The organism is Candidatus Alcyoniella australis (genome assembly GCA_030765605.1).
In the GTDB taxonomy this organism is placed as follows: domain Bacteria; phylum Lernaellota; class Lernaellaia; order JAVCCG01; family Alcyoniellaceae; genus Alcyoniella; species Alcyoniella australis.
The window spans coordinates 57672-115342 of record JAVCCG010000085.1 but is presented as its reverse complement, the minus strand read 5'-3'; the positions used below and the strand labels follow the sequence as shown (position 1 = coordinate 115342).

Below are 57671 nucleotides of genomic sequence, written 5' to 3'. Positions count from 1 at the left end.
GCAGATCGGACTGGACGAGGCGTTGGAGGGCTACGACAGCGCCTGTGCAGTGGAGTGGGCCGACAAGTTCCCCGCACAGCTTCCCGCCGGCAGGCTCGAGATCGAGCTTTGCTATAGCGGGCAGGGGCGGCGGGCGCTGCTCAGTCCCACCGACAGCGCGCATGTGTTATTGTGCGCCGCAGTTAAAGCATGATTAATCATCCGGAGTAGCGATGGCCTTAATAGTGCAAAAATACGGCGGCACCAGCGTGGGCAGTATGGAGAAAATCCGCAACGTCGCCGTACGCATTGCGCGGACCCGCACTGAGGGCAACAAGCTGGTGGTGGTGCTCTCGGCGATGGCCGGCGAGACCGATCGACTACTTGGCCTGGCGGCCGAGGCGGCGGCCAAACCCATTGAGCGCGAGCTCGACGTGCTGCTCGCCACCGGCGAGCAGGTGAGCATCGCGCTGATGACGATCGTGCTCAACGAGATGGGTGTACCAGCGATCAGCCTGCTGGCCCATCAGGTCAAGATTCAGACCGACGACAAGTTTTGCCGCGCGCGGATCAAGGCCATCGATCCCGAGGCGGCGCTGCGTCAGCTCGAAGATGGCAAGGTCGTGATCGTCGCCGGCTTCCAGGGCGTGGACGAGGGCGGCGACATCACCACGCTGGGACGCGGCGGATCGGACACCACGGCTGTGGCGCTGGCCGCGGCGCTCAATGCCGACGAGTGCGAGATCTATACCGACGTGGACGGCGTGTTCACCACCGATCCCAACATCTGTCCCAAGGCGCGCAAGCTTGAACGCATCAGCTACGACGAGATGCTCGAGATGTCCTCACAGGGCGCGAAGGTGTTGCAGATCCGCTCAGTGGCGTTTGCCAAACGCTACAACGTGCCGCTACGCGTGCGCTCAAGTTTCAACGACGATCCGGGAACGTTGGTAACCAAGGAGGAGCCGGGCATGGAAAGCATGTTGGTGACTGGAATCGCTTACAACCGCAAGGAGGCGCTGTTGACGATTATCGGGGTGCCCGATAAGCCCAGCGTGGCCTCCGACGTATTTCAGCCGATCTCCGGCGCGGACATCAACGTCGACATGATCATCAAGAACCGCTCGGTCGAGGGCTTCTCCGACTTCTCGTTCACCGTGCCCAAGCTCGACGAGGATCGCGCGTTCAAGATCCTGAGCAAGCAGGCCGAGGCGATGCAGGCCGTGGGGGTCGACCGCGGCCCGGCCGTGGCCAAGATCTCGATCATTGGCGTGGGCATGAAGGACCACTCGGGCATCGCCTCCAAGACCTTCAAGACGCTGGCGGGTGAGGGCATCGGCGTAATGCTCGTCTCGACCTCCGAGATCAAGGTCAGCGTGCTGATCGAGGATAAGTACGCCGAGCTGGCGGTGCGTGCGCTGCACGACGCGTTCGATCTCGATAAAGAGTGCGTCACCGAGGAAGTGTTTTAACGACCGCTGATTTTTTAATCGATCAGATAAAAGACGCGACGATCAACGCTCCTGCGAACAGCGCCACGCTCAGGGCCGATCCCAACAACAGCTTCAGCGCAAAATAGGGCGGCAGCGGCTGCTTGGGCTTGGCCGGTTGCGGCGGGGCCATGGGCATCGGCGTGTAGATTGCCTGGGGATAGGGCGTGGTGTAGCCCGGCGGCGCGTAGCCCTGTGGTCCGGTCGGGGCGAAGGCGGGCTGCGGCGCGGCCGTTGCGGACTGGGCCGGGATTTGCTCGTCCTCGATGCGCTCGGCCTTGAGCGCTGCTCCCTGCTGTGCCAGGCGCTGGCGCCATTGTTCGTCGCTGATCAGGGCGCTGCCGCATTGGGAGCAGATCTGTGATTCAGCGGTGAGCCGTTTGCATTGCGGACAGACATTCATGGGATGATTTTAGCTCCAGCCGCTAAGTCGGGCAAGCCGCGGCCCTCGCGCGTTGACCGTCCTCGCGATATCTGCTAATTTGCGGTGCCCCACAGGGGCGTTATTGCCGGTTAAATACAATATTCCCAGTCGAATTTTTCGACTCTAGACGCCCTGGTCCGGCCGGACCAGACGTCAATTGCCGGAGGTTGCAATGCGCGAGGTTTGGATCGTTTCCGCGGCCCGCACGCCCGTGGGCAGCTTCAATGGATTTCTTTCAACTGTGACCGCGGCCGAGTTGGGAGCGATCGCCATCAAGGCCGCCCTTGAGCGCGGCAAGGTCCCCTTTGACGCGGTGGACGAGGTGATCATGGGCTGCGTGATTCCGGCGGCCCAGGGCCAGGCTCCGGCGCGCCAGGCGTTGCGTGGGGCCGGTCTTGCCGACAGCGTGGGCGCGACCACGATCAACAAGGTTTGCGGCTCGGGCCTCAAGGCCGTGGGCCTGGCGGTCCAGGCGATCCAGTGCAACGACGCCGACGTAATAGTGGCCGGCGGTATGGAAAACATGAGCCTCGGCCCGCACGCCCTGACCAAGAGCCGTTTCGGCTATCGCATGGGCAACATCACGGTGCTCGATCTGATGCTTTGGGATGGACTATGGGATGCTTACGAGCACGTGCCCATGGGACAGTTCGCCGACCGTTGCGCCAAGGAGGAGGGGATCAGCCGCGAGGATCTCGACGCTTTTTCCGCCGACTCTTACCGCCGCGCCCTGGACTCGATCGAACGCGGGGCTTTCCGCGACGAGATCATTGCGGTGGAGGTCAAGGGGCGTAAGGGCAAGGTGACGGTGGTTGAAGACGATGAGGAGCCCGGCCGGGTCAAGTTCGAAAAGATCCCCCAGCTCAAGCCCGCGTTTTCGCCCGACGGCGTGGTCACCGCGGCCAACGCCAGCAGCATCAACGACGGCGCGGCCGCGATAGTCGTGATCGCCGCGGACAAGGCGCGCGAACTCGGGCTGGAGCCGATGGTACGCGTAATCGCCCAGGCCACCGACAGCAAGGAGCCGTTCAACTTCCCGCGCGCGCCCGTGGGCTCGATCGAGAAGGTGCTGGCCAAGTCCGGCTGGACCCACGATCAGGTCGATCTGTACGAGATCAACCAGGCGTTCGCCGTGGTCAGCCTTTACACCCAGCGCAAGCTCGGGCTCGACCCGTCCAAGATCGACGTGTTCGGCGGCGCGGTGGCCATCGGCCATCCGATCGGCGCCAGCGGCGCGCGGGTGCTGACCACGTTGCTGCACGGCATGGGCAGAGTTGAAGCCAAGCGCGGCCTGGCATCGCTGTGCATCGGCGGCGGCGAGGCCTTTGCCATGACTTTCGAGAAGGTCTGAAACTTCACTCGGGGGAATAGCCATGGACTACGAGAACATTAAGTACGAGGTGCGCGAGGGCGGTGTGGCGGTTGTGACCATCGACCGTCCCAAGGTGCTCAACGCGCTCAACGGCCCAACGCTCTCCGAGCTGGGCGATGCGTTCACTCGCGTGGCCCAGGATCCCGAGGTGCGGGTGGCTATCCTCACCGGCGGTGGGGAAAAGGCGTTCGTCGCCGGCGCCGATATTTCACAGATGGTCGACCTGAGTCCGATCGAGGCCAACGAATTCGCGGGCATGGGCCAGCGCGTGCTGAGCTCGATCGAGAACTGTCCCAAGGTAGTGATTGCCGCGGTCAACGGATTCGCCCTGGGCGGCGGCACCGAGATCGCCATGGCCTGCGATTTTATCTACGCCTCGGACAAGGCGATGTTCGGCCAGCCCGAGATCAAGCTCGGGATCATTCCCGGGTTCGGCGGCACCCAGCGCCTGCCGCGGCTGGTGGGCAAGGCGATGGCCAAAGAGCTGGTGCTCGTCGGTGAGAATATCAACGCCGAGGAGGCGCTGCGCATCGGTTTGGTCAACCAGGTTGTGCCGGCCGACGAGCTGATGCAGCGAGTGCTCAAACTCGCGGGCAAGATTGCGGCCAAAGGCCAGGTGGCCGTGCGCCTGGGCAAGGAGTGCATCAACCGCGGCGTGAACATCGATCTGAGTCACGCCCTGGCATTTGAGCGCGAGGCGTTCGCCGTGCTGTGCTCCACCGACGACCAGGTCGAGGGGATGCAGGCTTTTCTGAACAAGCGTAAGCCCGAATTCAAGGATCGCTAAACCGAGCCGAGGAGAGATAAAGTGGATTTTGAACTCAACGATGAAATGCGCATGATGAGCGACATGACGCGCGACTTCGCGCGCGAGCAGATTGAGCCGATCGCCGCCGAGCTTGACGAGCACCATCGCTTTCCCGAACAGATCGTGGCCAAGATGGCCGAACTGGGCCTGCTGGGCATCCCCTATCCCGAGCAGTACGGCGGAGCGGGCATGAACTACCAATGCTACGCCATTGCCGTGGAAGAAATCAGCAAAGCCTGCGCAGGGACCGGCGTGATTCTCTCGGCTCACACCAGCCTGGGCTCCGACCCGATCTACAAATACGGCACCGAGGAGCAAAAGCAAAAATTCCTCACGCAGCTGGCCCAGGGGAAAAAGATCGGCTGCTTCGGCCTGACCGAGCCCGGTGCGGGCTCGGACGCCGCGGCATTGAAGACCACTGCCGTCCCGACCGACAACGGCTGGGTACTCAACGGCACCAAGAACTTTATCACCAACGCGGTCCAAGCCGGCATCGCCATCGTCTTTGCTCAGACCGATAAGGAAAAGGGCTACAAGGGCCTCGCCGCCTTCATCGTCGAAAAAGACACTCCGGGCTTAACCGTGGGCAAGGTCGAGGACAAAATGGGCATCCGCGCCAGCTCCACGGCCGAGCTGGTGTTCGAGGATTGCGAGATTCCTAAAGAGAATCTGCTGGGCGAGGTGGGCAAAGGTTTCCGCATTGCCCTGAGCACCCTCGACGGCGGCCGGATCGGCATCGCCTCCCAGGCCGTGGGCATTGCCTCGGCCGCGTTGGAGAAGGCCACGGCTTACGCCAAGGAGCGCGTGCAGTTCGGCAAACCGATCGCCAAGCTCCAGGCGATCCAGTGGATGCTGGCCGACATGGCCACTGAGATCGACGCCGCCCGGTTGCTGGTGCGCCGCGCGGCCTGGCTCAAAGACCAAGGCAAGAACTACATCAGCGAGGCGAGCATGGCCAAGCTGTTCGCCGCGGAGACCGCGATGCGCGCCACCAACAAGGCGATCCAGGTCCACGGCGGCTACGGCTACTGCAAGGAGTACCCGGTGGAGCGTTACTACCGCGACGCCAAGATCACCGAGATCTACGAGGGAACCAGCGAAGTCCAGCGGTTGGTGATTGCAGCCAACCTGCTCAAAGACTGAGCGCAAGTTGGATTTCGAGCTTAGTTCGGAGCAGCGGCTGCTGCAGCAGACCGTGCGCGAGTTCGCCGCCGAGCAGCTCGCACCGGGCGCAGCCCAGCGCGACCGCACCGGCGAGTTCCACCTGCCGCAGCTGCAACAGATGGCGCAATTGGGCCTGATGGGCATGAACGTGCCCGAGCAATACGGCGGCTCGGAGGTCGGGCCGGTGGCATACGTGCTGGCGATGATCGAGATCGGCCGCGGCGACGCCTCGGTGGCGGTCTCGACCAGTGTGACCAACATGGTCGCCGAGAACGTCTACCGCTTCGGCAACGAGGAGCAGCGCCGGCTGTGGCTGCCGCAGATCGTCTCCGGCGACCATCCGATCGGCGCTTTCGGCCTGACCGAATCCCAGGCGGGCTCGGACGCCACCAACCTGCGGACCAAGGCCGTACGCGACGGCGACGAGTGGGTGGTCAACGGCTCCAAGATTTTCATCACCAACGGCGAGACCGCCTCGACCGTGCTGGTGATGGCGGTGACCGATCCGCAGCATCAGAGCAAGGCGCGGCGGATCTCGGCGTTCCTGGTGCACCGCGACAATCCAGGAATGCACGTGCTGGGGCACGAGGACAAAATGGGCCAGCGCTCGTCCAACACCGCCTCGCTGAGTTTCGATGACTGTCGTGTGCCCGACACCGCGCGCTTAAGCGATCTGGGGCAGGGGTTCGTGATCGCCATGACCAGCCTCGATTCCGGAAGGCTCGGCGTGGCCGGTCTGGCGATCGGCATTGCCGAGGCGGCGCTCAATGCCGCGCTGGAGTACTCCAAGCAGCGCGAGCAGTTCGGCAGACCCCTTGCCAAACTTCAGGCTATCCAGTGGATGCTCGCCGACAGCCGCACCGAGCTCGACGCCGCCACGCTGTTACTGCTGCGCGCGGCCGCGCTCAAGCAGCGCGGGGGCGTGCGCTACACCCGCGAGGCGAGCATGGCCAAACTCTACGCCACCGAGGCTGCCAACCGCGTGGTCAATCGCGCATTGCAGATCCACGGCGGCTACGGCTACATCGCCGAGTACCCGGTGGAACGCCACCTGCGCGACGCGCGCGTGACCATGCTCTACGAGGGGACCAGCGAGGTGCAGCGGATCGTCATCGCGCGCGAACAGCTCGCCGACTGAGTAGCCATTCGAGCTGACCTGCCGATTGGAGCGTGTTAATATCTGCATCGCCTGGCCCGACCGCTCTGACGGCCTGGAATAATCCGGGCTAAAGGTCTGTTGATGTCCAAGAAAACCGTCGTCGCCGTATCTTGCCTAAACCCCGGCTATCCCGAGGCCATTGAAGACGCTTTCTCGCATTTCAGCGGCGTGAAGTGGCTGGCCGATCCGGCGCGGCGGGTGCTGATCAAGCCCAACGGCGTGGGGTTCGACCCCGAGCATTTCACATCGCTGGAGTTCCTCGAGGCGCTGTTCGCCCATTTGCGCGACAACGGCTACAAACGCCTGGCGTTGATGGAGAACTGCACCAACGGCAGCTTCACCCGCTTGGTGTTCGCCGCCACGGGCTACTCGGCGCTGTGCAAGCGCTTCGGCGTTGAGCAGCTGTTGCTCGACGAGCAGCCGTACATGCGCATGCTGCTCGGCGACGAGCCCGAGGCGGTCAAATTTCCAAAGGTGCTTCACGACGAGGTGTTGCACGGCGACGCGTTCTACCTCAACTGTCCCAAGTTCAAGACGCACTCGATGAGCGTGGTCACCCTGGGCGTGAAAAACCAGCAAGGGTTGCTCGACGACGCGGACAAGATGTTCGAGCACACCCACCATGGCCTGCATCGCAGGCTGGCGCGCATCTACCGGGCGATCCGGCCGCACTTCACTTTAATCGACGCCAAGGACGCCATGCGCTACGGCCACTTCCCGGCGCGGGCCAATCTGGACCAGGCGATGCTGCACTGCGGCGTGGTGATCGGCGGCTGGGACACCCTGGCCGTGGACACCGTGGGCGCGAAGATCCTCGGCTACTCGGTGGACGAGATCGAACACCTGCGGATCTGCCGCGATTGGGGCCTGGGAACGGCGGACCTGGAACAGATCGAGATCCGCGGCGAGCTGCCCGAGCTGCCGGACAAGCCGCTGCCCTATCAGATCCTGCGCAAGTTTCCCGACAACCTGCGGATTGTCAGCGGCTCGCAGCTGGCCTGCACCGAGGGCTGCAAAGGCAACACCGAGGTCTTCATCGAATACCTGGCTGGCGACTTCGGCGGCAAGGGCGGCTTCACGCTGGTTTGCGGCAAGGGGTTCGACCCGCGCGAGCTCGACAACTTGCCCCCGGGGCCGATCCTGGTGATCGGACCCTGCGCAGTGGCCGAGGCCCTGCCGATTTTGCGTGAGCGCTACCCGCGACGCCGGATCAGGGTCGTGGACGAGCATAACGACTTGGCGCGCATGGCCACTGAAGTCAAGCGGCTGATGCACGTCAACACGTTCAAACTCTCGCCGTTTTCGCTGCCGCACAGCCTGTACCTGTTGGCGCAAGCCCGTTTACACGGCTGCCGTTCGCGGATACCTTCGTTGAGATGAAGATCCGTATCGTCCCGATCTTGGCGTTGCTGGTGTTGCTCACCATGGCCGCGACCGGCTGCATCTGGCCCAAGCTCGAAATCAGCTACCCGCTTGAGCAGCACGAGAGCATTTTGACCCAGGACGGCTGGCAGCTGTTCGCCGTGCACTATCGCCCCGAGCAGCCGCGGCCCGGCGCCTTGCCGGTGGTGATGTGCCACGGCGCGACCAGCACCACCGCGGTGTTTGACATGGACGAGCAATACAGTCTGGCGCGCTACTTCGCCCGGCGCGGCTACGAGGTCTACGTGGTCAACCTGCGCGGCCGCAACGGCTGCGTCCCGCCCGAGCAGGGCCCCAAGGCGGGCTGGAACTACGACGACTATTTCAACTACGACATGCCGGCGATCATCGAGTTCGTTATCGAGCAGACCGGCGCCCAAAGCCTGAACTGGATTGGCCACAGCATGGGCGGGATGCTGATCTACTCCTACGCCGGGTGCGTGGACAGCTCGCGAATCAACTCGGTGGTGGCGGTGGCCAGCCCGATGATCTTCTACGGCGACGACTACACCAAGCGCTTCGCCGTCATCGCCGGGCACACGCCGCGCTTTTGGAAGACCCTGCGCATACGTAGGCTGATGCGCCTGGCCGCGCCGTTGGCCGACGACCTGAAGTCCTCGGCATTCCTCGTCGCCAACGTCGACGGATTCCAGGACTCGATCATCACGCGCTACGCCTACAACTCGATCCCCAACATCTCGATGGGATTTATCCGTCAGCTATCGCAGATGGCCGGCAACCTGGAACTCTACAACGCTGCGGGGACGATGAACTATCAGGACTGCCTGGCCGGATTCGACGTGCCGCTGTTGGCAGTTGCCGGCAAGCTGGACTACCTGGGAACGCCCGAGGCGGTGCGTTTCGCCTATGACCGTGTAGCCTCGAGCGATAAGACCTACCGCGTGTTCGGCCGCGCCAACGGCAACATCCAGGATTACGGCCACGGCGACGTGATCATCAGCGACGGAGCCGTCGCCGAGATCCACCCCTACATTTTCGAATGGGTGACCGCTCACCAGTAAGGCGCGTCAGGGACTATTTGCCGAAGGTCTTCTTGTTTTCCTCGGCGTCCTTGGCGATCTCCTGATGCCAGTCACGGGTTTTGCGCGGGGCATCGAGGAAATCCTGGTACAGCGACTTGGCCAGCTCGTGTTTGTTGATCCCCTCGGGCGCGACCTGGATGTCGAGCTGAGCCAGGCTGACGTCGAATTCGGTGTTGAGCATCGTGTCCGAATCGATACCGAAATCGACCAACAGCTGCCGAATCTCTTCGGGGGATTTATTGAAGCGCCGGGCGATGTCGTTGACGTTCTGCTGCCGATACTGCCCCTCGGGGGTCAAGCCCAGGTGGTAAAGACTGAACAGCTGTAGGGCGTTGAGCTCGGAGCTGCCGTTGACGGCTCGGGACGGTTGATTGTTACGGCGCTGGTTCTGCTGCTGTCCGCGATTGTTGTCCTGCTGTCGATTGCGCTGGGAGTTGGACTGGTTGGAACGGTTGTTGTTGCGCCTGCGCTTTTGCGGATCAGCGGTAAACGAATGGTGGGTCAGTACGATCGGATCGGGACCGGCGTAGCCTCCGGGCAGTTGTCCGCTGTCCTGCGTGCGTTTGCGTTTACGTCTCCGACGTCCCCTGTTTTGTTCTGGTGTCAAATCGAATTCTCCTGAAAATCGTGACGAATTAATCGTCAATAGACGTCCACTAATGCACTGATAGTGAGGCGTTGCCTCAAAACTGCTGTTCGTTGCGTTAGTCGAGTCCGCCTATCCGTGGTCCCCGGTAGCTTAAATCTATTCGGACCTCGGCATCCCTTGGGAGAGCGGTCTCGGTAGCTGTATCAAGGAATACTCTTGAACCTTAATCGCGAGGAGCGGGTTCGAGGTAAGTATACATTTTTTCGCCTTGTGTTGCGAGGGGAATTGAGACTATACGAGACAATTTTTTCCTGAAGGATGCGCGTGCTGGAAAAATGGCATGATAGAGGACGATGGATGATCGTTTGCAACGCTGCGCAGTAGCGGGGCGTCCACGAGCCGACCTGTGGCTGATCCTGATGCTCGGGATTGCCGCCACAACCTCGCAGACGATCCTTGTGCGCGAGGTTGTGGTGGCCTTCGTGGGCAACGAGCTGTCGATCGGGCTGTCGTTCGCAGCCTGGTTTCTCGGCATCGGCCTGGCCGCAACAGCGGCGCGCCGGGTGCGGCTTGACGCCTCGGTTTTAGTCGCGGCGCTGCCGCTGGTCTCGGCGTCGGCCGTGGTCGTGGCGCGCATGCTGCGACCCCTGCTGGGTGTGGCCCCTGGGCAGTACGCCTCGGCCGCAGCGCTGGCCTTGGGCACGTTGCTGGTGCTCGTGCCGCCCGGCGCCGTGGTCGGCCTGGCCTTCGTGTATCTGGCGGACCTGTGGAGCGGATCAAGCAACGCGCCGTCAGACCCGGTCAGCCGCGCGTTCGGTATCGAGGCCTTGGGAAGCCTGGCGGCGGGAGCGTTGCTCAGCCTATGGCTGATCGGCCGCGTGGATCCGTTCAGCGTTCACCTCGGTCTGTTTGCCCTGGCCTGCCTGGCGGGCGTACCGCCGGCCCGCGGCCGGATCGCGATCGGCCTGCGGCTGGCCTTTTCAAGCGTTGCGATCATCTGTATCGCGGCGGGATTCGGCGCGCGGCTCGATCGAATCAGCGCGACAGCACGCTTTCGCTCGATGGTTCCTTCCGCCAAGCCGTTGCGCGTCGAGCAATCGCCCTACCAACATCTGGTGCTGGCGCACGCAGCGGGCCAGTACGACCTGTTCGGCTCGGGCACGCTGTTGGCGACGTTCCCCGATCCTTACCCGGCTGCGCGGGCGATCCATCCGGCGCTGTGCCAGGTCGAGCATCCGCGCCATGTGCTGCTGCTGGGCTGCGCCACGGCCGAGCACATAGAGCGCGCGCAAATGTACGGGGCGCAAGTCGATGTGCTGCAGCTCGATCCGGTAGCCGGCGAATTGATCCGTGAGTTCGAGCATCCGCAGCCCGCGCTTGCCGGCGCACGGATTTTGGTCGGCGACGCGCGGGCCTTTCTACGTAATGGCAGCCCGCGCTACGACCTGATTTTCTCGGCGCTGCCCGATCCCACGACAATCATGCTCAACCGCTTCGCCACCGTGGAGTTTTTCGACCAGGCGGCGCGGACCCTTGCCGATGACGGCGTGCTGGTGATCGGCGTGCAGTCCGGGGAGAATTATCTCAGCGGCGACATGGGCGCCTACCAGGGCGCGGTGTTCCGGGCATTGCAACGCTCGTTCGCGCGCGTGCTGATCTCGCCGGAGGAGCGCACGACGTTTTACGCCACCAACGGATCGTCCGCCACCGACGATCCGCAAGAGCTGGCGCGGCGCTACGAACAAAGCGGCGTGAACGATCCGTTCTTTGATCCCGTAATGTTCGGCGAGCTGTTTCCCGCCGGCCGCATTGCGCAGCATCGCAGTGCGCTGGAGCGGCTGGCGCCGGATCGGCCGAACACCGACGAGCGGCCGATTGCCCCCTATTTAAGCCTGATCCTCTGGGACCAGTACGCCGGAGGATCGTTGGCCCCGCTGCTGCGCAAACTCTCGCGGGCCCGGTGGCCGACCTTCGCCTTTCCGCTGGCGCTGCTCAGCGCAGCGGCCGCGCTGCTGGTGCTGATCCGCGGTCCACGCAAATTGCGCGTGGGGCTGACCAGCCTGTCGATCGGCAGCACCGGCTTGGCGGGCATGGCGCTTTACGTGATGCTGATCAGTGCGTTCCAGAACCGCTTCGGCAGCCTCTACCAACAGATCGGCCTGTTTACCGCGATGTTCATGGCGGGCCTGGCTGCGGGCAGCTTCATCGGACGAAGGCTGACGCGCGGATTGCGCACGGGCAACACAGCGCCCCTGCTGCTCGGGGAGCTGGCAGTCTGGGCCGCGATTGCGCTGGCCGGACTGGCGGCGACCGACGTATTGGGAGCGGCCATCGGGCTGAGCCGCGCCTGGTGGTTCGGCCTGATGGCGCTGGCTGGCGCGGCAACAGGGCTGTGCTATCCGGCAGGGACGCTGCTGCTGGCACAGGACGATCTGCGCAAGTCCGCGTCGCTGCTTGAGGGAGCCGATCACCTCGGCGCATGTATCGGAGGGTTGCTCGGCGCGCTGATTCTGATCCCGCTGGCCGGATTCGCGGGCGCCGCCTGGAGCCTGTGGTTGTTCAAGCTACCGGTAACCCTGCTGGCGCTGTACACACTAATTCTGCGCAGAACCACTTGAAAAGCTCGAACTCTCGGGCTATATAGATTGACCTGTTAGGTTCTGGGCGGTTAACTCAGCGGAAGAGTGCCATCCTCACACGGTGGAAGTCGCTGGTTCGAATCCAGTACCGCCCACCAGAAAACAGCGGGGCAGGGCGATCAGCCCTGCCCTTTTTGTATTTGATCCGGCTGCCTCAACGGCCGAGGCGAGATAGAAAAAGGCCCGGGCTCTGAGCCCCGGGCCTTGTACGTTCGGCTGGTTGGTCTCTGCCTATTGGATCTTTTGCAGATGCTCGAGCAGGAACATCCCACTCTGCTCGTTGTCTTCGATCAACAGGGCCTGAACGGCGTATTGGATCTCGATCTCCCACTTGGCGCCGGTCTGGGTGGTGACGATGACCTTGTAGCACGGCTTGTCCAGGGATTTGCTCAGCTCGGCGCTCGCCCCGATGCACATCCCGAGGAACTCGTATTCGTCGGTGACCGTGCCGGATTTCCAGGCACAATAGATGTCGTATTTGCCGTCTACGATTTTGAAATCGACGTCGGTCTCTGCGCCTAGACTCTTGAGCGTGGAAGCGATCAGCGCCTCTCCGTCGGTCTCGCCGAAGGTCAGGTCCTGAGCCATGACAGCCAGCGGCAGAGCGATCAACAATCCAATTGCGAGTATCTGTGCGGTACGCCGCATGAAATTCTCCTTGTAACCGGGTTTGAAATATCGTTGGCAAATCTTATCGGGCAGCCTGATAAGTGTCAAACGATTTTCCCGATCGCACCCGGGGGCCGGTCTACGGCGCTTCTTGGTTTATCGCCAACCCCCACATATAATATGCGCGGCCGATCCAATAGCGCCGACAAAGGGGAGTTCGCGGGTGATCTCGCATGTTTTACAATGGGATCAGCAGCTGTTTCTGCTGCTCAACAGCCGTTGTTCCAACGAGCTTCTAGATCTGTTGTTCGGCCTGCTGAACTTGGTGGGCAACGGCTGGTGCGCCGCGGTGTTGGTCATTCCGCTGATTCTGCTCTACGACCCGGCCCACGGCAGACGCCGTGTGCTCGCCGTGGCGTTGTGCGTGGCAATCGCGGGCCTGACGATCAATCTGGCCAAGCCGCTGGCCGGACGCGCCCGTCCGATCGTGGAGTTCAAGCAGCAGCTCAACACGCCCATCGGGCACGACGAGCCGGTGTTGGCCGATTGGATCCCTTGGGATAAGAAGGTCTACAAGCTCGATCCACAGTGGATTGCGCTGCACGCGCCGCAGTACTCGGAACTGGCCGGTCCGGCGCTCTACCGTTTCGGCGCGGGATTGGGTCGCCATTCGAGCATGCCCAGCGGCCATACTGCAACGGCCTGGAGCCTGCTGTTCTGCCTGTGGTTCATCTACCGGCGACGGCCGATTGCCTACCTGCTGTTGGGTCTGGGTGCGGGGACGGCCCGGGTCTACCTCGGAGCGCACTATCCCAGCGACGTGATTGTCGGCGGACTGCTCGCGGTTTTAATCGCCCGCGGCATGCTCGAGCTCACGCGGCCGCTGTGGCTGGGCAAAGCGCCCCAGCGTCCCGGTCCGTTGCTCGCGGTCTCGGTGGGCGAGGCCAGCGCCGATGTCTACGCTGCGCAACTGATCCAGCGGCTGCAGCAGGATGAACCGCAACTTAAGGCTGCGGGCATGGGCGGCGAGAACCTGGTGCGGGCCGGGATGGAGCAGCTGGTGGACGCCTCGGACCTGAGCATCGTGGGCTTCACCCAGGTGCTCGGCGGCGCGGGTCGGATCAGGCGCGCACTACTTAAGTTGATGCGCCTGCTCGATCAGCAGCGGCCCGATCTGCTGCTGTTGATCGATCTGCCCGATTTCAACCTGATGCTGGCGCGCCACGCGCGACGGCTGGGCATTCGCGTGCTGTACTTCATCCCGCCGCAGGTTTGGGCCTGGCGTAAAGGCCGGGCGCGCAAGGTTGCCAAGCGCATCGACCGGCTGGCGGTGATCTTCCCGTTCGAGGCCGAGCTGTACAGCGACCGCGGCGCACAGGTGGACTTCGTCGGACACCCGCTGGTCCAGCGGGCCAGGCCCAAGCTGGGGCGCGAGGAGTTCCTGAACAAGCACGGGTTCGATCCGCAAAAGCGCCTGGCGGCGATCATCCCGGGAAGCCGCGGTAGCGAGATCAATCTGTTATTGCCGCCGATGCTCGACGCCGCTGTCGAGCTGGCGAAAGATTTCGACGATTTGCAGTTCGCGGTCTCGCGGGCGCCGGGCGTCGCGCCGGGGCGGATCGAGGCCGAGCTGGAGCGTTCGCAGGTCGAGGCCCGCGTGATCACGGGCGAGGTCTACGAGCTGATGGCCGCGGCCGACGTGGGCCTGGTGACCAGCGGCACGGTGACCCTCGAGGCCGCCCTGTGCGGCCTGCCGATGGTGATCGCCTACATGGGCAACTGGATCAACTACTCGCTGGCGAAGATGCTGGTGAGCATCGACCGCGTCGGACTGCCCAACATCGTGGCCCGCCGCGACTTGGTGGTGGAACTGATTCAGTCCGAGGTCACCGGCGAGCGGCTGGCAGCCGAGGCCCGGCGGTTTCTCGAAGACCCGCGGTTGGCTGGTCAAACACGCCAAGAGCTTCTAACCTTACGCGAGTCGCTACTCGGGGGAGACGTGATCGGGCGCGTGGCCGCGATTGCCCGAGAGATGATGAACAGGAGCTGAGATGGGGGGTTGGGCAAAGTTGTTCGAGCGCTTCAAGCGCTACTGGGTGTCGCTGCTGCTGGCGATAGTCTGTGCCATTTCCATCTCGGCCATCACCGGCGCCACGGCCTACCTGGTCGATCCGATCCTCAACGGCATCTTCCTGCCCGGGGACGAAGACGCATCGGCGCTCGCTACTGCGATTAAAGCTCCGACGATTCCCTCCTCGCCGGTGGACAAAATGCGCTTCGATCCGATCCGCAAGACCGACGAGGGCTACACTTTCTTCTCGGTCCCGGTGGCTGACCGTGGAGGGATGCTCTACCTGCTTTCGGGGATGGTAGTGGGGCTGTACCTGCTCAAGGGCCTGTTCCGCTTCTGTCAGGGAATGCTGCTGCGGCGGGCGGGACAGCGCGTCGTGATGTCGATGCGCGAGGAGCTGTACACCCACTACCAGGACATGTCGGTGGGCTTCTTCAGCGATCAGAACACCGGCAACATGATGAGCCGTGTGACCAACGATGTGCAGATGGTGCAAAACGCCATGCCCAGCCTGGTCCACCTGTTCCGCGAACCGCTGACCATGGCGGCTCTGGCGATGGTCGCCTTTTACCAGAACTTCTGGCTGAGCCTGATTATCCTGGTCGTCTTCCCGCTGACCGCGTTCCCGCTGGTCCGCTTCGGCCGCAAAGTGCGCAAGTACACCAAGCGCGGACAGGAACGCTTGGGACGGCTCTCGTCGATCCTCAAGGAGAACTTCGCCGGGATCCGCGTGATCAAGGCCTTTGGTATGGAGCGTTACGAGATCGATCGTTTCGTCAACGAGAATGAACGGGTCTACAAGGCCAACGTCAGACAGATTTTGTTCTCGGAGCTGAGCAGCCCGGTGATCGAGGTGATGGGGGCGCTGGCCGCGGCCAGCGTGATCATCTTCGGCGGGATGCAGGTGATAACCGGCCAGAGTACGCCCGGACAGTTCTTCAGCTTCCTCGCGGCCCTGGGGTTGATGTACGAGCCGTTGCGCAAGATCAATCGTTTTAATATCAGCTTCCAGCAGGCGCTTGGCGCGGCCGACCGGATTTTCCAGGCGCTGGACCAAGAGCCGACAGTCACCGAGAAGCCCGGGGCGATCGAATTGACCAAGGCGCCGGAACAAATCGCGTTCGACGACATCAGCTTTGCCTACGACAGCGAGCCGGTGCTCGTCAACCTTAGCTTCGATGTGCATCACGGCCAGGTCGTGGCGCTGGTCGGCAGCTCCGGCGCGGGCAAGACCACGGTGGCCAACCTGATCCCGCGCTTTTGGGACGTCACCTCCGGCCGCATTTTATTCGACAAGGTCGACCTGCGCGATCTGAGTCTGAACAGCCTGCGACGCAACATCGGACTGGTGACCCAGGAGACCTTCCTGTTCGACGATACGATCGCCAACAACATCGCCTACGGCCACGGCGACGCGGACCCGAGCAAGATCGAGGCCGCGGCAAAGGCGGCCAATGCCCATCGCTTTGTCACCGGGTTTCCCAAGGGCTACCAAACGAGAGTCGGCGAGTTGGGCGTTAAGCTTAGCGGCGGACAGCGACAGCGCTTGGCGATCGCCCGCGCGCTGTTTAAGGACGCGCCGATCCTGATTCTCGATGAGGCGACCTCAAGCCTCGACGCCGAGAGCGAGGCCGAGGTCCAGGCCGCACTGGAGAACCTGATGTGCAATCGCACGACGTTCGTCATCGCCCATCGGCTCTCAACGGTGCGCAAGGCCGACCGCATCCTGGTGCTCTCCCAGGGGCGCATCGTCGAGGACGGCCGTCACGACGAGCTGATCGCTCGCAACGGCGAGTACCATCGGCTCTACCAGATCCAGTTCCAGGATAAGTAATTGCGGCGGCACGCCCTGGCCCTGGCAGGAGCGATCGCGCTGATTACTGCTGCGCGGCTGCTGTTCTGCTCGCGGCTGGGGCTGATCCCGGACGAGACCTACTACTGGACCTGGGGCAAACGCCTGGCGCTGTGCTACTTCGACCAGCCGGGGATGACGGCCTGGGTCAACGCGCTGAGCGCGCGGCTGCTGGGAACCTCGCCGTTGGCGGTACGCGCTCCGGCTCTGCTGCTGGGCGTGTGCGGCACGATCCTGGTTTACCTCACGGCGCGGACGCTGTTCGCCGATAAGACCAAGGCGCTGCTTAGCGCGATAGCGTTCAACCTCGTGCCGCTGTTCGCCGCGGGCACGGTGCTGATGATCCACGACACCGTGCTCAGCCTGTTCTGGCTGCTGGCGCTGTACGCCATGGCCCGGCTGCTGAAAAAGCCCGGCGCGTTGAACTACACGCTGCTGGCCCTGGCGCTGCTGGGCGCGCTGTACTCCAAGCTGACTGCAACCTTGCTCTGCGCGATGGTCGCCCTGTGCGTGCTGGCGATCCCCAGGCTGCGCGCGAGCCTGCGCACGCCCTGGCCGTGGCTGGCCGCGACTATCGTGGCAATCGGCTTCGCGCCGGTGATCGTTTGGAACGTCGAGCATCAGTGGATCACAGTGCTGGTGGTGGACAAGATCGGGCACCGGGCGCACGCCGATTTGGGCCAGGCGTTGCAATATTTCGTCGAGACGTTGCTGGCGCAGCTCGTGCTGGTGCCACCGGCAATTTTGGGAGCTGTGGTCGCGGTGCGGGCGATGCAAGATTATCGCCGTCGACCCCAGTCGCCCGAGCTGCTGCTGGCGTTGCTCAGCGTGCCGATGCTGATCTACTTCCTGCTGATCGCATTTCGCACCGAGGTTCAGGCCAACTGGCCGGCCCTGGCCCACGCACCGTTGGTGCTGCTGGCGGTGAGCTGGACGGTCGATGCTTGGCGCGGGGGGCGGCGCGCAATCGCACGGCTGGGCGTGGCCTTGCTGGTAATCGCCGCGGTGCTGACCGTGGTGATGCACGTGCAGGCGCTACGTCCGATTTTGCCCGTGGCCCGGATTATCAGCGCGATCGGCATGCCGCAGCGCGCCAGGGACCTAACCGACCAGGCCTACGGCTGGCCCGAGCTGGCGCAGCGCGTGCAGCGCGAGATCCAGGACGCGCCCGACCCGGCGCACACCATCGCCGGATCGCGTTGCTACCAGATCGCCAGCGAGCTGGAGTACCACCTGCCGGGAAGCCCGCAGACCTTCAGCGCCAATTATTCGACCAAGGGCAACGACTACGATCTGCGCGTGGATTATCATGCGCTTGAGGGCTGGACGTTCGTGATCGTTGATTTGCCGGGAATGAAGCTGACCTCGCGCTTTCGCAAGCACTTCGGCGGTTGCGAGCTGTTGCGCGGATACGTCGAGCGCTGCGGCGGCTGCGACGTGCGTCAGTGGTTCGGCACGCTGGGCCTGGGCGCGCAGCAGACCCTGGGTCGGCACGCCCGGCCGCTGCTGAGCGCGTTGCGTCCGCTGCTGAGCTGCTGCCGAAGGTTGCCCGATTTTGAGTTCAGCCGCGACGGGCGGACCTTCGGCCGGTCCGAGGTTTGGCGCTGCGAGGGGTTCGGCGTGGCGGGATCGTTCGAGGATTACTTTGACGATCCGTTGGGCAACGTGGCACAGCGGCTGAGGGATAAGCGGGAGAACAGATGATTCGCGCGCTGTACAACCTGCTGTGGTACGTCGCCGCCCTGGTGTTGATTCCGACCTGGGCGGTCGGTGCGCTGCTGCGTCCGCGCTGGCGTCGCGGCGCTTTGGAGCGGCTGGGGCTGATTTCGTTGCCCGCCGATTGCAAAGCGCCGTTGCACGTACATGCCGCATCGGTGGGCGAGGTGCGGGCCGCGGAGCCGCTGATCCAGGCGCTGCGCGCGCGTGGGCTGGGGCCGCTTTTGATCAGCACCTCCACACCCGAGGGGCGTCAGGCAGCGACGGATCGCTGGGGCGACGAGATTCCTACCGTGCTGTTCCCCTTTGACTTTCGACCGCTGGTGCAGATCTGGCTGCGCCGGGCGCAACCACGAATCACGATTTTGGTCGAGACCGAACTGTGGCCCGAGATGATCTGGGCCCATCGCGATCATGCAATTCCCCTGGCGCTGGTCTCGGGCCGGCTCTCGGATCGCAGCTATCCGCGCTACCGCATGGCGCGGCCGGGGCTGCGTTCGATCTTCGCCGCCATCGAAGTTAAGGCGGTTCAGACTACGCTGCATGCCGCGCGCATGATCAGAATCGGCGCCAAGCCCACGAGCGTGTTTATCAGCGGCAACGCCAAGTTCGACAGCCCGATCGCCACAGCCGAGCAAGGCGAGGCCTACAAACTTGCGCTCGATTTTAAGGGCGAGGGCCTGCTGCTGATCGGCGCCAGTACTCACCAGGGCGAGGAGACCGCATGCGGCAGGGCGTTGTTGGCCGCGCGGGAGGCCGGCGTTCAGTGCCGTCTGCTGGTTGCCCCGCGGCACCTCGAGCGCGTGTCGCAGGGCCGCTCTGATCTCGAGGCTCTGGGGCTCAGTGTGGACTTGCGCTCGACCCCGGGCGTCGTCCAGAACGCGGACGTGCTGGTGCTCGATACGGTGGGCGAACTGACCTCGGTGCTGGGTCTGGCCGACGTGTGCTTTGTCGGCGGCAGCCTGGCGCGGGTCGGCGGACACAATGTGCTTGAGCCGGCCGCACAAGCCAGGGCGGTGCTGGTGGGCCCGCATACGCAGAATTTCGTTTCCGAGATCTCGACGCTGCAGCACGCCGGCGCATTGTGTACGGTGCGCGACGGCAAGGGGCTGGCAGACGTCGTCGTGGAGCTGCTGTCCGATCCCGTGAAGCGCGATACAATGGGCCAAGCTGGACAACTGGCGGTGCGCTCGGGCAGCGGCGCGGTTGACCGAACCCTGTCGGTGCTCGCCCGACGCTGGCCCGAAATTATCGGGGAGGGGCGATGAAGCGATTTTCAATCGGAGTCGTGTTCGGGATCCTGGCGATGTTCATATTCGGGATCGCCGGGGGCGACGGGATCTTTTCCGACATCTGCCACGAGGCGCGCAAGGCCGTGGGCTGGCATCATAACGTGGAGCGGCCGGTAAAAAAGACTATCGAACGTGCAACGGACGGAGCCGAGGACCTGGCGGACGATGCGGTCGAGGTAATCGAGGATTCCGTGGACGGAATGCGGAAAAAGGTCGATTAGGCGGCTATCAGCTGCGGCAAGGCTCGTGTATTACGATAATTTTAAATTAGCTTAAAATTTGCTTGATTGCCTGGGCCACGGCCGACTTGCGGTGCCGCTTGTTCTTGGCCAGCACGGTCTGTGCCTCGTCGTTCTTGATATCTCCCAGGGCGTTGGCAGCGGCGACCATCACGTTGTCGCTCTTTTTATTGCGCGCGAACAGCCCGTCGGGCTTGAGGCATTCGGCCAGCGGTTCGATCGCCCGTGGGTCGCCGATCTTGCCCAGCGCCTGGCACACGTCCAGCACTAAATCCTCATGGGGCTGGCTGTAGACGACCGCGCTGTCTTTGATTAGTGCGATCAGCCTGTCAACCGCCTTGCGGCTGGAGTTGGTGCGGAAATGGTTGACGACCTGACGCCTGATTATTGAACTCGAATCGTCGATCGACTTGATCAGCAGATCGTTGGCCTGCCCACTGTTAATCTTGATCAACGACTGTACGCAGGCTTTACGTACGCGTTCCTCATTATGGTCCAGCAGCTTGTCGATGGCTGCGATCGCCTGCGGCGTTCCCGCGTCGCCCAGCAGCAGCGCCAGGTTGCGGTCGAAGTACCATTGGTTGTCCGGGTTCGCGGCTCGCGAGAGCAGCTCGTTCTGGAGCTGACGGGCCATCTTGGAAAGCAGCGTCAGGCATTTCTTGCGCGCGCGCCGGTCGTCGCTGTCGCGTAGCAGGTCGAGCAGTTGCGATCCTAGCTTGGCGCGATCGATGGACATGATTGCCTTTTCGGCGGTCCGCGATTGCGCGTCGTTATTTCCGCCGTAGCTCTCGATCAGCTGCATGACAAGCTCGCGGTTGGACGAGATCTTGGCGTCGACCGTGGCCAGTGCCTTGGCCGCCTGCTCGTCCGATCCGTTCAGCGCCTTTTTCAGCGCCGGAAGATAATCGATTAATTTTGTGAGGGAACCGAATGCCCGGGCATCGATCGCCTCGTCGATCAGTCCGCCGAGTTCCTGCAACTCGACCAGCCGCACCTCGGGCTGCTGCTCTTTGGCGATTCCGGAGGTCAGCATCTTCAGACCGTCGTCGATGCTCAGTGGCTTTTGCGAGCGGACCAGCTTGACCAATCCGGCGCTGAGCACACGCGCGGCCGTAATACGGTCGTCGGCCGACGCGACTTTGAGGTTGTCGCCGACGTGTTCGAGCAGGCGCTTGGCCACGTCGTAACGATTGTGCGAGATCACGCGGTCCATCAGCCCGGGTAGGTGTTTAGAGACCTCGGGCTTGATCAGTTCCGCGGGCGGCTGGGTGATCAGACGTTTGAGCTTGATCAACAGCAGCCCCTCGGGTTTGGCCATTTCGCGCACCAGCACCTCGGCGGTCTGGATCATCTTTTTTCCGCGATCAAGCATCTGGGTCTCGCCGAGCTTGGCGCTGATGTCGAGCAGCGCGGCCAGCACCCTGGCGCTTTCAAGCACCACCTCGCGTTTGACCTCGAAGTCATCCGGGGCGATGCCGCCGATGATCGAGGTGTAGTTCTCCTGAATCACCTCGAGGATGTCGGCGCGCTTGTCCGGGCCGATGTGCTCGATGATCCGTTTCTTAATTCCGATTTTACTGACGTCCTCATCGATGGTGTCGACCAGCACGCGGGTCAGCGTATGCGGCTGGAAGTTGACCACGACCTTGAGGAAGTTATCGATCAGCTTGGTCTGCACTTCAGGCTGGGGGAACTTGGCGATCGTCTGACTGACTTTGACGATCGTGTCGGTCAAATTCTTGATCCGCGCCCCTTGGGCGACTTCGCCGTCCTCGTGCTCGTCGCCGCCCCGGCCCACACTTAGCGTCTGGCCCTCGATGGCCATTGCGATGGCGCGGGCGACCTTGGGGAAGTCCTCCTCGCGCATCTCGTTGATCTGTCTGTCGCTGTAGTCGATGTTCTGCAGATCGTCTATCGGCAGTTTGCTCATCAGGAATTTGATGAACATACCGCTGGACACGCCCTCAGCGCTGATGTTCATGCCGCCGGAGGAGGCCAGCCGCTCCAGGTCGCTCTTGTTGGCGACGGCCTGGTCCTTGGCTAAGGCGATGTAGATCTTTTCGTCGACCTTGATTTTGGTGATGCCGCGCTTGTTCATCACCTCGTGCAGCGTGCCCTCTTTATCGAGATCTTCCCTGCGCGTTCCCAGCACACGCAGGAACTGGACCAGCTCCTCTTCGTCCAACCCCTTGTCGAACGAGATGCTCTGGACTTGGCGGCCCACGAGGTTCTTGACGAACCCCTGCACGTATCCTCGTTTTTGGATTTTCTCACCGAGCACGGTGTCGTCGATCAGCAACAGGTCGTCGGCTTGTCCGAGGCTGATCGTGGCAGAGAACTCGAAGGCCTCGTTCAAAGATTTAATTGCGCGTTCGATGGCCATTGAGATCGCCGCGCTGCCCGGCGGGTAGCGGTTGACGTTGACGATCGTACCGCTGATGGCCTGGACGAACTCGAGGGTCGCCTCGAGAAACTGTTCGTTGCGAATCAGCGAGGATCCCTTGGAGTCGGATGAGGTCTTGGGGGGCTGTTCAGTACTCACTTCGGACATCCGAGGAGAATTGGGTTTAAATCCTATGTTGCGGCAGTCGATCAGCCCGGCCGCTTATCGCTCAATACGAGTGGCAGGCCAAACACTGATCGTCGGAGTGTACACCGCCGTGCACGTTGTAGTGACATCCCTGCTCGATGCAGGAGTAGTCCGGCCGCTCGCCGTGGGTGATCGTCGGAATCTCCGGACCGGGCTGAACCTCGTGGCACAAGACGCACTGATTCGGGGAATTCCAGCCGGTGCAGACCATATCCTCGTGGCACTCGGTGCATTGAGATTCGGGATGATGCCAGGCCGGCGCTTGCGGGCCGCTGTAGATCTGGTCCTCGCTGCCGGTGGGCGCGTCCGGATTGGGCTCCGCGCATCCCGAGACCAGCGATGCCAGCGCCAGCGCGATCAGCAGCGACCAGACGATAGACGATTTTATACCAGCCATTGTCAGCCTCAATCCTTGTGGCAGAACGAGCATGGACGGTCTTTCCCGCGCTCAATTCCCGGAGCGGTCGTCCAGCCCGAGGGATGCGGATTGTTCTGGGGCAGCGAGTGGCAACGGATGCAGTTGCTGCCCGGGCCCCTGTCGTGGCACGAGGCGCACTCGATGATGCGGCGCCTGGCCTCCGGCCCGTGGAATTTAGAGCTGTTGGGATTGATCCAGCCCTTGGGATGGGTCATCAGCTTGACCTCGGACTGCGGCCCCTTGCCGTTGCGGGCGTGGCAGCTCTGACAGGTGTTGATCGTGTGGCACTTCAGGCAGCGCTCCTGCTGGAAGCCGGTCTCGGCTGCGTGGGTCGTGATCCAGTCGCCGCGATGGATGAAGCTGCGGCGCACCAGTTCGGGGAACTTGACCGATGAGCGCAACACGCCCTCGCGTTTGTTGTGGCAGTCGGTACAGAAGTCGAGATGGTGGCACTGCGAGCAGGTGCGTGTGGTCAGCCTGGCGAATCCGGGATGGTCGGTGAGGAAGTTGTCTTTGTGCGAGAAGTTGGACAGCTTGCTCAGGCCGATCGACTGGAAGGTGCGGTGGCAAAGCGCGCACTGCAGGTTCTCGATCGCCTCGCTGTGGCAGGCGTTACAGTCCTCGTGGTCGAGCACGCTCGGATCGAGCCTGCCGCCGTAGCCGTGGCAGTCCTCGCAGTCGTCCATTGTCTGCGGGTGATCGGCGTGGGAGAAGACAATCGGCCGGATCTCGTCGCCGTAACCCACCGAGTCCTCGACGCGCGCGATCTCGACGTGACACAGCCCGCATTGTTCGCGGTCCTTCACGTCGTGGCAACTGTCGCAAATCGACTTGGGCGGATAGATCCGGTTGGCGCCGGTGTGCTCGCGGATGTTGGCGTGGCAGTCCAGGCAGGCCATGTTCCGATCGATATGCTTCTGATGCACGATGCGGATGTCGGAGGCGCGTTTGCCGCGCCGATGCTGCCCCAGGGCAATCCCCGACACCAGCAGGCACAGCACAACAACGACGATCAGCGTCGCTTTAGAGCGTGGGCTGCTGCTCATTGGTCGGAACTCCAGAAGGTTTTGTCTACGTTGAAGGAGAGCTTCAGCAGCCCCCGCACTTCATCTTCGTAGAACGGATTTTGAACGTAGGTCGTCGATCCGACGATTTGGAAATAATCGGTGATGTCGATGCCGAAGGTCCCGGTGGCGCTCAGCGATACGTCTTGTTCGTAGATCTCCTCGTCCAGCAGCGTGCCGGCCACGTCGGCGGTGCAGAACAGCCGCTTGGCGAAGCCCTGGCGGTAATACATGCGCGCTTGGTTGTAGCCGCGCTGCGGATCGTTGAGGTAGACGTACTGAATCCCGAGGCTGTTGGCCAACTGCTTGCCGTAGATTACTGCCAGGCCACCCGAGGCGCGGTGCGAGGGGTCGCCCAGCGCTTTGTCCTCGAACGCCACAATGCCGTACTCGGCGCGAGCCTCGAGATGCGTCATAAACACGAAGGTCGTGGCCAGCTGACCGTGGTGGTAGGCGTCCATGGTGAAGACGGAGAGCGGGCTGGCCTTGCCCAACAGCGTCGAGGGCGTCACCCGCTCGTAGAGCGCGATGATCTTGGATCCGCCCAGTGGGCGGAACACGGCCATGCTCTCGCCGTCGTAGACCTCGGCCATCCGCGTATCGAAATAGATGTGGCCCGAGAAGGCGAACCAGGGCAGCGGCGTGGAGTTGAGCTGCAGGCCGGCGATCTCGTTGTCGATGGTGCGCTCTTCGATCTTCTTGGTGTACGTCGCGGCGAACTCGAAGAACGGATCAAGGGCGTAATCCAGTCGCCCGCCGAAGATCCAGTCGCCCTCGCGATCACCGATCGAGCTGACCACCGGCGCGCCGCCGAACCAGGTCAGGTTGAGCCCGATCGGGAAGCGGCCGACGAAGCTACCGCCGTCGAACGGTTCGACGATCAGCGAGGGCCCGAGCATCATCCGGCCGGCCCTGATCGTGAACAAGTTCTCGGGCCCTTCGTACTGCAGGAAGCCGTAGGTCAGGTCGCCGTCGCCTATCGGCAATTCCTCGTCGTTCTGATCGACTTGTTCCCAGGGCTCGAAATTGGGCCGATCCATCGATTCGATTCGGCCCCAGCCCGAGGCGTGGATGCTAAGTCCCTGGGCGCCGAAATCGGCCAGGCTGGTGCTGAGGAATTGGTAGACCGGTAGCCGGTCGGTGTTCTCGTCCGCGTAATAAGTCTGGAAGTAGTACGGCATGGTGATCGAGCGCACGTAGATGTCAGCGGAGTATGCCGTTGAACCGAGCAGCAGGACGAGAATACAGCAGCTGAGGAGTGTTTTTCGGAGCACGAAAAGTCCTCTCAATTATCAGTATCTGTGCTGGCTAGACAGGAACATGTCATTAAGAAAATTCTTGTTAGTATAGAAATTGGAAGTTTTTCGGTCAAGGTCGGATGACTAGGATTATTAGTGGTAAGCGGTTTGCGATAATTCGACGCCGTTTAGATTGATTTTCCAAGCCCGGCCACAAGGCCGGAGAGCCGAAGGGTTGACTTGCCGCCCCAGCCCCAATGACAATCGCTGCGATGGCTAAAGTCCAAGTTACAGTTCCCCTGGCGCTGCTCAAGCTCGCGGGCAATCAACGCCAAGTTCAGCTCGAGGCCGATGATGTGAGCCAGGCCGTTGCGCGGCTCGACGAGCTGTTCCCCGGATTCGCCTCACGGATTTACGATAAAGACCGCACGCCGCATCGACACGTCGCGGTCTACGTCGACCGAGTCGACGTGCGGCGACTCGACGGGCACCAAACCGTGCTCAGCGACGGGGACGAAATCGCGATCTTTCCCGCGATCGGCGGCGGATGAAGATGATTTCATCCGAGAACTATCCCCTAGCTTCCTATGCAGCGCGCAGCGACGCCAGTTGCGGCAGACGGTATCCAGAGGTGTTCCGCGACTCGCGGCCGGCATTTGAGCGCGACCGCGACCGCATCGTGCACTGCGCCGCGTTCCGGCGCCTCGAGTACAAGACCCAGGTGTTCGTCAATCATGAGGGTGACTATTACCGCACGCGGTTGACCCATTCGATCGAGGTTGCGCAGATCGCGCGCGGCATCGCCCGCCGGCTGCAACTCAATCAGGAGCTGGCCGAGGGGCTGGCCCTGGCCCACGACCTGGGACATACGCCGTTCGGCCACGCGGGCGAGGCCACGCTCAACCGGCTGATGTCCGACCACGGCGGGTTCGAGCACAACCGCCAGAGCCTGCGCGTGGTCGAATTTCTCGAGGAGCGCTACCCGGAGTTTCGCGGGCTCAACCTGACTTTCGAGTTTCGCGAGGGGATCATCAAGCACAACACAATCTACGACCGTCCCGGGTTCGCCGAGGCCGAACTCTACGGCGCGTGCCCGCCCACGCTCGAGGGCCAGCTGATCAATCTTGCCGACGAGATCGCCTACCACAATCACGACCTGGACGACGGCATCGAGTCCGGACTGCTGCCCCTCGATGATCTCGAGCGGGTTCGGCTGTGGGCGCTGACCGCCGCCGAGGTCAGACGGCGTTGGCCGAACATCGATCAACGCCGGCTGGTGCTGCGCACGATCTCGGCGCTGATCAGTCGTTTTATGGACGACGCGGTGCTGACCTCGGGCCGCCTGCTCAATGCCGAGAGGATCGACTCGATCGACGACGTGCGCGCGCAGGAGCGCTCGCTGATAGTGTTCTCCGAACAGTTCGAGCCGTTACGCGACGAGCTGCGCGCCTTCCTGCGCTGCAACCTCTACGAGCACCCCAAGCTGCTGCAATCGCGCGACGAGGCCGTGCGTTCGATCAATCTGCTGTTCGAGACTTTCCTGAATCGTCCGCAGCTGATGCCGCCCAAGTACCGCGAGATCGCCGACAAGGAAGGTTTGCCGCGCGCGATCTGCGATTATATTGCCGGGATGACCGACCGCTTTGCCCTGGAAGAGGCCAGACGCCTGGGTTAGCTCGCGAGCCTTGCTTTTAACTACTCGGAGAGATCCTCGACGATCATCTGTGCGACCTTGCGTCCGCTGCGCAGCATGCCGCCGAAGATCGGCCCCATCCGGAATCCGCCGCTGACGTTGTTGGCCGCCATGCCCGTGGCGTAGAGCCCGGGGTAGAGCTGCTTGGTGTTCTCCACGGTCGACTGCTCGCCGCTTTCGACCCACATCGGCTTCTCGCCCATCACCGCGCCCGAGGGAGTATCGAGCCTGATGCCCGCCTTGCGTGCGGCCAGGGTAGCGACCTCGCTGGGGTGGCCCGTGCCGTCGATCACCGCCTTGGAGGTCACCACCAACGGATCGACGTGCAGGCCCATGTGCTGCACCGGGGTCCAGTTGATCACCACTCCGCCCACCGAGCCTTCGCGGAACACGATGTCCTCAACGCTTACCGCGTTGAAGATTTTGGCCCCGGCCTTGAGTGCGCCGTGGATCAGCCCGGCGGCCAGTTCCACCGAATCCAGGGTGTGCAGACCGTCGCCGGCGGGCCGGTGGCCGATGCCGAACTCGTCGAGCAGCTCCAATACCTCTTGCTGCACCACCACCTCGTTGAACAGCATGCCGCCGCCCCAGGTGCCGCCGCCCGGTGCGAGCTTGCGCTCGAACATCGCGACTTTTTTCCCGGCTGCGGCCAGGTCGTGGGCCGCCACTAATCCTGCGGGACCCGCGCCGACGATCGCCACGTCTACGGTCAGGTTGGCGAGTAATTTATCGAAATAGCTTTTAACGATTGCTTGGCTGATTCGCTCTTCCATCTGGTCGGCTCCCGGGAATTATTCGTTGTGCTGATACGCGGCGGAGGCCCAAGATTACACCAACGCCGGGCCAAGTAAAGGGGGCTTGGCCACCGTGATCTGCTCTATTGTTCCCGGCGTTTCGCCGCCTCCCAGGCGCCGAGCATGCCCACCAGCGCGTGCTGGTTGTAGTCGATTCGCACCAGGCTTTGGATCGACGAGCCGCGGATGCCGCCGCGCGCCGACTCGGGGAAGGGCAGGTAGTACGAGGTCTGATCGCCGTACATCTGGGTGATCAGAAAACGCGTGCTGAGCAGCAGCGCTTGGCCGTAACGCGCCGAGCGCTCTTCGTCGCCCAATTCCAGGGCCAACAAGTACGCCTCGCGCAACGCCTCCGAGCGACTGCCCGCGGGAGCAGTACGCGGTGGTCGCGAGTTGCTGAATCCGCCGACCCACTCGGCTCGTTTGTAACCGGCCGGGAACTGCGAGTCGACCAGCGCGTCGGCCATGGCAAAACAGGTTTGGGCGTAACGCTCATCGCCGGTCAGGCGATGCAGCCGCGCCAGGCCCTGAACCACCCAGTTCTCGGGCTTGCCCGTGGTCTGGAACTGCGCCGTCTGCCAGTCCGCGGCGCGTACGCAATGCTCGCGCACCCAGCTAAGCTCGAGCCGCAGCTCATACAGCCGCGTCATTGCCAGCAGCGCCTCGCCCGGGAAGTACGGCGCCTGGGTCAGCGGTTCGTCGAACACCAGTTCGTGATAGTCGGTGTAGTAACGGCCGTCTTCGTGCTGCAGCAGATCGATAAAGCGCGCCAGCCCGAGCATCGCCCGCTGTTCCTGATCGCCGCGGCGGGTCTCGGGCATCGCGTCGAGCGCCAATAGGGTCAGCGCCGCCGCGCCCAAAGTCAGCGTTCCGTGGTTGCCGACCGCCAGCGTCTCAGGGTGCAGCAGCGGTCGCCGAAGCTGTTGCAGTAGGTATTGCGTCGCCAGGTCAGCGGCCTGGATCACGGTCTCGTCCTCCAGCGCCGCGCCCAGGGTGTACAGACCGTAAGCGCAGCCCGCGTGGCGCACGATGTTGTAGCTCAGCGGGCCGTTATAGCGTTGGCGGGCCGGGTCGTAGAGGTAGCTGAACAGCCCGGAGTCGCCGTTACGTCGCAGCGAGCGCACCAGGTAGTACGAGCCGTCGACCAGCGCGCGTTTGATCATTGGCGCAGTAACGTGCTGCGGGTCAAGGGGCAGTTCGCCGTCATCCAGCGTGAGCACCTCTGCATCGGGCGCGGTCTGGATTAGCGTGCGGCAACGCAGGCGGAAGAACTCGGCATCAAGAAACTTGCGTTCGGTCACGCCCGCGCGCTGCGAAAGCACGTCGCGCATGGTCGACTTGCGGATGCGCGAGCGCTTGCCCATCGCCGGCTCCCAGGGCTCGAGCAGCACCTCGTAGGGCGGCATCAGTATCGCCCGGCCGCGGTCCACGCGCAGCAGCCCGTCCACGCCGATGCGCAGGTAGATTCCCAGCGGATCGTCCGGGCGCACGGCGGCCTTCCAGACCCGGTAGGCCAAGTCGATGCGGATCGACGAGTGCTCCAGATCGCGCGGGCGTGGCCTGAACCCGGCGTTTTCAATGGCACGGCGCGTGGCTTGGGCCAGACTGCGGTCCAGTTCGCCTTCTGCCCAGGCCCAGCCGATCAGCGGCTTGGCCCCGCGCGGAAATACGCCGACCACCACCAGCTTGTCGTGCCATGGGGGCGACTCGAGCCCGGAGGGCGCATAGTTGCGGTCAGCCAAGGTCGCACGCACAACCTGGGCCGCGCGCTGCCGCTGGGCGCGCGTTAGTCCTTGGTCGGCTATGCGATAAGGATCGATGGGAGTTGCAAGCAGCTCGCCGTGTGCTGATGTGAAAAAACAACAGAGGGCTGCGAGCACCAAACCCAGCCCCAACGCCAGGCACCACGGCCAACGGCGGGCCGTGCGCTCGCGGTTCATTTTTTTCGTCCGCGTGGCGAACCTTTGCTCGGCTGTCGAACCTTGGCGGGTTTGATCGCGACCCTGAGCCGCTCGATCTCTTTGGGCTCGAGCTGACGCCACTTGCCGCGCCCCAGGTCTCCCAGCCGCAGTGGCCCGTAGCGCTCGCGCAGCAGTTTGATCACCGGGTGGCCGATCACCTCGCACATCCGCTTGACCTGATGATGCCGTCCCTCTTTGATCGTCAACCGCAGCCAGGTGTTGCGATCCATGCGGCGCAGCACCTCAGCCTTGGCCGGCGCGGTGATTCCGTCCTCGAGCTCGACCCCCCGGGCCAGCCAGACAGCGTCGGAGGGCGCGACCCGGCCCTTGACCTTGACCACGTAGCTCTTTTCCACGCCAAAAGACGGATGAGACAGCCGTTGAGCCAGCTCGCCGTCGTTGGTCATCAGCAGCAGTCCCTCGGTGTCGAAGTCGAGCCTGCCCACCGGGAACATCCGTACCGGTACGCGTTGGACGAGTTGTTGGACCGTGGGCCGATCCTCGGGATCGTTGGTCGTGGTGACGTAGCCCGGGGGCTTGTTCAGCGCGATTACCATCTTGGGCTGGGAGGCGGGGATGCGTCGGCCGTCGACCTTGATGTGGTCGCGCTGCGGATCGACCTTGGTTCCCTGTTCGAGCACGGCCTTGCCGTTGACGATCACTCGCCCTTCGCTGATCAGCTCTTCAGCGCCGCGACGGCTGGCAACACCGGCGTTGGCCAGGACTTTGGACAGACGTTCCATTGATACTCCTAGTCAGCCCTGTGGATCCTGATCCTCAGGATCGGCGTCGGACTGATTGTCGTCGTGGAAATCGTCAATGTCCTCGTCGTCGTCATCCTCGTCGTCGGACACATCGTCTTCTTCGATCTCGTCGTCGTCGCCGTGCTCATCATCGTCTGACTCATCATCGTCTGACTCGTCGTCGTCTGACTCGTCGTCGTCTGACTCGTCGTCGTCTGACTCGTCGTCGTCTGACTCGTCATCGTCTGGCTCGTGGTCGTCATCGTTGTCGGACTGCTGCGCAATCTCTTGCTCGTGTTCGGGCTGCGCGGCCTCGTAGTCCAACGCATCCGGGTCCTGCTTGGCCATCGCGCTGAGCTCGGCGCGCGCCTGCTTGGCCTGCTTTGTCAGCTGCTCGAGTTCCTCGCTCTTGACCCCGGACTTGGTGATCAGCTCACGATCGCCGGTGTCGGCCAGCAGCTCCTCGATCTCTTTCAGGCTCGGCAAATGGCCCAGGTCGGGCAGGCCGAAGACCTCGAGAAATGCGACGGTGGTGCCGTAGAGCAGCGGCTTGCCCGGCGTGTCCTTGCGACCGAGGATTTTAATCAGCCCGCGATCGAGCAGACTTTTAAGCGCGCTGGAGCAGTCCACACCGCGCACCGCCTCGATCTCGGGAGAGGTGAACGGCTGGTTGTAGGCAACGATCGCCAGGGTTTCGATCATCGCCCGAGTCAGTCGCGGCGGCTTGGATTTGACCAGCTGGCGCACCCATTCGGCGTTGGCCTCGGGGGTGCGGAATTGGTAGCCGTCGGCCACCTGTTGCAGCACGATCCCGCGCTCGGAGTCGCGGTATTCGGCGGTCAGCTCGTCGAGCAGCTCCTCGACCTGCTTTTTCCCCACGCCCTCGACGATCCGCGCCATCCGTCCTGAGCTCAGCGGCTCCTCGGAGATGAACACCAGGCTCTCCAGAATCGATTTGATGCGCGCGCGGTCAATCATCGTCTTCCTCTCGGCCCTCGATCAAATTGGGGAAGATGCGGATCGTCCCCAGGGTTCCCGCCTGAAACAGTCGAATCAGCGAGCGCTTGACCAGTTCGAGCAGCGCCAAGAAGACCGCGATGACCTCCGAGCGCGTCGGTTGGTCGCGCAGCATCTCGCGCAGCAGCAGACTCTCGTGCCCCCGGATCGCGTCGAGGATCTGGTTCATCTTGTCGGCGACCTTGAAGCTCTCGCCGATGATCGTGTGCTGCGTCTGATCGGGCAGCGAGCGCAGCAGCTCGCCGAAAGCCTCGACCAGATCGTAGAGGTTAAGCTCGAGGATCTCCTCGTGGTCGATTCCATCCAGCTCGTCGCTGGGCCATTTGCGGGCGAACACGTCGACCCCCAGGCGCGGGAGTTCGACTAACTGCCCGGCGGCGTCCTTGTAGCGTTGGTACTCCAGCAGCTGTCGAACCAGCTCGGCCCGCGGGTCCAGCTCTTCGTCTTCCTCGTCGAACTCGCTGGGCGGCAGCAGCATCTTGGACTTGATCTTCATCAGCGTGGCCGACATCACCAGGAACTCGCCGGCCACCGACAGGTTGAGCTGCTTGAGCAGCTCGACGCCGGCCAGGAATTGCTCGGTGATGATGGCGATCGGGATGTCGAAGATGTCGTATTCGTTTTTACGGATCAGGTGCAGCAGCAGGTCCAGCGGGCCCTCGAAAACCTCGAGGTGAACGCTGATCGTCTCGCGGTCCTGTTCGCTGAGGCCCGGCAGCGGGATGAACGACTCGTCGGTCCGGGGCTCGCCCTGCGGCGTCTTGTCGTCAACATCGTCCATCGACTATCCGATCTTAATTGCTTGGCGCACCACGCGCATCGTGTCGCCTGCCACCTGGTTGGCCCGCTGATTGCCGCGCTCGAGAATGCCGCGCACGATCGAAGGGTCGGCCAGCAGCTCGGCGCGCCGCGTGCGGATCGGATCGAGCCCCTGGTTGACCTTCTCGATCAATGGCGCTTTGCACTGCAGGCAGCCGATCCCCGCGCTACGGCAGCCTTCGGCCGCCCACATCAGGGTCTCGTGTTCGGAGTAGATGCGGTGCAGGTCGTAGACCGGACAGATGTCCGGGTCGCCGGGGTCTTTGCGGCGCTGGCGTGCCGGGTCGGTGATCATAGTGCGGATTTTACGGTCGATTTGTTCGGGTGTGTCCGAAAGGTACAGCGAGTTGTCGTAGCTCTTGCTCATCTTGCGGCCGTCGGTGCCCGGCACGCGCGGGAACTGTGTGAGCAGCTCGCCCGGCTCGGGAAACACATCGCCGTAAAAGTTGTTGAAGCGTCGGGCGATCTCACGGGTCATCTCCACGTGCGGACGCTGGTCTTCGCCCACCGGCACCTTGTGCGCGCGGTAGATCAGGATGTCGGCGGCCTGCAGGATCGGGTAGCCCAAAAAGCCGTAGGTGCTCAGGTCGCGGCCGCTGACCTGCTCCTGCTGCTCCTTATAGGTCGGGCAGCGTTCGGCCCAACCCAAGGGGGTGATCATCGAGAACAACAGGAACAGCTCGGCGTGCTCGCGCACCCGGCTCTGGATGAACAGCGTACAGCGTTCGGGGTCGATCCCCGCGGCGATCCAGTCGGTGATCATCTCGACTGTATTATTTTCGATGGCCGATGTATCCGCGTACTCCGAGGTCAGGGCGTGCCAGTCGGCGGAGAAGTAGAAGCACTCGTAGTCGTCCTGCAACGAGATCCAGTTGGCCAATGCGCCGTGTAGGTGACCCAGGTGCAGCTTGCCCGAGGGACGCATGCCCGAGAGGATTCTTTGTTTGCTCATCTGCGCTCCGTCTTTGTTGATCAATACGTCAAGACAATGTGCGGCCCCGAGTTTACAACAGCCGCTGGATCAAATGCCCGAAGGCGTTGATCAACATCGTCTGCGCGTAGGGCACCACGTACATTATCAGAATGTTCAGCGCGCCGAACACCGTGCTGAGCACGACCCGCGTGGGCGGCAGCCACAGCAGCATCAGCACGATCAGGATGCCGAAACGCTCCAGTCGCGCCAGGGCCATCGACTGCCGTGGCGGCAGCAGCCCGACCGCCACCCGGCCGCCGTCCAGCGGCGGCACCGGGATCATGTTGAACACGCCGAGCAGCACGTTGATGAACACTCCGGTTTGCGCCGCGAGCTTGAGCGGCTCGATCCATTCCGCGGCCGTGCCCGGCGGCACCATCGCCAGCAGGTAGTACAGCGAGGTGCAAAGCAGGGCTAGGGCGAAGTTGGTAACCGGCCCGGCCAGTGCGGTGAGGATCATGTCGCGCCGCATGTGGTGGAAGTTGCGCATCACGACCGGCACCGGCTTGGCCCAGCCGAAGACGAACCCGGTGGTGACGTAGAGCACCAGCGGCACGACGATCGTGCCCAGCGGATCGATGTGCCTCAGCGGATTGGCGCTGATGCGGCCCAGGGAGCGCGCCGTGTTGTCGCCGCAGCGATCGGCCATCCAGGCGTGGGCCGCCTCGTGGTAGGTGACCGCGATAATGATCCCCGGCAGGGCGATCAAAATCCGGCGCAGATCGTCGATTGTCAGGCCCAGGTCCATGCTGCGTGCAGTCTCCAATTATTGCGAATCGGAACCATACGACAGGGGGCAGGGTCCGTCAATCGAGCCTTGCGCAACCGCGAACTTCCAACGAGGTCCGTCGTATATCCGATGCGCCGATGCGCCTCGTTGACGAAGCCCGATAAATAATTCAGGCTAGCCGGGGTCGGATTCTCCATGAGTTGAAGTTGACATAATATTATGGCGCCAAGCGCAAAAGTTAAAATAACGCCGATGTTGCGGCAGTACTTCGAGGTCAAGGAGCAGTACGCCGACTCGATTTTACTGTTCCGTATGGGCGACTTCTACGAGATGTTTTTCGACGACGCGGTCGAGGCGTCGAAGATTCTCAACATCGCCCTGACCAAGCGCGGCCGCCACGACGACCAGGACGTGCCGCTGTGCGGCGTACCCTACCACTCGATCAGCGGCTACATTAGCAAACTGATCCGCGCGGGCAAACGGGTGGCGATCTGCGAGCAGGTGGAGGACCCCAAGCTGGCCAAGGGGATCGTCAAGCGTCGGGTGATCCGCGTGGTCACCCCCGGGCTGGTGATCGACGAGAGCGACCTGGACGAGCGCAGCAACAACTTCCTGATGGCGGTCTGCAACCCAGGCGACGATTGCTGGGGATTTGCATATATCGACGTGAGCACCGGCACGTTCCGCGCCGGCCAGGTGACGAGCCTGGATCAGTTGGCCGACGAGGCCTCGCGCATCGAGCCGGCCGAGATCCTGGTGCCCGACTCGTTGCGTACCGATCCGCTGCTTACACAGTTCACCAAGCGTAGCGGCGCAAAGATGGTCAATGTGCTCGGCGACCAGGATTTCGACCCCGAACGGGCGCGTGCCGCGATGCGCGAACGCTTCGGCGCGCCGGGCGACGAGCTGCCCGAGCTGCCGCAGGCCGGACTGGCCGCGGCCGCGGCGGTCCTGGTCTATTTGCAGCAGACGCAGATGGTCCAGCCGGACCACGTGCGGCGGCTGACCGTGCAGCGCTTCGACGATTACATGGTGCTCGACGAGTCGACGATCCGAAACCTCGAGCTGCTCTACACCGCTGTGGAGCGCCGCCGCCGGGGCAGCCTGCTGGGACTGCTGGATAAAACCTCTACCGCCATGGGCGGCCGCAAGCTGCGACGCTGGCTGACCTTTCCGCTGGCCAACGTCGACAAGATCGTGCAGCGCCACGAGGCGCTGGAGCAGCTATGCGCGCGGCCGGACCTGCTCGATGATCTACGGCGCTCGCTGGACGGGATCTGCGATCTGGAGCGCGCCGTGGGCCGGCTGTCGCTGAACAGCGGCAACGCGCGCGACCTGTTGAATCTCAAACTCAGCCTGTGGCACATCCCCGCGGTGGTCTCGGCTCTGGGCGACGGCACTGCGGGACTGTTGCTACGGCTCGGCTCGGCCATCGACCCTGCGGACGACATTGCCCGCGAGATCGACGAGACGATAGTTGACGAGCCGCCGTTGGCTCTGCGGGACGGCGGGCTGATCAAGCCCGGCGTGGACCCGCAGCTCGACGAGCTGCGACAGCTCTCGGGCGAGGGCCGGGGCTGGATCGCCGCTTTGGAGAGCCAGGAGCGACGACGCACGTCGATCAACTCGCTCAAGGTGCGTTACAACAAGGTCTTCGGCTACTACATCGAGGTGACCAAGCCCAACCTGCACCTGGTTCCCGACGACTACGAGCGCAAGCAGACCCTGGCCAACTGCGAACGCTTCGTCACACCGGAACTCAAGCAGATGGAGCTCAAGGTGCTCGGCGCCGACGAGCGCAGCACTGCCATCGAGTACGAGATCTTCGAGCGGCTGCGCAAGCGGGTTGCGGCCCAGTCCGGCCGGATCCTGGCCTGCGCCGATCTGCTGGCTGAGGTCGACGTGCTCGCCGCGCTGGCGGCCTGCGCCGTGGAGTACGGTTACGTCCGGCCGACGATCGACGACTCCAACGCCATCGACATCGAGGGCGGCCGCCATCCGGTGGTCGAGCGCGCGCTTAGCGACGAGCGCTTCGTGCCCAACGACGTGCTGCTCGATTGCCAGGAGAATCAGATCCTGATCATCACCGGCCCGAACATGGCGGGCAAGAGCACCTACATCCGGCAGGTAGCGCTGATCGTGCTGATGGCGCAGATCGGCTCCTTCGTGCCCGCGACCCGCGCGCGGATCGGAATCTGCGACCGGATATTCACCCGCGTGGGCGCCTCGGACAATTTGGCGCGCGGGCTCTCGACGTTCATGGTCGAGATGACTGAGACCGCCAACATTTTGGCCAACGCCACGCCGCGAAGCCTGGTGGTGCTCGACGAGATCGGTCGCGGCACCAGCACGTTCGACGGGATCAGCATTGCCTGGGCCGTGGCCGAGCAACTGCACGACGCGCCGGGTCTGGGCTGCCGATCGCTGTTCGCCACGCACTACCACGAGCTGACCGAGCTTAAGACCACCAAGCAGCGAGTGCGCAACCTCAACGTTGCCGTGCGCGAGTGGCAGGACACGATCATCTTTCTGCGCCGGATCCAACCCGGACCGGCCAGCCGCAGCTACGGCATTCAGGTCGCGCGTCTGGCAGGACTGCCGCTCGACCTGATTAACCGCGCCAAGGAAATTTTGACAAACCTCGAGCGCGGCGAGTATGACGAGGCCGGGATGCCGCGGCTCGCCAGGCCGCGCGGCCGAGCGCAACGCAACCCCGATCAGCTTGCGCTGTTCGCGCCGGAAGTGCGCGACGAGCACCCGGTGCTGCAACAGCTCGAGCAGCTCGATCCGACGACGCTTAGCCCGCTGGAGGCGCTTAATCTGCTGTTCGAGATCAAGGCCAAACTCAAGGGCGACCAACAATGAGACGACACTTTTTACCGCTGCTGTCGGCGTTGATCGCGCTACTGCTGTTTATTACATCGGCGCAGGCCGCGGTCCGGGATGACTACGATCAGGCCAAAGAGCAGTACCAGGAGTTTCTCAAGGACAAGCGGGCAATGCAGCGCCGCGACCTGTGGGTCTCGCACGCCAATAGTTTTCTGTCGATCGCCAAGCAGCACCCGGCTCACCGCCTGGCGCCTGGCTGCTATTACTGGGCCGGTTACGTGTATCGCGATATGTACGCGGTCAGCCTGGTCCAGCACGACCGCGACAAGGCGATTGAGGTCTGGCGCGAGCTGATCCGGCGCTACCCGACCAGCACGCTGTGCGACGACGTGTGGACTGAGATCGTTAATATTCACGAGCTGCGCGGCGACAAGGCCGCGGCATACCTCGAGCTCGAAGCGCTGCTCGACAAATACCCCCAGGGCGACAAGGCGCGTCAGGCGCGGATCGACCTGGCACGGCTACGCCCCTTCGCGCCGACACCCACACCCGCACCCACGCCCGCACCTACGCCCACGCCCCGGCCCACGCCCAACGCGACGCCGGTTGCCGCGCAGGATCAACAGCCGAGTGCAGCAGACCAGACGCTGGTCGGCGTGCGTTACTGGACCTACCCGTTTTACACGCGGGTGGTGGTCGACCTGAGCGATCGTGTGGACTACAAGGCCAACTTCATTGAGGCCGACCCGCAGAACGGCGCGCCGCGTCGGCTTTATGTCGACTTCTACGGCGCTGGCCTGCACCCCACGCTGATCGAGCCGATCATGGTCAACGACGGACTGCTCAACGCGGTGCGTTGCGGCGAGCCGCAACAGGGGATCGCGCGAGTGGTGCTCGACTTGGACGCGGTCTCCGACTATCGCCTGTTCACCCTGGACTCGCCGTTCCGGCTGGTGATCGACATCAACGCCGGAACGACTGCGCAGCAGACCGGCGAGCGGCAAATTCGAAGGATCGTGCTCGACGCCGGGCACGGCGGCCGCGACCCGGGAGCTGTGGGCAGACATCGCGGCAAGGTGCGCTACGAGAAGACCTATACGCTGGATCTGGTCAAGCGCATCAGGCCGATCCTCGAACGCGAGCTGGGCGTAGAAGTTGTCTTTACCCGTTCCGACGATCGCTTCGTGCCGCTGGAGCAGCGCACGGCAATCGCCAACCAGCAGCGCGCCGATCTGTTCGTCTCGGTTCACATCAACGCCAGCAGGCGTTCGGCGCCCAGCGGCTTCTCGACCTATTACCTTGCGCCTAAGGCCGATCCGACCGACGAGGAACTGATCGCGCTGTTGGCGCAGGAGAACGACATCGATCTTAGCGCCGCGCGCGGGATCGACCTGGTGCTGGGCGATCTGGCGTTCTCGGACAAGATCAGCGAGTCCTCGTATTTGGCCGAGGCTGTGCAAAAGGCGATGGTCGGCGGCCTGCGCACCAAGTACGGCGGGGTCATCGATCGCGGGGTCAAGCGCGCGCCGTTCTACGTGCTGGTCGGCGCGCACATGCCCTGCGTGCTGATCGAGGCCGGCTTCATCACCAATTCAAAAGAGGCGGGCCGCCTTGCGCAGCCCAACTTTCGCTACAACCTGGCCGATGCCATCGCCCGTGGGATAATCGAGTATGTCCGACAGCTCGAGCATTGAACGCGCGATGGACGCATTTCTCAACGCGTTGGACGTGGAGCGCGGAGCCAGCCGCCACACCCAAGAGGCCTACGCCCGCGACCTGGCGCGTTTTGCCGAGCACCTCGACCAACAGCAAATCGACGATCTCTCGAGCGTGCGTTGGACCGACATCAGCGGATTTACCACGCGACTGCGCGAGAGCGGACTGTCCGCGGCGAGCGCCGCACGGGCCCTGAGCGCGGTGCGCGGGATGTTCCGCATGGCCCTTGACCAAGGACTGATCGAGGGCGACCCCACGGCGTTGGCCCAACGACCCAAGGTGCGGCGTTCGCTGCCGCGGCCGTTGAGCGAAGGCCTGGTCGAACGGCTGCTCGAGGCCCCGGACCGTGCAACCGATCGCGGGCTGCGCGACCGCGCGATGCTCGAGCTGATGTATGCCAGCGGTTTGCGCGTCAGCGAGCTGGTCGGACTCAAGGTCGGTCAGATTAACCTCGAGGCCGGGTACGTGCGTCCGTTCGGCAAGGGCTCCAAGGAGCGCATCGTGCCGATGGGCGAGCAGGCCACGGCCGCGTTACGCGACTACCTCGCGTCCGCGCGCGCCCGGCTTTGCGCCGGGCGGATCAGCGAGGCGCTGTTCCTTACGCGTTTGGGCCGGGCGTTCACGCGCCAGGGCTTTTGGAAGCTGATAAAGAACTACGCCGAGACCGCGGGCATCAAGGAACACCTCTCGCCGCACACCCTGCGCCACAGCTTCGCCACACACCTGCTCGAGCATGACGCGGACCTGCGCGTGATCCAGGCGCTGCTGGGACACACCGACATCAGCACGACCCAGATCTACACCAACGTGGCGCGCGAGCGGCTCAAGGCCGTGCACGCGGCGCACCATCCGCGGCCATGAGCGCCGGACGCCGCAAACCGGCGCAGCGCGATCCCGCGCCGGACGCGGGCGGGCTGACCGTGATCGTGACGCACATCAACGCCGACTTCGACGCCGTGGGCTCGCTGATCGCCGCACGCCACCTCTACCCGGGCGCGGTCTGCGTGATCCCCGGCGGCACCGAGCGCACGGTGCGCGACTTCATGGTCCAGTCCACGCTTTACAGCCTCAACCTCGAGGGCGCGCCGGAGATCGACCTGGAGCGGGTCGAGCGGCTGGTGGTGGTCGATACTCGCCAGGCCGACCGCATCGGCCGGATGGCCGCGCTGCTGGGGCGCGACGACGTCGAGGTTCACATCTACGACCACCATCCGGACAGCGACGAGGATTTTAGCGGCCGCGTCACAATCGTCGAGCCCACCGGTTCCACTGTGGCGGTGCTGGTCAAACTGCTCAAGCAACGCAAGATTATCGTGCCGCCGGAGCAGGCCACGGTGATGGCAATGGGGATCTACGAGGACACCGGCGGCCTGACCTTCAACAGCACCACTGTCGACGACTACGACGCCGCGCGCTACTGCCTGGAGTGCGGGGCCGAGCTGAGCACGGTGGGCGACCTGATGGCGCGCACCATGGACACCGAGCAGGTGTTGGTGCTTGGCGACCTGCTGCGTTCGGTTCGCAGGCTGCACTTCGGCTCGACCCCCGTGGCGTTGGCCGAGGCCCAGGTCGCATCCGGCGGACAGGATCTGGCGTTGGTGGTCAACCGACTGGCGCAGATCGAACACCTGCCCACGATCTTCGCGTTGTTCAGGGTCGAGGGGAGGGTGACGCTGATCGCGCGCAGCTCTTTGCCCAAGGTCGACGTCGGCCGCATCTGCCGCGAGCTCGGCGGTGGAGGACATCCCACCGCGGCCAGCGCCTCGCTGCCGGATAAGACGCTGGTCGAGGCCCACGAGCTGCTGCGCGCGGTGTTGCGTTCTAACTTCTCCAAACGGCCGATTGCCGAACAGATCATGACCACTAGTCCGCGTTGCATCGAGTACGACGCCACCGTAGAACAGGCACTCAGGGAGTTGGTGCGCTGGCGGATCAACGCGCTGTGCGTGGTCCGTGAAGGTCGCTTCGCCGGAGTGATCACCAGGCAGACCGTAGGCGGCGCAATGCACCACGGCCAGGGCGATCGGCCGGTGAGCGAATTTTTACAGGTCGAGCCCCAGAGCGTAGCGCCCAAAGAGAGCTTCGAGCGCATCTACGAGCTGATCGTCGGTCGGGGTAACCGGCTGCTGCCGGTGGTCGACCGCGGTCGGGTGCTGGGCGTGATCGCCCGCGGCGATCTGCTGCGCGCGTTGGGCGAGCGGATGGATGCTACGCGTCCCCTGCGGGCCGAGCCGCGCGCCCATCGTTCGCTACGTAACCAGATGGAGCAGCGCCTGCCGCGCAAGGCCATGGCCGTGCTGCGCAAGATCGGCCGCGTGGCCCACGCCGCGGGCTACGAATCATACGCCGTGGGCGGATTCGTGCGCGACCTGATCATCGGGCGGAGCAATCTGGACGTCGACGTGGTGGTCGAGGGGGACGTTCTGGATCTCGTGCCGCAGTTGACCGCGAAGCTCGGCTGCCGCGCCGCAATTCACGAGCGCTACAAGACGGCCAAGCTGATCATGCCCGACGGGATGCGGGTCGATTTGGCCAGCGCGCGTTGGGAGACCTACGCTGAGCCCGCAGCGCGGCCCGAGGTCGAGATCGGCTCAATCAAGTCCGATCTGTTCCGCCGCGACTTCACGATCAACACGCTGCTGATCAGGCTGCGCCCCCGCGGGTTCGGCGAGCTGCTCGACCACTTCGACGGCCGCCGCGACATCAAGGACAGCAAGCTGCGTGTGCTGCACTCGCTAAGCTTCATCGAGGACCCGACCCGCATCCTGCGCGCGGTGCGCTTCTTAGTGCGCTTCGATTTTCGACTCGGACGCCAGACCGAGAAGCTGATGAACATGGCGATCTCGCGCGAATTCCTCAGCCGTGTGGACGGCAAGCGCCTGCTTAGCGAGCTGCGGCTGATCTGCGAGGAGCAGGAGCCACTGGAAGTTTTCGAGATGATGCGCGAGCTAAAAATCTGGCGCTACTTCTCGCCGCGCATCCTGCTCGACGAGCGCCAGCACGCTCACTTGGCGCGGCTGCGTGAGGTGCTGGCCTGGCACGCACTGCTGTATACCGGCGTGCGCATCAGCCTCTGGCGGGTCTGGACTCTGGGGCTGTGCAATCGGATGAACGAACAGTTGTTCGGCGAGTTTCTCGAGCGGCTCAAAATCGCGGCGCGTGATCGTGAGCGGCTGCGATTGTGCCGCGAACAAGCCGGAGACGCGGTGCAGGCCCTGGCGCGACTCAGGTCGCCGCGGCCCTCGACTGTCGACCGCATCCTGGGCACGCTCGATCGCGAGGCGCTGCTGTTCGCCATGGCGACCACCGGGCGCGAGACCACGCGCCAGGCGATCAGCGCCTACATCAGCCACTACTCACAGATCGGGATCGAGCTTCGCGGCGACGACCTGCTGCAGCTGGGATTGAGCTCCGGCCCGCAAATCGGCGAGGTGCTGACCAGGGTGCGCGCGGCCAAGCTCGACGAGCGCGTCAAGGGCCGCTCCGAGCAGCTCGCTTTGGCCCGGCGCCTGATCAGGCGCCGGCATTGAGTCGGCGCGAAGCACGCGCATTACGCTAATCCTTAAACAACGACCCGCCCCGCGCCTGGTCAGTAGATCAGGGGAAGATGCCGCGCTGTAGGTAGAGCGTCTGCAACCTGTCCAACGCCAGGATGTAGGCCGCGGTCCTCCAGTCGGTGTCGTACTCGGCCACTACCTGCTCCACGTCGGCGTAGGCGGAGGTGATGATCTTGAGCAGCTTGGCGTCCACGGTCTCCAGGTCCCAATACTCGCTGCGCTTGTTTTGCAGCCACTCGAAGTAGCTCACCACCACGCCGCCGGCGTTGCACAACACGTCGGGGATCAGCTCGATTCCCTTGTCAGCCAAAATCTGGTCGCCGTCGGGATTGATCGGGCCGTTGGCGCCCTCGGCGATCACCTGCGCATCGATCAGCGGCGCGGTCTGCGCCGTGATCTGATTCTCCAAAGCGGCGGGCACCATGATATCGACTTTGGTGGAGAAGAACTCCTCTTTGGAGATCTCGTCGGCGTCGGGATAGCCGACGACGCCGCCGTGCTCGGCGACCCAGCGCACCAGCCTCTCCGCGTCGATCCCCTCAAGGTTGCGAATTGCGCCGGTGTGGTCGTGCACGGCGAGCAGCTCGGAGCCCTTGGGCGCCATCAGCCGGGCGGTCCAGCTGCCGACGTTGCCGAAGCCCTGAACCGAGTAAGTCGCACGGCTTAGGTCGAATGCCTTGCGCTTGGCCCACTGTTCGATGCAATAGACCACGCCCTGTCCGGTGGCCTTGTCGCGTCCGGGGGAGCCGCCCGCGGCAAGGGTCTTGCCGGTGACCACATGCACGTTGGCGTTGCGCATGTGCGGATCGACGAACGCCTGGTAGCTGTCGAGCAGCCAGACCATGGTCTGGGCGTTGGTGCCCACATCGGGCGCCGGGATGTCGTACTCCGGGCCGATGTTGTTGCCCAATGCGTGAGTGAAGCGCCGCGTGATGCGCTCGAGCTCGAGCATGGTGAACTGCGAGGGGTCGATCTGTACGCCGCCCTTGGCGCCGCCAAAGGGAATGTTGACGATTGCGGATTTCCAGGTCATCCAGGTGGCCAGCGCGCGCACCTCGTCGATGTCTACCGACTGGTGGTAGCGCAGCCCGCCCTTGAACGGGCCGCGGGCGTCGTTGTGCTGCACGCGGTAGCCGGTGATAACCTTCACCGAACCGTCTTCCATTTTAATTGGGAAATTGATTTTGATCTCGTTGATCGGCGAGGCAAGAATCGCGCGCACCTCCTGATGCAACGACATCAGGTCTGCTGCCTTGTCGAACTGTTTCTGTACGTTCTGGTAGACGTTCATCTGTGTACCCTCCGGCTAAATCGATGGGCAGTTGTTGTAAAGCAGCGAGTGGAAAGCAGCGTCCGAGGGGTGGGGTTGAGTTGTCAAACAAACTTCGCGCCCAAGCCGCAAGGCGCGGCCCCGGACGAGTGATACGCTACAACTTTTAATGGGAAAATCAAGACAAATCCGCAGACCGTCGGATTGAACGCCCGAGGGCCCGGTGCTACGATTAACACCGTGAAAAATCATGACATGGAGATCGAGATGAAGCGTCTAATGCCCCTGGCGATAATAACCGTGCTGCTCGTTTTTTCACTGGGCTGCGTGGACGAATATTCTCAGACAACGTCGAAACAGCTCGATGACGTGGACGGCAACGTCAAGGTCGAAGTGCTCGAGAACGGCTGGGACCGGGTAGTGCTGCGCTTCAGCCTTGCAACTCCCCAGGCCGTGCCGCTGGCCACCAAGGGCGGCCGATTTTTCGAGATCGGTTACGTGGGCGAAGGTCATAGCTCGACCTTGGGGCAGCCCAAGCTGCCGACAGTCAGGCGGATGGTCAACGTCCCGCTGGGCGCGGCGATCGAGCTCGAGGTGCTCCAGAGAGAAACCCTCGATCTCAATTTGACCGACCTGGGCGCGGACGCGGCGATCGTGCCAATGCAGCTTTCCGTAGAGAAGCTACCCGGCGCCTACGCCACCAGCGAGTTTCTGATCGACAGCGCGACCTACGCGGCTGACGAGCAGGTCGGCGGGCTCGGGGCACAGCTGGTGGACGAGGTGATGCTGCGCGGCTATCGCGGCGTAATGCTGCAGGTCGATCCGATGGCCTACAACCCGGCCAGTGGGCGAGTTGAGCTGTTGAGTTCGATCACAGTTGCCCTGGAATTCGACCGGCCCGATCCCGAGGCGACCCTCGAGCTGATCGGCCAAACCAAACAGCCGTACTTCGAGCTGCTCGCCCGGCGGATTTTCGTCAACGAGCCCCACGGCAAGGGCCTGCCGGCCGCGCCGGTCAAGATGCTAATTATCAGCGCCCCGGCCTTCGTCGACGGCCTGGCGCCCTACATTGCCTGGCGCACGCGCAAGGGTTTCGATATCACGCTGCTGGACACCGGCGCCACCGGAACGAGCCGCGAGCAGATCAAGACCGCGATTCAGGCGGCATACGACAGCGAGGGGATCGCCCACGTGCTGTTGGTCGGCGACACGCCGGACATCCCGTGCTGGATCGGCCAGGGCGACTCGAGCCCGGACACCGACCTGTACTACGCTACGCTGGCCGGCCCGGACTTCATCGCCGACGTGGGCATCGGGCGTTTCTCGGTGACCAACGCCGGCGAGCTGAGCAACCTGATTAACAAGATTCTCAGCTTCGAATCGGCGATCAGTGCGGACAAGGGGATCGATTTCCACGAGCAGATCGACTGCAACCAGACGATCTCGGCCAACAACACCTCGGGGTCCGACATCTGGGATTCGTACGATTGCGTGGGCTGGGACGAGAGCGGACCGGAGTACGTGGTCAAGGTGGTGCCCGGCGGCAGCGGGGCGCTGAGCGCGACCATCTCGGGCATGTCCGAGGACCTGGACGTGTTCATCCTCTCGGCCGAAAATCCGAACTCTTGTCTAGAGTACGGCGACACGAACGCCGAGATCTCCGGCGCCACAGGCGGCGTGCCCTACTACATTGCAGTCGACGGCTATTACGGCGCGGTGGACAACTTCAACCTCAGCGTGAACTGCATTGCCGGCGACGATGACGACGACGACGACGACGACGATGATGATGATGATGACGACATTGAGCCCGGCTGGCAGAACGCAGCCATCTTCATGGCCAGCAACGACCGCTACTATGTCACCGAGGCCACCCACGACTACGTGATCAGCAATTACCTCGACCCCGAGGGTTACAGTTACGACAAGCTCTATACCCACACATACTCGGCCAACAGCGGCCAGGTCAGCGCCGCGATCAACGCCGGCCGCGGCCTGGTTACCTACTCGGGCCACGGCTCCACGAGCTACTGGGCGGACGGCCCGGTCTTTTACCAAAGCGATGTGGACGCGCTGTACAACGCGGCCTATCCGTTCGTCCAGTCCTACGCCTGCTACACCGGCTCCTACGACCTTGACGAATGCTTTGCCGAGACCTGGATCCGCGACGACCACGCGGCGATGACATTCTGGGGCAGCTCGGTCACCAGCTATTGGGACGAGGACGACATCCTGGAGAAGGGCGTGTACGCGGGATTCTTCGACCCCAGCGGCGAGGCGCTCGACCTGACCTGGATCGGCGCGATGACCGAGTACGGCAAGTACGCGGTGTACCAGGCCTACTCCGGCGGTGAGAGCACCCAGCGCTATTACGAGATGTACAACATCATGGGCGATCCGAGCATCGACATCTGGACCCGGGTGCCAACCGCGCTGACCGTGGATTTGCCCACGCACCTGGACCCGGGCGCAAGCTCGCTGTCGGTCGGGGTGGACCAGGGCGACGCGATGGTCGCGGTGACGCTCAACGGAGAGCTGATCGGAGCGGCCTACACCGCGGCCAAGGGCCAGGCCGACGTGCCGCTCGATCCGGTGCCGATCGAAGGCGACTCGCTGCTGGTCACGATCACCGCTCACAACGGTATTCCCTACGAGGGGACCGTGCCCGTGCAAATCGGCGACGATGACGATGACGACGACGATGATCTGGACGACGACGACGACGATGATGACGATGATCTGGATGACGACGACGATGACGATAACGCCTGTTCGTCGTAATCAGCGGTAGAAATATAAAAAGGCCCACCCGATTGCGGGTGGGCCTTTTTAATTGGTCGCGTGATCGATCGGTCAGCCGATGAGCCGCGGAATGCGGTAGATCTTGCGGCGCAGCACCTCGCCCGATTCCAGCGATATAATCGAGCCGCGGACCTTGCTGTTCTTGACCTCGAGCAGGCCGAAGGTCGGTTTTGGGGCGTCCTCGCGTTCGACCACCAGCGTCCCGGGGCTGATGAACACGACGTAGCCCAGCTGTTCGATCGATGCTTTGGCCGCGCCGTTGCAAACCACGTCGATCTGACCGGAGAAGCACAGATCCACCGGGTCCAAATCGTCGGGCAGGTCGTTCTCGTGGCGTCTGGTGTAGTTCGTCAGCAGAATCCGCACTTGGTCGACCAACTCGACGCGGCGGTTGGCCACAGCGTGGTCGCGGTAGGCCGACTCCTCGGGCCCGGGTACGGCGAGCACCGGCATGCCATGATTTTTCAGTACCTCTGCATCGTTGTAATCAACGCCGAGGTGGAAAACCGCCGAGGCGCCCAGCCGCCGCAGATGCTTGGCGGCCAAGCGGATTGAGTCGAGGTTCCCCTGACTGTTTGCAATCAGCCCGATCTTCAATTGCTCCACCTCCGCAGCATGCCTGGCGACCCAATTTCAGATGTTAATCGGTTTACCTAGTGTAACAGCACAGGCTTCCATTAGCACCTCTCCCAGTGTCGGATGAGGATGAATTGTTGCGACGATCTGTTCGGCCGTGGCGCCCAAACGCAGGGCGAGGCAGGCCTCGGAGAGCAGGTCGGAGACTTCGGGGCCGACCATCCGCACTCCCAGCAGCTTACCGGTTTGACGCTGGGCGATCACCTTGATGAATCCCTCGGTCTCTCCGCGCGTCATGGCCCTGCCGCTGGCCGAGAACGGGAACGCGCCGGTGTCGATCTCGTGGCCGGCCGCGAGTGCCTGATCTTCGGAGAGACCGATGGTTGCGATCTCCGGGTCGGTGAAGACCACGGCCGGGATCTGCGTCGGGTCGAACTCGGCCTTGAGCCCGGCGATGTTCTCGGCGGCGACGATGCCCTCATGGCTCGCTTTGTGCGCCAGCTGCGGGCCGGGGGTGATGTCGCCGATGGCGTAGATCGAGGGCACGGCCGTGCGGCGCGAGGCGTCGACCTCGATCAGCCCCAGAGCGTTGGGCTCCAAGCCTGCGGATTGCAATCCGATCCGGCTGGTCTGCGGCCGTCTGCCCACCGAGACCAGGATGCAATCGGCCTCGATTGCGCGCGGGCCCTCCGGCCCCCGGGTGCTTAAGATCACCGAGCTCTCACCGCGTTCCAGCCCGACGGCTTTGGTCGAGAGCAGCGTCTCGACCCCCATTTTACGCAGCCGTTTGACAACCGGCTCGACCAACTCGGCTTCGGACCCGGGTAGCAGCTGGTCCATCAGCTCGACGATGGTCACTTTGCAGCCGAGTTTGGCGTAGACCGTGCCCAGTTCCACGCCGATATAGCCGCCGCCGAGCACGATCATCGACTGCGGAAGCTGCTTTAAACCCAGAGCCCCGCTGCTGCTCAATACGCGTTGCTCGTCGAACTCAAAGCCCGGGATCGTCACCGGCTCGCCGCCCGTGGCCAGGATCAACGCCTTGGCTGTGATCGTGCGCGAGCCGCCATCGGCCAGCTCGACCTCAAGCGCGTCAGGTCCGACCAGCTTGCCACTGCCCTTGATTACTTCCACGCCCCTGTTGCGACATAGGTAGCCCACGCCCGCGCTCAGCCGCCTGACCACCCGATCCTTGCGCGCCATCAGCTTGGCGAAATCGAGCCGCGGATTGTCGATCAGCACGCCGTAGTCCTTGGCGCGGCTAAGCTGCTCATAGAGTCCGGCTCCGTGGATCATTGTTTTGGAGGGGATGCAGCCCACGTTGAGGCACACGCCTCCCAGGGCGCCGCGCTCCACCAGCGCCGTGCGCTTGCCCAGCTGGGTGCAACGCAGGGCTGCGACGTATCCGCCGGGACCGCCACCGAGCACTAATACATCGTAGTTCTCTGACACCTTGGACCTCTTTACAATTTTCCCGGAATACCGGGGCGATGGCTCAATTATGAAATGATATTGTCCGGGCCTCGGCCGCGTCAAATTAAATCGTGGTTAAGTCTTGAAAGTCGATCGGTAACAGTAGAATCTGTTGATCTCAAAGGCGAGCGATGACACATAGAATAACGATAATCCTGACCATGATTTTAATCTTGACCGCCATCTGGCTGGTCAATCCGCCCATGGTGCGGGCCTATGGATCGGCCACGCACGTGGCCGAGGCCATGGCTTACCTCGAGAGCATCCGAACCCAACCGCTGGCCGGACCGCGCGGCGACTACGAACTGTTGAGTGAGCCGGACAACCTGATGTACCTCAAGCTCGGGTCGATCTGGCCCGACCTGATGCGGATCTGGCCGGGAGTGGATTTCGAGCCGCATAATCACGATCTTGGGTTGTGGCTGCTCGAGACCGCAGCCGAGCAGCCCGAGCCGTGGAAGCTGGCCTTGGCCGTGGGCAACCTCAACCACCAGTGCGGCGATGTGGTGGCGCAGAACATGGGCACGCAGTACTACGGGGTCAAAGGCCGTTGGGGCGACCTGGATGTGATCCGCGGCGTGCAGGACGACCGTCCGGGCGGCGAAAAAGAGGCCGCCCTGGAGATGACCCTCGAGCTGATGCGCATTGATCTTCAGCCGTACATCGAGTTGGCGCAATATTTCCTCACCGACTTGACCCAGCCCGATCCACTGCTGTTTACGGCCGCGGATTGGTATTTGGAACAGGTCGAGATTTATCACAATCTCGATTACGGATCGCTCGATCGCGAACAGGCTTTCCAGGCGCTGGTCGCAAAGCTCCAGCCGGTGTCCGATCCGGAGCGCTGGGGTGCGGCCCTGAATCCGGATGCGCCGATCGAGCAGCGGCTGGCCGATGCCTGGCCGTTGATCGGACCCAAGGGCGACATCGAGATCGACCAGCTGATGATCTACTGGGATGAGCTGCTGCGCGTGCTCGGCGGCCCGCTCTCGCAACCCGATTTCTACGACGATTATTTCACCCTGTTCAAACCGTTGTCCGTGGTTATACTGCGCGAGATGGGCGATCCGGGCGATCTGTGGCAGGACTGGCCCAACTGGGAACAAAAGACCAACATCGGTGGTTCGGTGGCCTCGCTGATGGCATTTTTACCGGAAATCTACGCTGACCAGCACGAGGTGTTCGTCACGGACTGCCGCTGGCTGGATTGGGACCAGGCCGATTACATCACAGAGTTTGACCACGATTCTCCACCCAGCGAGGTGCGCGCCGAGGTGCGGATTTTCGTCGCAGCGCCGGTGGACGAGCTGTTTGTGTTGCGCGTACTCAAGGACGTGCCGGGCTTCTCCTACCAGTCCGACACGCTGGTCGAGCAGAAGGTGTTTCGCCTGACCATCGACCCGGCGGACTACGGCAGTGTGCCCCAGGAATGGGTGATGTTCGACTTCAGTCCCGGCGACGAACTGCTCGATGCTCGCGGTATCACCCTCGAGCTGGCGCGCCATTCGGACGGCAAAGCGCTGTTCACCACCAGCTTCGATCAGATGCTGGCGATCACCCAGACCGACGTGTTCACCCCCAACTATCACAACAAGTGGGACAGCTACGGCAAGCAGTGGCCCTACGGTCTGCGGGTGCTTAATCCGCAATTCAGCGCTGACAGCGGCGACATCAGCGGCCGGGTTGTAGATCTGGTCAGCGGCAAAGGAATCGAGGGAGCCACGGTCGAGCTCGAGGGCCTGGGCAATGCGACGACCAACCAACGCGGCCGCTATACCTTCGATGGCGTGGACGCGGGCGAGCACACGCTAAGCGCCGCGCCCGAGGGATACGCCCCGGGATCGATCGAGGTCGATCTCGAGTCCGGCGGCTGGATCAGGCGCGACATCGAGGTCAGCTTCATCCCGCTGGTGGACGACGGCGGCCCGTACTCCACCGACAACCAAACGTTCCCGATCATCTGGGATTGCCCGGAGGGCCGCGACCTCGAGGGTTTCGAGGCGGCGCTGGGTTCGCAGCCCGGGCTGGACGACCTGGTCTCCTGGCAGGATGCGGGATCGGGACGTTTCATCGAGCTGTACGCGGACGGTGCGGTCGAGGACGGAACGCTGTGTTACGGCGCAGTGCGGCCCAAGCTCGCGGACCAAATCCTGGCTGCGGGTTTCGGGGACGGCGTGTTAGTCGATCGCAGTCCGCCCGAGCTTGAACAGCTCACGGAGATTAGCGACCCCGAGGACGGCTGGCAGCGCGACGCGCTGGTCACATGGGGCGCAGATGATCCGCATTCGGGGCTGGCCGCGCAGGCGCTGTGTCTGGGCAGCTCGTCCTCATCGTGCGACCTGCTGGATTGGACGGCGTTGGACAGCTCAAACTTCGAGCTCGATCCCGCGCAGTACGCTTCCGAGCCGCCGATCTATCTGCGGGTGGTGCTGTTCAATAACGCCGGGCTCAGCAGCGAGGGAACGCTGGAGATCGTCGGGCCCACGGCCGAGGACGACGCTGAGGACTCGGCCGACGACACGAGCCCGATCAACGGTCGCTGCTGCGGCCGCTAGCCTGGATTCATAGACCACGATTGTTATTGATTGTCCGATGATTAGCGCCAGCCCGCTTGGGCTTGCGCAGAGCGGCTACTGCCAGGTGTCCACGCGCAGGTCGCCGTCGGTGTCAAAGCCCTTGCGTGCGAACTTGCCCTCGGTGGTGTAGCTCTCGAAGGTGTCGACGTTGCCGTCGCCATCGGTGTCGTAGTCGATCCAGCGGATCGCGCCGTCTTTCCAGAAGTAGACGCGTTTGTCCGGCTGGCCATCGCCGTTGGCGTCCTCGGCCTCCCAGACCAGCATGCCTTCGGTGGAGTAGCGGCTGGTCTTGTCGAACACGCCGTCGCCGTTGGAATCGACTTGGACCTCGATTACTTCGCCCTTGAGGTTGTAGACCGTCCACAGGTCGAGGAAGCCCAGCTTGGCGCTGTCGACCGCCTCGACGATTCTCTTCTCGTCGACGTTGTAGCGCATCAGCAGATCGACGCGACCGTTGCCGTCGCGGTCTTTGGTCTGCTCGCGCATCTTACCGTTGGGCCCGTAGAGAATGCGCTCTGCGACCAGCCCCTCTTCGGGGTCGGCGTACTTGATGGTCATCAGCGGCAATCCGGTGCGGTCGTGGGTCGTGATCTGTTCGGGCACGCCGTCGTGGTTGGCGTCGTGTTCCACGCGGCGCTTCTTGCCGCCTTCCCAGTAGCGCTCGTGCGCGTCGGGCTTGCCGTCGCCGTCGGTGTCCAGGGAGCGCGAGATCAGGCTCTCGCTGGTCTTGTCGTAAAACTCCCAGACGTCGATCTCGCCATCGCCAGTGGAGTCGAGCTCCTTGGCCGCTTCGAAATCGCGGCTTGCGGCAATCTGGGCGGTGTCTGGCGCGCTGCTGACGAACTGACTGATCATTAGCACAACGACCAGCAGGGCCGCTGCTGCGCTGCCGCCGACCAGCGCAATCTTGGCGCGGTTGAAGATCGGTGCGGCGCGACGTTGGCGCGTCTTATTGAATTTTTTAAGCGACAGGCCGCAGGCCGGGCACTTGGTCTCGTGGACCTTCATGCCGTAGCCGCACTCCGGGCACTTGATTAAAAACGGGTTCTGGCAGTTGCGGCAGAAGTCGTAGCTGTAGTTCTTCTCACCGCACTTACGGCAAATTACGCCTTTTAAAATCAGCTGCCCGCGCTCGGAGCCCGGCGCCAACAGGGCGCCGCAGAACGGACACTCCGTGGTGTCGAAGTTGATATCGCCCCTGCACAGCGGGCACTGTGTAACTAATTCTTTCATGGGAGCAAAAGGCTATCACATTCGATGCGCTTGTCCAGACGCTATAGACTTTTTTTCAACGACCTTAACGAGAGGATGGCGGCCAGGGCGACCAGCGTACCGAGCAGCGCGATGATGCAGAAAACGATCGGCCGCGAGCTTTCCATCGGCAACCGATTGAGAGCCAGCAGCGAGAGCGTGTTGTAGGACGCGTGGGCGCAGATTGCCGGCCACAGCCCACCGCGCAACGCCAAATAGGCGAAAAGGTAGCCCAGGCCGAACAGCGGCAGGAACAACAACGGATTAAGGTGGAACCCGGCGAAGACCGCCGAGCTCAGGGCCATTGCCGCGGGGATGCTCATCCGCGTCGCCAGGTCGCGCTGGATCAGACCCCTGAACAGCAGTTCTTCAAACAGCGGACCCACGCCGCCGACGACTGCCAGCAGCATCGCCAGTTCCCATCCCGATTGCGCCAACAGCATCGGTCCGGCGTCGAGCCCGAGCAGACGCAGCAGCTCCTCGGGCGCGAGCAGCGTGATCAGCCCGCCGAGCCCGACGTTGAGTGCAGCCAAGCCGCAGCCCACGGCAATCCCCGCTGCGAGCATCAGCGGGGCCGGCCGGGTCAGTCCCAGTCCGCGCAGATTTTGGCGCGCCATCCAGATCAGGATCGCGGTCGGCAGGCAGACAACGCCAAGCTGCGTGAGCGCGAGCACCAGGCGCATGTTGACCCAATCGCGGGTGTAGAGCAGCACCAACAGCAGTATGCTGTCGATCTTCAGCCCCAGTGGCAGGGCGAGCACCAGCCATAGCGGCGGATATACGCCGAAAGCTATCGCTTGCAGGGGTCGAGGTCGCTGCGGAGGATCGGAGTCGGCGATCAGTCCTCGTCCTCGAAGAAGCAGTTGTCCCGAGCCTCGCAGTCCTGGGCCGCGAACACGCATTCGCGGTCAAAACGCGGCTCGTCCGACAGGCAGTCGGCCCGGCAGTCGTCCAGGTCAAGGTAGTCCGGTTCGAGCAGCCCGCATTGCTCGATCAGCTCGCAGGCCTGGACGCACTCGATCTGGTCGGTGCGGCGGTCCTGCTGATCCTCGTAGCCGTCCTCGCCGCGTTCGCATGCAAGCTGCATTGCGGCCGGAATCAGCAACAGGCAAAGGATTGACGCGATCGCCAAGTAGGTTCGCCGCATCTTATTTCTCCTCTGTTGCCGGTTGCTCGGCGGGAGTCGTCTCCGCTGCCGCGGGCTGTTCTGTTTCCGCTATCGCCGGTTCCTCGCTCAGCTCTTCGGGCCACAGCGGGATCTTCCAGGTCAACGGCTTGGGATCGGGTTTGCCCGCGGCGCGATTGCGCGCAAGCTCGCGCTGGTAAACCACGTCAAAGCCGTTGAGCAATGCCACGAACACGTGTTGGTTGTAGTCGATGCGCGTGTCGTTGGCCACCGGCGAGCCGCGCATGCAGCCCAACGCCTTTTCGGGATAGGGCAGAAAGTAGACGTTTCCGGGGCGGTACATCTGGTTCATGTCGAACCATATACCGTCGTAGATCGCCTGGCCGTAGCGCTCGATGGCCGCTGTATCGTTCAGGTGCACGGCCAAGATGTAGGCCTCGTCCGTGGCCTCGGTGCGGCTGCCCGCCGGAGTGCTGCGCGGCGGTGTGGAGTTGTCGTAGCCGCCGATGTAATCGTCCCAGACCTTGTGCGAGAAACCGCGCGCCCGCGGGTGTTGGTGGTTAACGTTGTAGTCGGCCATGGCAAAGGCCATCTCGCGGTAGCGATCTTGGGGGTCGATCAGATACAGCCGGCTCATTGCCTGAATGATCCAGTTGTCCGGCTTGCCCGTGCGGCGGAAGTCCTGGATCTGATACTCGCCGATGCGCTTGGCGCACTGAAGCCAGCGCGGATCTTTGGTGCGTTCGTAGAAACGAATCAGCGCCAGCATCGCCTCGCCCGGGTAATAGATCGGCTGCTTGTCGGGCAGCCTTTTCTTTTCGACCTGGCTCCATTCCTTGTAGACCCGGCCGTCCTCGGAGGTGAATAGCAGCAGGGCGTTGCCAAAGCCGTGCATCTCCTGGCGCAGGCGGTCGGTCATCAGCGAGTCGGGGATATCCATGTAAGTCAGCAGCGCCAGGGCCTGGCCGCCCAGCGAGGCCTTTCCCTCGGGCGCGAAGAGCACGATGTCGGGGTAACCCTGGGGCACCATCAGGTTTTCGCGCATGTAGCGCAGTCCTTCTGTGGCGCCTTTAAGAAACACATCGTCGCCGAACAGCCGATAGAGCCGGAACAGGCCCCAGACCGATCCGGCGTGGCGCACCTTGCTGTAGTTGGTGGCCACGGTGTCACTATCGGGCCAATAGATATAGCGGTACATCCCGTTGTCGTCGGTGTAATCGGCCACGCAACGGCCGGTTTTGTAGACAGTGTCGAGCAGCATCTCGGTGGTGATCTCACGCGTTACGGGCACGTTGCCGCGGAACAGGTCCTGCGGCTCGCCGCCGGGCACGTCCTCTTTAAACGAGATCGTGTTGAAGCGGTAGAGCGATACCCGGTTGTTTTTCCAGCCGTCGTCGGGCAGCCCCGCCTTGCGGCACAGCAGTCGCAGCTGCTTTTTAATGCAGCGGCGACCGTTCATCCGGCGTTCGCCCTCCATGTACCATCCACGGTAGATCAGCTCTTCGGGCGCCTGGTAGAACTCATTGTCCTCGGTGGCCAGAATCAGGCCGAAGATTCCGGGCTCCACGTCGTAACGCATTCGGCGCGTGCTCTTACTCCTAATCGGGAACACCTCGTCGACCACGTCGACCTTGATCCAACCGTTGTCGATGCCTTGGGAGTCGGCGATGCGTTTGAACCGGGAGTCGCTGTAGATCCGCAGCGTGGCCTGCGCCACCGAATCCAGCAGCGTATTGCCGCGCACCATCTCGATGAAGAACTCGTGCTCCGGGACGAACAGCGAGACGATCGCTCCGTTGTTGTATGGTTCGCTCAATACCGCCGGAGCGCCGGTGACGTCCAGCACGCCATCGGAGGTCAGAGCCTGACGCACGGCCTTGAGCAGGAAGGCTTTTTCAGCGCCGTTGATCGCCAGCCGCTCGTCGCTGAATTGTTTGGCCGCCTCGCCCTTTTTAGGGCCGCAGGCCGGGCTGATGGCCAGCGTCAGCGCGATCAACGCGATGATAAAGATTAGGGTCGACTTTTGTCGGCGCACAGCAACCTCCGAAAGCTATTGGGGCGAACCCTCATGAATAATGCAGGGTGATAAGCATGCCGCACCGTTTCACAGAGTGTCAAGGAACCGGCGAGAGCCGCAGGGTTGACAAACCGCGAGCGGCGACTTAATATATAGATATATGAATATCGATATAAGCAAGGGGAAGCACCGGGACAAACAACTCGATCGCGCGGCCGAGATCCTCAAGGTCCTGGGTCATCCGGTGCGACTGCGCATCGTGATCTCACTGCTGCACGACGATTGCAACGTCAAGCGGATTTGGCAGAAGCTGGAGCTTCCCCAGGCGACGATCTCCCAACATCTGGCCCAACTAAAGGCCAAGGGGATCGTCGAGTCCAGACGCGACGGAGTAAAGATGTGCTACTCAGTCTGCGACGAGCTGGCCGAGCGGCTGGTTCGTTCGATGATTAGCGGCTGTAATAAGCGAAGCGAGAAATAAAAGGAGATCCAGATGGCAGACCTTTTGACAATCAGCGACGAGAACTTTGACCAGGAGGTGATCAAGTCCGATCTGCCGACGCTGGTCGATTTTTGGGCTCCGTGGTGCGGTCCGTGCCGGATGGTCGGGCCGGTGGTCGAGGAACTTGCCGGCGAATACGCGGGCAAGATAAAGGTGGTCAAGCTTAACGTGGACGAAGCCCAGCGAACCGCGTCCCAGTACGGCATCCGCAGCATCCCCACGATAATGCTGTTCAACGGCGGGCAGGTTGTCGAGCAGGTGATCGGCGCGGTGCCCAAGGCCAAGCTTGAGGAGTTGCTGCGCAAGGTCCTGTAACGGACCTTGACGCTCGTGTGATCCGCGGCTAAAATTCCGATCCGCTGAGTGGTCAGGTAGCTCAGTTGGTAGAGCAGGGGACTGAAAATCCCCGTGTCGGCGGTTCAACTCCGTCCCTGACCACCATGCACACAACATGACGAACGGGAAGTCGGAAAGATCAAACCGGCTTCCCGTTTCTTTCTCTGATAGGGACAGACTTGGCGAGCTGATTGAAACACTCACCTGGAAACAACGGTTATTCGTAAGTCTTCGGGCTGCCTTCGGGTTGAACTTTCCAGCGGCGGTGGATCCAGAGCCATAGTTCAGGTTCATCGTAAATCGCCTTTTCGAAAGGCGCGATGTAATTACGAGTGTTGACGCTCAACTCTTTTTCCGGATCATCTGGAATGGACGTCCAGGGGATCTCCCCCAACACCACGACCTCGATATGATCCGCGTCGAGCTGTCGAGAGTAACCGGCCACAACCGCCGCGCCGGAATCGCGCGCGAGATAAGCGCAGGATCGGATTGTCGAGGCCGGGCGTCCGAACCATTCTACGAAAACGCCCTGGCTGTGCTTCATGTTCTGGTCGATGGCCATGATGATGCCTTCGCCCCTTGCTAATCCTTCCTGAATCCGCGCTAGGGAATTCTTATGCGGGATCGTGCCCAGGTTCATTGCCAAGCGCGCCTTGATCAGCAGGTTTTCCACGACCGGGTTTTTGATGATCTTGATGATGTTGGCGACCGGATAGCCGGACATCCCGAACTTTCCGCCTGGAAGTTCCCAGGCGCCGAAGTGCATCGAAAGGATCAATACGCCTTTACCTTTGTTGAAGGCGTCGCGGATGACGCGCTCGTTGTCAATGACCACGTTTTCATCCCAGAAATTCTCATCGTACAAGCAAGTGCGAAGATAATTGACAGACTGGCGTCCGAGGTTGATGAGACAACGCCTGTAGATTTCGTTTTTCTCCTCGGTCGTCTTCTTGTCGCCAAAAACGATGTCCAGGTTCGTCAACGCGATGCTTTTCCGGATCCGCAGCAGATACAACAGGCGGCCGATGATGGCTCCGAATCTCCAGGCGTTCTTTCTCGATAACGAACGGACAAAGGTCAACAGCAGCCAAATGCCGAAACGGGAAAACGGCCGACCTTTGATCTGCACGGTTCTGGAATGCTCGCGTGCATACTCCCGGACTTTCTGCCTGGGCCAGGGAAAGGCCTTGCCGTTCGCCGCATTGTCGTTCGCGTTGGTCACTTGCTTCGGTCTTTCCAGTCCGCGCCATAGCACGACCTGATAAGCGCTTTATATTTCGAGATGATGTTTCGGCGCTTGAGTTTTAGGGTGGGGGTAAACTCGCCGGTTTCGATAGAAAAGGCTGCCGGAAGCAGCGCGAACTTGCGCACGCGATCGGGTCCGGACAGACCGGAATTGGCTTGATCCACTGCCTCTGCAATCAGATTCCGGGCTGCTTCCGTTTCATGCAGCGGCCGACTCGGGGCGTTCGCTAAGCCCAGTTCCTCGATTCGCGCCCTCAGCCGTTCCCGATCCGGGTCGATCAGGGCGATGATGTATTTCTGTTCATCGCCGTACACCAACGAGCCGGCAACCAAGGGCGACAGATTCAGCGTCGCCTCGATGTTGCTGGGGGCAATGTTTTCGCTATAGGCGGTGATGATCAACTCTTTCTTGCGGTCGGTGATTTTCAAATAGCCGTCGGCGTCCATTTCCCCGACGTCGCCGGTCAGAAACCAACCGTCGCGATAC

47 protein-coding genes and 2 tRNA genes (2 of these 49 cut by a window edge) are annotated in these 57671 nt (G+C 62.9%); 26 read left to right on the top strand and 23 right to left on the bottom strand.

The features are described from left to right. Together tsaE and P9M14_09515 are read left to right on the top strand one after the other, a co-directional pair. Positions 1–193 carry the 3' portion of a tRNA (adenosine(37)-N6)-threonylcarbamoyltransferase complex ATPase subunit type 1 TsaE gene (tsaE, locus tag P9M14_09520; GenBank protein ID MDP8255976.1) on the top strand. 284 nt of this gene lie to the left of the window's left edge, so the window shows 193 of its 477 coding nt (coding positions 285–477); the start codon falls outside the window, past its left edge; it ends in the stop codon at positions 191–193. A 19-nt stretch (positions 194–212) separates the two neighbouring features. Continuing rightward, complete coding sequence (locus P9M14_09515) at positions 213–1451, top strand: aspartate kinase (protein MDP8255975.1); 1239 nt, start codon at positions 213–215, stop codon at positions 1449–1451. A gap of 22 nt (positions 1452–1473) precedes the next feature. Here the strand turns inward: P9M14_09515 and P9M14_09510 are convergent, their stop codons facing one another. Next, positions 1474–1872: a hypothetical protein gene (locus tag P9M14_09510; protein MDP8255974.1), complete on the bottom strand. Its 399-nt coding sequence runs from the start codon at positions 1870–1872 to the stop codon at positions 1474–1476. Between the two features lie 193 nt (positions 1873–2065). Between P9M14_09510 and P9M14_09505 the strand changes: the two genes are divergently transcribed. The 6 genes from P9M14_09505 to P9M14_09480 all read left to right on the top strand — a co-directional run bounded on the left by P9M14_09505 (position 2066) and on the right by P9M14_09480 (position 8840). After that, on the top strand, positions 2066–3244 hold the full coding sequence (locus P9M14_09505; GenBank protein MDP8255973.1) for an acetyl-CoA C-acyltransferase: 1179 nt from the start codon (positions 2066–2068) through the stop codon (positions 3242–3244). Positions 3245–3266: 22 nt separating this feature from the next. Beyond that, positions 3267–4052, top strand: coding sequence for an enoyl-CoA hydratase-related protein (locus tag P9M14_09500; GenBank protein MDP8255972.1), 786 nt, complete (start codon positions 3267–3269; stop codon positions 4050–4052). Positions 4053–4073: 21 nt separating this feature from the next. Beyond that, positions 4074–5216 (top strand): acyl-CoA dehydrogenase, encoded by a 1143-nt coding sequence (locus P9M14_09495; GenBank protein MDP8255971.1) that lies wholly within the window; start codon positions 4074–4076, stop codon positions 5214–5216. Positions 5217–5223: 7 nt separating this feature from the next. Then, positions 5224–6375 carry an acyl-CoA dehydrogenase family protein gene (locus P9M14_09490; GenBank protein ID MDP8255970.1) on the top strand — a complete coding sequence of 384 codons (1152 nt, stop codon included), beginning with the start codon at positions 5224–5226 and terminating at the stop codon, positions 6373–6375. Between the two features lie 102 nt (positions 6376–6477). Then, the gene (locus P9M14_09485) at positions 6478–7776 is read left to right on the top strand and encodes a DUF362 domain-containing protein (GenBank protein MDP8255969.1); all 1299 of its coding nucleotides are present in this window, start codon (positions 6478–6480) and stop codon (positions 7774–7776) included. After that, complete coding sequence (locus tag P9M14_09480; GenBank protein MDP8255968.1) at positions 7773–8840, top strand: alpha/beta fold hydrolase; 1068 nt, start codon at positions 7773–7775, stop codon at positions 8838–8840. Before P9M14_09485 ends, P9M14_09480 begins: the two co-directional genes overlap by 4 nt. Positions 8841–8853: 13 nt before the next feature. Here the strand turns inward: P9M14_09480 and P9M14_09475 are convergent, their stop codons facing one another. Beyond that, the gene (locus P9M14_09475) at positions 8854–9468 is read right to left on the bottom strand and encodes a hypothetical protein (GenBank protein ID MDP8255967.1); all 615 of its coding nucleotides are present in this window, start codon (positions 9466–9468) and stop codon (positions 8854–8856) included. A 335-nt stretch (positions 9469–9803) separates the two neighbouring features. Between P9M14_09475 and P9M14_09470 the strand changes: the two genes are divergently transcribed. Beyond that, positions 9804–12068, top strand: coding sequence for a hypothetical protein (locus P9M14_09470; protein ID MDP8255966.1), 2265 nt, complete (start codon positions 9804–9806; stop codon positions 12066–12068). A gap of 44 nt (positions 12069–12112) precedes the next feature. Next, positions 12113–12187, top strand: a tRNA-Val gene (locus tag P9M14_09465). A gap of 133 nt (positions 12188–12320) precedes the next feature. Here P9M14_09465 and P9M14_09460 read toward each other — a convergent pair. Next, positions 12321–12737: a hypothetical protein gene (locus tag P9M14_09460; GenBank protein ID MDP8255965.1), complete on the bottom strand. Its 417-nt coding sequence runs from the start codon at positions 12735–12737 to the stop codon at positions 12321–12323. 184 nt (positions 12738–12921) lie between these two features. On the opposite strand from P9M14_09460, the gene lpxB reads away from it, so the two are divergent. The 5 genes from lpxB to P9M14_09435 are packed head-to-tail and all read left to right on the top strand — an operon-like array spanning position 12922 to position 19850. Continuing rightward, the gene (gene lpxB / locus P9M14_09455; GenBank protein ID MDP8255964.1) at positions 12922–14748 is read left to right on the top strand and encodes a lipid-A-disaccharide synthase; all 1827 of its coding nucleotides are present in this window, start codon (positions 12922–12924) and stop codon (positions 14746–14748) included. Between the two features lies 1 nt (position 14749). Next, positions 14750–16603 carry an ABC transporter ATP-binding protein gene (locus tag P9M14_09450; protein ID MDP8255963.1) on the top strand — a complete coding sequence of 618 codons (1854 nt, stop codon included), beginning with the start codon at positions 14750–14752 and terminating at the stop codon, positions 16601–16603. Then, the gene (locus P9M14_09445) at positions 16604–18325 is read left to right on the top strand and encodes a glycosyltransferase family 39 protein (GenBank protein MDP8255962.1); all 1722 of its coding nucleotides are present in this window, start codon (positions 16604–16606) and stop codon (positions 18323–18325) included. Then, positions 18322–19605, top strand: a complete 1284-nt coding sequence (locus tag P9M14_09440) for a glycosyltransferase N-terminal domain-containing protein (GenBank protein MDP8255961.1) — start codon at positions 18322–18324, stop codon at positions 19603–19605. The genes P9M14_09445 and P9M14_09440 overlap by 4 nt, the downstream gene beginning before the upstream one ends. Continuing rightward, entirely contained in the window at positions 19602–19850 is a 249-nt protein-coding gene (locus P9M14_09435) for a hypothetical protein (GenBank protein MDP8255960.1), read from the top strand. Before P9M14_09440 ends, P9M14_09435 begins: the two co-directional genes overlap by 4 nt. 46 nt (positions 19851–19896) lie before the next feature. On the opposite strand, the gene P9M14_09430 is transcribed toward P9M14_09435, so the two are convergent. The 4 genes from P9M14_09430 to P9M14_09415 form a co-directional block, all read right to left on the bottom strand. Continuing rightward, positions 19897–22410, bottom strand: coding sequence for a HEAT repeat domain-containing protein (locus P9M14_09430; GenBank protein MDP8255959.1), 2514 nt, complete (start codon positions 22408–22410; stop codon positions 19897–19899). A 70-nt stretch (positions 22411–22480) separates the two neighbouring features. Then, positions 22481–22855 carry a hypothetical protein gene (locus P9M14_09425; protein ID MDP8255958.1) on the bottom strand — a complete coding sequence of 125 codons (375 nt, stop codon included), beginning with the start codon at positions 22853–22855 and terminating at the stop codon, positions 22481–22483. 8 nt (positions 22856–22863) lie between these two features. Further along, the gene (locus P9M14_09420; protein MDP8255957.1) at positions 22864–23922 is read right to left on the bottom strand and encodes a hypothetical protein; all 1059 of its coding nucleotides are present in this window, start codon (positions 23920–23922) and stop codon (positions 22864–22866) included. Next, a complete protein-coding gene (locus P9M14_09415) occupies positions 23919–25214 on the bottom strand; it encodes a hypothetical protein (GenBank protein MDP8255956.1) in 1296 nt (431 codons plus the stop codon). Before P9M14_09415 ends, P9M14_09420 begins: the two co-directional genes overlap by 4 nt. Positions 25215–25450: 236 nt before the next feature. Between P9M14_09415 and P9M14_09410 the strand changes: the two genes are divergently transcribed. Both P9M14_09410 and P9M14_09405 read left to right on the top strand, forming a co-directional pair. Further along, a complete protein-coding gene (locus P9M14_09410) occupies positions 25451–25729 on the top strand; it encodes a MoaD/ThiS family protein (protein MDP8255955.1) in 279 nt (92 codons plus the stop codon). Then, positions 25726–26853 carry a deoxyguanosinetriphosphate triphosphohydrolase gene (locus P9M14_09405; protein ID MDP8255954.1) on the top strand — a complete coding sequence of 376 codons (1128 nt, stop codon included), beginning with the start codon at positions 25726–25728 and terminating at the stop codon, positions 26851–26853. The genes P9M14_09410 and P9M14_09405 overlap by 4 nt, the downstream gene beginning before the upstream one ends. 20 nt (positions 26854–26873) lie before the next feature. Here the strand turns inward: P9M14_09405 and P9M14_09400 are convergent, their stop codons facing one another. The 7 genes from P9M14_09400 to P9M14_09370 form a co-directional block, all read right to left on the bottom strand. Next, a complete protein-coding gene (locus P9M14_09400; GenBank protein MDP8255953.1) occupies positions 26874–27644 on the bottom strand; it encodes a sulfide-dependent adenosine diphosphate thiazole synthase in 771 nt (256 codons plus the stop codon). Between the two features lie 104 nt (positions 27645–27748). Then, positions 27749–29605 carry a hypothetical protein gene (locus P9M14_09395; protein MDP8255952.1) on the bottom strand — a complete coding sequence of 619 codons (1857 nt, stop codon included), beginning with the start codon at positions 29603–29605 and terminating at the stop codon, positions 27749–27751. Next, the gene (locus tag P9M14_09390; protein ID MDP8255951.1) at positions 29602–30369 is read right to left on the bottom strand and encodes a pseudouridine synthase; all 768 of its coding nucleotides are present in this window, start codon (positions 30367–30369) and stop codon (positions 29602–29604) included. The genes P9M14_09395 and P9M14_09390 overlap by 4 nt, the downstream gene beginning before the upstream one ends. A gap of 12 nt (positions 30370–30381) precedes the next feature. Then, complete coding sequence (scpB, locus tag P9M14_09385; GenBank protein MDP8255950.1) at positions 30382–31347, bottom strand: SMC-Scp complex subunit ScpB; 966 nt, start codon at positions 31345–31347, stop codon at positions 30382–30384. Next, positions 31340–32167 (bottom strand): segregation/condensation protein A, encoded by an 828-nt coding sequence (locus tag P9M14_09380; GenBank protein ID MDP8255949.1) that lies wholly within the window; start codon positions 32165–32167, stop codon positions 31340–31342. Before P9M14_09380 ends, scpB begins: the two co-directional genes overlap by 8 nt. Before the next feature lie 3 nt (positions 32168–32170). Then, the gene (trpS, locus tag P9M14_09375) at positions 32171–33157 is read right to left on the bottom strand and encodes a tryptophan--tRNA ligase (GenBank protein MDP8255948.1); all 987 of its coding nucleotides are present in this window, start codon (positions 33155–33157) and stop codon (positions 32171–32173) included. Between the two features lie 52 nt (positions 33158–33209). Then, complete coding sequence (locus P9M14_09370; protein MDP8255947.1) at positions 33210–33944, bottom strand: site-2 protease family protein; 735 nt, start codon at positions 33942–33944, stop codon at positions 33210–33212. Positions 33945–34127: 183 nt separating this feature from the next. Between P9M14_09370 and mutS the strand changes: the two genes are divergently transcribed. The 4 genes from mutS to P9M14_09350 are packed head-to-tail and all read left to right on the top strand — an operon-like array spanning position 34128 to position 41983. Beyond that, the gene (gene mutS, locus P9M14_09365; protein MDP8255946.1) at positions 34128–36773 is read left to right on the top strand and encodes a DNA mismatch repair protein MutS; all 2646 of its coding nucleotides are present in this window, start codon (positions 34128–34130) and stop codon (positions 36771–36773) included. Then, positions 36770–38431 carry an N-acetylmuramoyl-L-alanine amidase gene (locus P9M14_09360; protein MDP8255945.1) on the top strand — a complete coding sequence of 554 codons (1662 nt, stop codon included), beginning with the start codon at positions 36770–36772 and terminating at the stop codon, positions 38429–38431. The genes mutS and P9M14_09360 overlap by 4 nt, the downstream gene beginning before the upstream one ends. Then, on the top strand, positions 38409–39314 hold the full coding sequence (gene xerD / locus P9M14_09355) for a site-specific tyrosine recombinase XerD (GenBank protein ID MDP8255944.1): 906 nt from the start codon (positions 38409–38411) through the stop codon (positions 39312–39314). Before P9M14_09360 ends, xerD begins: the two co-directional genes overlap by 23 nt. Further along, positions 39311–41983 (top strand): CBS domain-containing protein, encoded by a 2673-nt coding sequence (locus tag P9M14_09350; GenBank protein ID MDP8255943.1) that lies wholly within the window; start codon positions 39311–39313, stop codon positions 41981–41983. The genes xerD and P9M14_09350 overlap by 4 nt, the downstream gene beginning before the upstream one ends. Before the next feature lie 67 nt (positions 41984–42050). Here the strand turns inward: P9M14_09350 and P9M14_09345 are convergent, their stop codons facing one another. Then, positions 42051–43301, bottom strand: a complete 1251-nt coding sequence (locus P9M14_09345; protein ID MDP8255942.1) for a Glu/Leu/Phe/Val dehydrogenase — start codon at positions 43299–43301, stop codon at positions 42051–42053. 246 nt (positions 43302–43547) lie between these two features. On the opposite strand from P9M14_09345, the gene P9M14_09340 reads away from it, so the two are divergent. Beyond that, the gene (locus P9M14_09340) at positions 43548–46061 is read left to right on the top strand and encodes a C25 family cysteine peptidase (protein ID MDP8255941.1); all 2514 of its coding nucleotides are present in this window, start codon (positions 43548–43550) and stop codon (positions 46059–46061) included. A 72-nt stretch (positions 46062–46133) separates the two neighbouring features. Here the strand turns inward: P9M14_09340 and P9M14_09335 are convergent, their stop codons facing one another. Together P9M14_09335 and lpdA are read right to left on the bottom strand one after the other, a co-directional pair. After that, positions 46134–46679 carry a hypothetical protein gene (locus P9M14_09335; protein ID MDP8255940.1) on the bottom strand — a complete coding sequence of 182 codons (546 nt, stop codon included), beginning with the start codon at positions 46677–46679 and terminating at the stop codon, positions 46134–46136. Positions 46680–46715: 36 nt separating this feature from the next. After that, a complete protein-coding gene (gene lpdA, locus P9M14_09330; protein MDP8255939.1) occupies positions 46716–48110 on the bottom strand; it encodes a dihydrolipoyl dehydrogenase in 1395 nt (464 codons plus the stop codon). Positions 48111–48304: 194 nt separating this feature from the next. Here lpdA and P9M14_09325 point away from each other — a divergent pair, with 194 nt between their 5' ends. Further along, positions 48305–50686: a carboxypeptidase regulatory-like domain-containing protein gene (locus P9M14_09325; protein MDP8255938.1), complete on the top strand. Its 2382-nt coding sequence runs from the start codon at positions 48305–48307 to the stop codon at positions 50684–50686. A gap of 75 nt (positions 50687–50761) precedes the next feature. Here the strand turns inward: P9M14_09325 and P9M14_09320 are convergent, their stop codons facing one another. From P9M14_09320 to P9M14_09305, 4 genes are all read right to left on the bottom strand, one after another. Further along, a complete protein-coding gene (locus P9M14_09320; GenBank protein MDP8255937.1) occupies positions 50762–51940 on the bottom strand; it encodes a zinc ribbon domain-containing protein in 1179 nt (392 codons plus the stop codon). A 41-nt stretch (positions 51941–51981) separates the two neighbouring features. Next, positions 51982–52719, bottom strand: coding sequence for a CPBP family intramembrane metalloprotease (locus P9M14_09315; protein ID MDP8255936.1), 738 nt, complete (start codon positions 52717–52719; stop codon positions 51982–51984). A 77-nt stretch (positions 52720–52796) separates the two neighbouring features. Continuing rightward, positions 52797–53105: a hypothetical protein gene (locus P9M14_09310; GenBank protein MDP8255935.1), complete on the bottom strand. Its 309-nt coding sequence runs from the start codon at positions 53103–53105 to the stop codon at positions 52797–52799. Position 53106: 1 nt separating this feature from the next. Further along, positions 53107–55119 carry an AMMECR1 domain-containing protein gene (locus P9M14_09305; GenBank protein MDP8255934.1) on the bottom strand — a complete coding sequence of 671 codons (2013 nt, stop codon included), beginning with the start codon at positions 55117–55119 and terminating at the stop codon, positions 53107–53109. A gap of 142 nt (positions 55120–55261) precedes the next feature. On the opposite strand from P9M14_09305, the gene P9M14_09300 reads away from it, so the two are divergent. From P9M14_09300 to P9M14_09290, 3 genes are all read left to right on the top strand, one after another. Next, a complete protein-coding gene (locus P9M14_09300; GenBank protein ID MDP8255933.1) occupies positions 55262–55582 on the top strand; it encodes a metalloregulator ArsR/SmtB family transcription factor in 321 nt (106 codons plus the stop codon). Between the two features lie 12 nt (positions 55583–55594). Continuing rightward, positions 55595–55918 (top strand): thioredoxin, encoded by a 324-nt coding sequence (trxA, locus tag P9M14_09295; protein ID MDP8255932.1) that lies wholly within the window; start codon positions 55595–55597, stop codon positions 55916–55918. Positions 55919–55968: 50 nt separating this feature from the next. After that, a tRNA-Phe gene (locus tag P9M14_09290) sits at positions 55969–56044 on the top strand. Positions 56045–56156: 112 nt separating this feature from the next. Here the strand turns inward: P9M14_09290 and P9M14_09285 are convergent. Together P9M14_09285 and P9M14_09280 are read right to left on the bottom strand one after the other, a co-directional pair. Further along, the gene (locus P9M14_09285; protein ID MDP8255931.1) at positions 56157–57161 is read right to left on the bottom strand and encodes a hypothetical protein; all 1005 of its coding nucleotides are present in this window, start codon (positions 57159–57161) and stop codon (positions 56157–56159) included. Beyond that, positions 57158–57671, bottom strand: partial view of a long-chain fatty acid--CoA ligase gene (locus tag P9M14_09280; protein MDP8255930.1) — the final stretch only. Its footprint extends 1313 nt past the window's final position; the window shows 514 of its 1827 coding nt (coding positions 1314–1827); its start codon lies beyond the right edge, outside the window; it ends in the stop codon at positions 57158–57160. Before P9M14_09280 ends, P9M14_09285 begins: the two co-directional genes overlap by 4 nt.

Excerpts from the sequence above, each read along its gene's own strand:
- P9M14_09515 (MDP8255975.1), top strand. The coding sequence starts at position 213 with ATGGCCTTAATAGTGCAAAAATACGGCGGCACCAGCGTGGGCAGTATG.
- P9M14_09510 (MDP8255974.1), bottom strand. The coding sequence starts at position 1,872 with ATGAATGTCTGTCCGCAATGCAAACGGCTCACCGCTGAATCACAGATC.
- P9M14_09505 (MDP8255973.1), top strand. The coding sequence starts at position 2,066 with ATGCGCGAGGTTTGGATCGTTTCCGCGGCCCGCACGCCCGTGGGCAGC.
- P9M14_09500 (MDP8255972.1), top strand. The coding sequence starts at position 3,267 with ATGGACTACGAGAACATTAAGTACGAGGTGCGCGAGGGCGGTGTGGCG.
- P9M14_09485 (MDP8255969.1), top strand. The coding sequence starts at position 6,478 with ATGTCCAAGAAAACCGTCGTCGCCGTATCTTGCCTAAACCCCGGCTAT.
- P9M14_09480 (MDP8255968.1), top strand. The coding sequence starts at position 7,773 with ATGAAGATCCGTATCGTCCCGATCTTGGCGTTGCTGGTGTTGCTCACC.
- P9M14_09470 (MDP8255966.1), top strand. The coding sequence starts at position 9,804 with ATGGATGATCGTTTGCAACGCTGCGCAGTAGCGGGGCGTCCACGAGCC.
- P9M14_09460 (MDP8255965.1), bottom strand. The coding sequence starts at position 12,737 with ATGCGGCGTACCGCACAGATACTCGCAATTGGATTGTTGATCGCTCTG.
- P9M14_09450 (MDP8255963.1), top strand. The coding sequence starts at position 14,750 with ATGGGGGGTTGGGCAAAGTTGTTCGAGCGCTTCAAGCGCTACTGGGTG.
- P9M14_09440 (MDP8255961.1), top strand. The coding sequence starts at position 18,322 with ATGATTCGCGCGCTGTACAACCTGCTGTGGTACGTCGCCGCCCTGGTG.
- P9M14_09435 (MDP8255960.1), top strand. The coding sequence starts at position 19,602 with ATGAAGCGATTTTCAATCGGAGTCGTGTTCGGGATCCTGGCGATGTTC.
- P9M14_09425 (MDP8255958.1), bottom strand. The coding sequence starts at position 22,855 with ATGGCTGGTATAAAATCGTCTATCGTCTGGTCGCTGCTGATCGCGCTG.
- P9M14_09420 (MDP8255957.1), bottom strand. The coding sequence starts at position 23,922 with ATGAGCAGCAGCCCACGCTCTAAAGCGACGCTGATCGTCGTTGTTGTG.
- P9M14_09410 (MDP8255955.1), top strand. The coding sequence starts at position 25,451 with ATGGCTAAAGTCCAAGTTACAGTTCCCCTGGCGCTGCTCAAGCTCGCG.
- P9M14_09405 (MDP8255954.1), top strand. The coding sequence starts at position 25,726 with ATGAAGATGATTTCATCCGAGAACTATCCCCTAGCTTCCTATGCAGCG.
- P9M14_09400 (MDP8255953.1), bottom strand. The coding sequence starts at position 27,644 with ATGGAAGAGCGAATCAGCCAAGCAATCGTTAAAAGCTATTTCGATAAA.
- P9M14_09395 (MDP8255952.1), bottom strand. The coding sequence starts at position 29,605 with ATGAACCGCGAGCGCACGGCCCGCCGTTGGCCGTGGTGCCTGGCGTTG.
- P9M14_09390 (MDP8255951.1), bottom strand. The coding sequence starts at position 30,369 with ATGGAACGTCTGTCCAAAGTCCTGGCCAACGCCGGTGTTGCCAGCCGT.
- scpB (MDP8255950.1), bottom strand. The coding sequence starts at position 31,347 with ATGATTGACCGCGCGCGCATCAAATCGATTCTGGAGAGCCTGGTGTTC.
- P9M14_09380 (MDP8255949.1), bottom strand. The coding sequence starts at position 32,167 with ATGGACGATGTTGACGACAAGACGCCGCAGGGCGAGCCCCGGACCGAC.
- trpS (MDP8255948.1), bottom strand. The coding sequence starts at position 33,157 with ATGAGCAAACAAAGAATCCTCTCGGGCATGCGTCCCTCGGGCAAGCTG.
- mutS (MDP8255946.1), top strand. The coding sequence starts at position 34,128 with ATGGCGCCAAGCGCAAAAGTTAAAATAACGCCGATGTTGCGGCAGTAC.
- P9M14_09360 (MDP8255945.1), top strand. The coding sequence starts at position 36,770 with ATGAGACGACACTTTTTACCGCTGCTGTCGGCGTTGATCGCGCTACTG.
- xerD (MDP8255944.1), top strand. The coding sequence starts at position 38,409 with ATGTCCGACAGCTCGAGCATTGAACGCGCGATGGACGCATTTCTCAAC.
- P9M14_09350 (MDP8255943.1), top strand. The coding sequence starts at position 39,311 with ATGAGCGCCGGACGCCGCAAACCGGCGCAGCGCGATCCCGCGCCGGAC.
- P9M14_09345 (MDP8255942.1), bottom strand. The coding sequence starts at position 43,301 with ATGAACGTCTACCAGAACGTACAGAAACAGTTCGACAAGGCAGCAGAC.
- P9M14_09340 (MDP8255941.1), top strand. The coding sequence starts at position 43,548 with ATGAAGCGTCTAATGCCCCTGGCGATAATAACCGTGCTGCTCGTTTTT.
- P9M14_09320 (MDP8255937.1), bottom strand. The coding sequence starts at position 51,940 with ATGAAAGAATTAGTTACACAGTGCCCGCTGTGCAGGGGCGATATCAAC.
- P9M14_09310 (MDP8255935.1), bottom strand. The coding sequence starts at position 53,105 with ATGCGGCGAACCTACTTGGCGATCGCGTCAATCCTTTGCCTGTTGCTG.
- P9M14_09300 (MDP8255933.1), top strand. The coding sequence starts at position 55,262 with ATGAATATCGATATAAGCAAGGGGAAGCACCGGGACAAACAACTCGAT.
- trxA (MDP8255932.1), top strand. The coding sequence starts at position 55,595 with ATGGCAGACCTTTTGACAATCAGCGACGAGAACTTTGACCAGGAGGTG.